Origin of the sequence: Ralstonia sp. 25C (assembly GCF_051904805.1) — a bacterium.
Taxonomy (GTDB): Bacteria; Pseudomonadota; Gammaproteobacteria; order Burkholderiales; family Burkholderiaceae; genus Ralstonia.
Genome location: NZ_CP196737.1, coordinates 1,356,201 through 1,412,913, shown reverse-complemented (window position 1 = coordinate 1,412,913; position 56,713 = coordinate 1,356,201). Strand labels below are relative to the sequence as shown.

Sequence of the window (56,713 nt, the reverse complement as noted above, 5' to 3'; positions counted from 1 at the left end):
GCCATCGCTGAGCGTCTGGCGCAGCACGTGGTGCTGACCTCCGACAACCCGCGCAGCGAAGACCCGCAACACATCCTCGACGAGATTTCTGACGGCATGGACAACCCGCGCGCCGCGGCGCAGATCGAAGACCGCGCTGCGGCCATCCTGCACGCGGTGCGGCATGCCGATGCCCATGACGTGATCGTCGTGGCCGGCAAGGGGCATGAGTCGACGCAGGAGATTGCTGGCCGCAAGCGCCCGTTCTCCGACCAGGAACACGTGCGCCTGGCACTCGCTGCCCGCGGGGTGAACGCATGAGCCCCGCGATGATGCGCGCTGCCGATGCCGCCGCCTGGATGTCCGGTGCCTACCTGGCCGGGCCTGATGCGGCCATCTTGCGAGTGACGACCGATAGCCGCGCCGTGCAGCCCGGCGATCTGTTTGTCGCGCTGATCGGCGAGCGCTTTGACGCGCACGATTTCCTGCCCGAGGTGGTGGCGCGTGGCGCGGCGGCCGTGCTGGTCTCGCGTGCGCCGGCTGCCACGCTGGATGTGTCTGGCGTGGCCGTGCTGACGGTGGCCGACACCCGCATCGCACTCGGCGAACTCGCCGCCGGCTGGCGCCGCCAGTTTCCGATTCCGGTGGTGGCGGTGACGGGCAGCAACGGCAAGACCACGGTCAAGGAGATGATCTCCGCGATCTTCGCGCAGGCCGAGGGCGAAGACGCCCGCCTGGCGACCGCCGGCAACTTCAACAACGACATCGGCCTGCCGCTCACGCTGTTCCGACTGAACGCGCAGCACAAGCTGGCCGTGCTCGAGCTCGGCATGAACCATCCGGGCGAGACGGCCGTGCTGGCCGCCATCGCCCAGCCGACCGTGGCGATGATCAACAACGCCCAGCGCGAGCATCAGGAATTTATGGTCAGCGTGGAAGCGGTGGCCGAAGAACACGCGGCTGTGCTGGCCGCGCTGCCGGCCGATGGCGTAGCGGTGTTTCCGCGCGATGTGGCCAACGGTGGCGAATATGCAGCGGTATGGCAAGCGGCGGCGGGGTCGCGTCGTGTGCTCGATTTCGGTATCGAGGCCGGCGCTGTCACGGGCAAGGTGGCGGATACCGCCGAGGGCCAACGTATCGATGTGCACGCGCCCGGTCAGCAGTTCGTCATCACGTTGCCGCTGCTGGGTTTGCACAACGCCCGCAATGCCTTGGCAGCAACGGCCTGCGCACTGGCTGCGGGCGTCGCCCCCGAGGTGATTGCGCAGGCGCTGGGCAGCTTCGCGCCGGTCAAGGGCCGGCTGCAGCGCAAGGCTGGCGTACATGGTGGCCTCGTCATCGACGATACGTACAACGCGAATCCCGACTCCGTGCGCGCGGCCATTGATGCGCTGATGACGCTGCCGGCACCGCGCTGGCTGGTGCTGGGCGACATGGGTGAAGTCGGCTCGCAAGGCCCCGCATTCCACGAAGAGATCGGCGCGTACGCCCGCGAGCGCGGCATCGATGCCGTGCTGGCAACCGGCGAACTGGCGCGTCACACGGTGGATGCGTTTGGCGCCGGCGCACAGCATTTCGCATCGGCTGAAGCATTGATTGAACACGGCGTGCCGGGCATTGCGCAGGCCGCGACAGTATTGGTGAAGGGCTCGCGCTTCATGCGGATGGAACGCATTGTGGAAGCGCTGGTCTTGAAAGACCCGGCTACATCATCGTCGGCCGGCTCTTCCATGCAACAGAAGCATTAAAGGGATGTAAGAACCCATGTTATTGGCATTGGCGCAATGGCTGCAGAACGACTACGGCTTCCTGCGCGTCTTCAACTATCTGACGTTCCGGGCCGTGATGGCGTCCCTCACGGCGCTGGTGATCGGCCTCGGGTTCGGGCCGGCTGTGATCCGTCGCTTGACGGCAATGAAGGTGGGCCAGGCCGTGCGCACCGACGGCCCGCAGACGCATCTGGTGAAAGCCGGTACACCGACCATGGGCGGCGTGCTGGTGCTCATCGGCATTGCCGTGTCCACGCTGCTGTGGGCCGACTGGGGCAACCGCTTCATCTGGATCGTGCTGCTGGTCACGCTCGGCTACGGCGCCGTCGGCTGGGTGGACGACTACCGCAAGGTGGTCCATCGCGACCCCAAGGGCATGTCCTCGCGCGAGAAGTTCTTCTGGCAGACCTTGATCGGTCTGTTCGCGGCGGCGTACCTGGCGTTCTCGGTGTCCGAGACCAGCAACATGCGCGTGCTCGAGCTGTTCATGGACTGGGTGCGCAGCGGCCTGTCCCTGAACCTGCCGGCCAAGTCGCACCTGATCGTGCCGTTCTTCAAGGAAGTCAGCTACCCGCTGGGCGTGTTCGGTTTCATCATCCTCACGTACCTCGTGATCGTTGGTTCGAGCAACGCGGTGAACCTGACGGACGGCCTGGACGGCCTCGTCATCATGCCGGTGGTGCTGGTGGGCAGCGCGCTCGGCATCTTCGCGTACGTGATGGGCAGTGCGGTCTACAGCAAGTACCTGCTGTTCCCGCACATTCCGGGCGCGGGTGAGCTGCTGATCTTCTGCTCGGCGATGGCCGGGGCGGGGCTCGCTTTCCTGTGGTTCAACGCGCATCCGGCGCAGGTGTTCATGGGTGACGTCGGCGCGCTGGCACTGGGCGGGGCGCTCGGCACCATCGCCGTGATCGTGCGTCAGGAAATCGTGCTCTTCATCATGGGCGGCATCTTCGTCGCCGAAACCGTCTCGGTGATGCTGCAGGTGACCTGGTTCAAGTTCACCAAGAAACGCTATGGCGAAGGCCGGCGGTTGTTCCGCATGGCGCCGCTGCACCACCATTTCGAGCTGTCCGGCTGGAAGGAGACGCAGGTGGTCGTGCGCTTCTGGGTCATCACCATGATGCTGGTGCTGATCGGCCTGTCGACCTTGAAGCTGCGGTGACGACCATGACAGACATGATCGAGCCCATCGAGCCGCAGGACGACGACATGGCCGCGCCGCAGCCGGAAACGGCGGTGGAGGCGGTCATCGCCACGCTCGACTCCGCCGAGCCGATGCCTGCCGTCGAAGCCGTGCAGGAGCCGCGCATGTTCGGCGAGTTCGATGCGCCGTTCGTGCTGGTGCTTGGCCTGGGCGAATCCGGCTTGGCGATGGCGCGCTGGTGCGCCCGTCATGGCGCACGTGTGCGCGTGGCAGACACGCGCGAAGCGCCGGCCAATCTGCCGACGCTGCGCGCGCACGTGCCGGATGCGGAATTCGTGAGCGGCCCGTTCGCCGTGTCGCTGCTGGAAGGTGTGACGCTGGCGGCGATCAGCCCCGGCCTGTCGCCACTGGATGCCAACGTCGCTGCGCTGCTGGCAGCCGCCAACGAACGCGCCATCCCCGTGTGGGGCGAAATCGAATTGTTTGCCCGTGCGCTGGCCGGCATGAAGGCCGCGCAAGGCTACGCGCCGCGCGTGCTGGCCATCACCGGCACCAACGGCAAGACGACCACCACCGCGCTCACCGGTGCGTTGGCCGAGCGCGCCGGCAAGACCGTCGGCGTGGCGGGCAACATCAGCCCGTCGGCGCTGGACAAGCTCACGGAATGCGTGGATGCCGGCACGTTGCCGGACGTGTGGGTGCTGGAGCTCTCCAGCTTCCAACTGGAAACCACGCACACGCTCGATGCCGATGCGGCGACCATCCTGAACATCACCCAGGATCACCTGGATTGGCATGGCTCGATGGAGGCTTACGCCGCTGCCAAGGGCCGCATCTTCGGTGCCAACACCACACGTGTACTGAATCGCCAGGATGCGGCTGTGATGGCATTCGCCAGCAAATCGGGTGGCGACATCACGTTTGGCATTGACGAGCCGGCCACGCCTGATGCACTCGGCCTGCTGCGCGATGGCGGCATGCCGTGGATCGTGCTGGCCGAAGCCGACGAAGACGATCTGCCGAAACCGACGCGCCGCAAGAAGGGCGACACGGCGCCCGCCGCGCCCGTACCGGTGCGCCTCAAGCGCCTGATGCCGGCCGACGCACTGCGCATCCGTGGCCTGCACAACGCCACCAACGCGATGGCCGCGCTGGCGCTGTGCCGCGCGATCGGCCTGCCGGTCAGCGCGCTGTTGCACGGCCTGCGCGACTACGCCGGCGAGCCGCATCGCGTTGAGCTGATCGCCGCGTTTGATGACATCGAATTCTTTGACGACAGCAAGGGCACCAACGTCGGCGCGACGGTGGCGGCGCTGTCGGGCCTTTCCAAGCACGTGGTATTGATTGCGGGCGGCGATGGCAAGGGGCAGGACTTTTCGCCGCTGGCCGCGCCGGTCGCGCAGTACGCGCGCGCGGTCGTGCTGATCGGGCGCGACGCACCGCTGATCCGCGAAGCGCTGGCCAATACCGGTGTCACGCTGGTCGACGCCCCGACGCTGGAAGTCGCCGTACAGGACGCTGCCGCACGCGCGCAGCCGGGTGATGCTGTATTGCTGTCGCCGGCGTGTGCGAGCTTCGACATGTTCCGTAACTACGAGCACCGCGCGCAGGTGTTCCACGAAGCCGTGGTGGCGCTCGCCGCCGACCGAGGAGTCCTCCTATGAGCGACACCCAGATCAAGCGCAGCGGCTTCATCGGCGCGACCATCGGCAACGCGTGGGGCGGCCTGCGCGACGCCGTCTCGGGCGTCAAGCCGACGCGCTCCAAGATGATGGAGTACGACCAGCCGCTGATGTGGGTGGCGATCGTGCTGCTGGGGCTCGGCTTGGTGATGGTGTACTCGGCGTCGATCGCGCTGCCGGATTCGCCCAAGTACGCGAACTACAGCAACGGCCACTTTCTGACGCGTCACATGTTCTCGCTCCTGATCGGGGTGATCGGCGCGGTCGTGGCGTTTCAGATTCCGATCAAGTTCTGGGACAAGTACGCACCTAAGCTCTTCATCATCGCGCTGGTGATGCTGGTGATCGTGCTGATTCCGCACGTGGGCAAAGGCGTGAACGGCGCGCGTCGCTGGCTGCCGCTGGGCATCATGAATTTCCAGCCATCCGAGTTGATGAAGCTGGCGGTGGTGCTGTACGCCGCCAACTACACCGTGCGCAAGCAAGACTGGATGCAGAGCGTGCGCAAAGGCTTCCTGCCGATGGGCGTGGCAGTGGCCTTCGTGGGTGCGCTGCTGCTGCTGGAACCCGACATGGGCGCGTTCCTGGTGATCGCAGCCGTGGCGATGGGCATCCTGTTCCTGGGCGGCGTCAACGGCAAGCTGTTCGGCGGGCTGGTGCTGACGGCGGTGTCGACGTTCTCATTGCTGGTGCTGCTGTCGCCATGGCGGCGTGAGCGGATTTTCGCGTACCTGAATCCGTGGCAAGAGGAATACGCGCAGGGCAAGGCGTACCAATTGACGCACTCGCTCATCGCCTTCGGCCGCGGCGAGTGGACCGGTGTCGGCCTGGGCGGCAGCATCGAAAAGCTGCACTACCTGCCCGAAGCGCACACCGACTTCATCCTCGCGGTGATCGGCGAGGAGCTTGGCTTCATTGGCGTGCTGATCGTGATCCTGCTGTTCTACTGGATGGTGCGCCGGGCATTCGAGATCGGCCGTACCGCGCTGCAGCTGGACCGCACGTTCGCCGGCCTGGTCGCCAAGGGGCTGGGGATCTGGATCGGCTGGCAGGCGTTCATCAACATGGGTGTGAACCTGGGCTTGCTGCCGACCAAGGGCCTCACGCTGCCGTTGGTGAGCTACGGTGGCTCGGGCATTTTGCTGAACTGCGTAGCGGTCGCACTGTTGCTGCGTATTGACTACGAGAACCGCGTGCTGATGCGTGGGGGCAAGGTATGACGACCCGTATGTCGCCAGATCGGTCACCGCGCACCCTTCTCGTCATGGCCGGCGGTACGGGCGGCCACATCTTCCCCGCATTGTCGGTGGCCAAGCTGCTGGCCGCGCGCGGTTGGAAGGTCGTGTGGCTTGGTAACGCGAACGGCATGGAAGGCCAGCTCGTGCCCAAGCACGGTTTCCCGCTGGAGTCGGTGCAGTTTGGCGGTGTGCGCGGCAAGGGCCTCGTCACCAAGTTCCTGCTGCCGTTGAACCTGCTGCGTGCCTTCTGGCAAAGCCTGGGCGTAGTGCGTCGCGTGCGTCCGAACGTGGTGCTGGGCATGGGCGGCTATATCACTTTCCCGGGCGGCATGATGAGCGTGCTGCTGGGCCGCCCGCTGGTGCTGCACGAACAGAACTCGATTGCTGGCCTCGCCAACCGCGTGCTCGCGCGCGTGGCCGATCGCGTGTTGTGCGCGTTTCCGAACGCGCTGTCCGGCGCCGAGTGGGTCGGCAATCCGATCCGCGCCGATTTGGCAACGCTGCCATCATCACAGGCGCGCTATGCGGAGCGCACCGGCCCGCTGCGTGTGCTGGTCGTCGGCGGTAGCCTGGGCGCTGCAGCGCTCAACGACGTCGTGCCCAAGGCGCTGGCGTTGCTGCCGGCCGATACACGCCCGATCGTGATTCACCAGGCCGGCACCAAACAGATCGACACACTGCGCGCCAACTACGCTGCCGCAGGCATTGACGACACGCACGCGCAAGCTGTGCCCTTCATCGACGACATGGCCGCTGCGTATGCGCAGGCCGATCTCGTGATCTGCCGCGCGGGCGCCATGACCGTTTCAGAAGTGGCCGCGGCGGGTGTCGCGGCGCTGTTCGTGCCGTTCCCGCATGCGGTGGACGATCACCAGACCACCAACGCGCGCTTCCTGTCGGAGCGCGGTGCAGCCCTGTTGGTGCCCCAGCCAGAACTGTCGCCGGCATCGCTGGCGGATACACTCGCGTCCCTAACGCGTGCGCAATTGGCCGATATGGCGGCTAAAGCACGCGAACAGGCACGGCCTGAAGCGGCCGAGCGTGTTGCCGACGTGTGTGTTTCGGTGGCACGGGCATAGGGAATCGAATCGATATGAAGCACATCGTCAAAAACATCCATTTCGTGGGCATCGGTGGCGCCGGCATGAGCGGCATCGCCGAGGTGCTGCTGAATCTGGGCTACCGCGTGACGGGCTCAGACCTGGGGCAAAGCGCGACCACGCAGCGCCTGGCATCGCTGGGCGCCACCATCATGCAGGGCCATGCGCCAGAACACGTGATCGGCGCGAACGCCGTGGTGGTGTCCACCGCCGTGCGTGGTGACAACCCCGAAGTGCTGGCCGCGCGTGCCAAGCGCATCCCCATCGTGCCGCGCGCGGTGATGCTGGCCGAGCTGATGCGCCTCAAGCAGGGCATCGCGATTGCCGGCACGCACGGCAAGACGACGACCACCAGCCTGGTCGCCTCCGTGCTGGCTGAGGGCGGCTTGGACCCGACCTTCGTGATCGGCGGTCGCCTCAACTCCGCTGGTGCCAACGCGCGGCTGGGCACGGGCGACTTCATCGTCGCCGAGGCGGACGAATCCGACGCGTCGTTCCTCAACCTGTTCCCCGTGATCGAAGTCATCACCAACATCGATGCCGATCATATGGAGACTTACGGGCACGATTTCTCGCGCCTGAAGCAGGCCTTCATCGAGTTCACGCAGCGCCTGCCGTTCTACGGCATCGCCGTGCTGTGCGTGGATGATCCGAACGTGCGGGAGATCCTGCCGTTCGTCTCGAAGCCCGTCGTGCGCTACGGCTTTGCCGAAGATGCGCAGGTGCGCGCCGTCAACCCGCGCGCTGTCGATGGCCGCATGGAATTCACCGTGATCCGTCAGATCAACGGACACGCCGAGCCGCCGCTGTCGATCACGCTGAACCTGCCGGGCCTGCACAACGTACAGAACGCGCTGGCCGCCATCGCCATCGCCACCGAACTCGAAGTGCCGGACGAGGCCATCGTCAAGGCGCTGGCCGAGTTCAACGGTGTGGGCCGCCGCTTCCAGCGCTACGGCGAAGTGCCGACGGCCGACGGCAAGGGCACCTTCACGCTCATCGACGACTACGGCCACCACCCGGTCGAGATGGCGGCCACGTTGGCTGCCGCACGCGGCGCGTTCCCGGATCGTCGTCTCGTGTTGTCGTTCCAGCCGCACCGCTACACCCGCACGCGCGATTGCTTTGAAGACTTCGTAAAGGTGCTCGGCACGGTCGACGCGCTGTTACTGGCCGAGGTGTATTCCGCCGGTGAGCCGCCTATCGTGGCTGCCGATGGCCGAGCGCTCACGCGCGCGCTGCGCGTGGCCAACAAGATCGAGCCGGTATTCGTGGAACAGATTGAAGACATGCCGCAAGCGATCCTGGATGCGGCGCAGGACGGCGATGTGGTCATCACCATGGGTGCCGGGTCGATCGGCCAAGTGCCCGGTCAGGTGGTGGCGCGGCAGGCAGGAGCACAGGCATGACGACAGACATGACCACGATGGCGACTGGCCCGTTCGTTGCGCATCCGACCATCGATCCGAAGTCTCTCGGCAAGGTGGGCGTGCTGCTGGGCGGCCGCTCGGCCGAGCGCGAAATCTCGCTGCTGTCGGGCAATGGCGTGCTGGCGGCGCTGCGCTCGCGCGGCGTCGATGCGCACCCATTTGATCCGGGCCTGCAACCCGTGGCTGATCTTGCCACGCAGGGCTTTGACCGCGTGGTGATCTCGCTGCACGGCCGATTTGGCGAAGACGGCACGATCCAGGGCTTGCTGGAGCAATTCGGCATTCCGTACACCGGCAGCGGCGTACTAGCGTCTGCGCTGGCGATGGACAAGGAAGCCACCAAGCGCCAATGGCAAACGCACGGTCTGCCGACGCCCGACTTCGTCATGCTGCACGCCGGCGCTGACTGGCAAGCCGTGGCCGACCGCCTGGGCCTGCCGCTGATCGTCAAGCCGGCGCGCGAAGGCTCGTCGATTGGCCTGACGAAGGTGACGAACGTGGCCGAGCTGCCCGCCGCCTACGAGAAGGCCGCGCGCCTGGACCGCGATGTGATGGCCGAGCAGTTCATCGACGGCGATGAGCTGACGTGTCCGATCATCGGTGAAGGCGAGAGCGCCACTGCGCTGCCGCTCATCCGCATCGTCGCGCCGCAGGCCAATTACGACTACCAGCACAAGTACTTCACCGACGACACGCGCTACGAGTGCCCGGCACCGATTCCCGCCGACGTGGCCGCGCGCGTGCAGGCGCTGGTGGTGCAAGCCTATCGCGGGCTGGGCTGCCGCGGCTGGGGCCGCGCCGACATCATGCTGCGCAAGTCCGACAACGCACCGTTCCTGCTGGAGATGAACACGTCGCCGGGGATGACCGGCCATTCGCTGGTGCCGATGGGCGCGCGCGCCGCTGGTATCAGTTATGAGGACTTCGTGTTGCAACTGGCGGCGTCCGCGTCGCTGGAGCTGCACGCGAGCGCCGATTGGAAACCCGAATAACCGACGAAACGTCAGCCAAACCGAATCGCACAACGTTATGTGGCACAACACCCGTCTTCTCAACGCCATCGCGAGCGCGCTGTATGCGCTGCTCGCGCTTGGTTGCTTGGGTGTTGGGGCGATGTGGCTGATGCAGCGTCCGCTGTTCCAGCTGCAGCAGGTGCGCGTGATGCCGATGGCCGGTAGCGAGTTGCATCACGTGAGCGGGCCGAGCGTGCGTGCCAACGCGCTGGCCAAGCTGCGCGGCAACTTCTTCACGCTGAACCTGGATGAGGCCCGTGCCGCGTTCGAGTCGGTGCCGTGGGTACGCCGTGCGAGTGTGCGTCGTGTGTGGCCCAACGGTCTGCTGGTCGAAGTGCAGGAGCACGAAGCGCTGGGCACGTGGGGCGGCAACGACTCCGGCAAGCTGGTCAACACGTATGGCGAAGTCTTCGTGGCCAACCTGGCCGAGGCCGAAGACGACGCCGAACTCGTGGCGCTGGCTGGCCCCGAAGGCACCGAGCAAGACGTGGTCGACAAGCTGGAAACCATGACGGAGTGGTTCAAGCCGATGAATGCCGAGCCGCTGAGCGTGACGCTCACCGACCGCTACGCCTGGCGTGCGCGGTTGTCCAACGGCACGGTCATCGAGTTTGGCCGCGAACTGAATGACGATGACCGCACCGCGCTCGCCACGCGTGCCCGCCGCTTTGTGCGTGCGTGGCCCGAGGTGACGAAGCGCTGGGGCGGTCAGATTGAATACGCCGACCTGCGTTACCCGAATGGGTTCGCGGTTCGGGCGGCGGGTGTGCGCTTCCTGACCGATGCGCAGGCTGCGGTGCTGGCCAAGGGGGGCAAGTTGCCCGGCACCACGAATGGCACCAGCAGTGCCGCAAAGCCGAAAGCCACGCTGGGGGGTAAGCCGGTGGCCAACAACAAAGCAACGCGAAGCACAGAGAAAACGCGATGAGCAAGGAATACAAGGATCTTCTGGTCGGGCTGGATATCGGCACCTCCAAGGTAGTGGCGGTGGTGGCCGAGCTGCGCCCCGACGGCGCCTACGAGGTCATCGGCATGGGCCAGACCGAATCGAAGGGGCTCAAGAAGGGCGTGGTCGTCAACATCGAGGCGACCGTCCAGTCGATCCAGAAAGCGCTCGAAGAAGCGGAGCTGATGGCTGACTGCAAGATCGGCGAGGTGTTCACGGGCATCGCCGGCAGCCACATCCGCAGCTTCAATTCGAGCGGCATGGTGGCGATCAAGGACAAGGAAGTTACTTCCACCGATGTGGCGCGCGTGATCGAGACCGCCAAGGCTGTCAACATCCCGACCGATCAGCAGATCCTGCACATCCTCACGCAGGAATTCATCATCGACGGCCAGGAAGACGTGCGCGAGCCAATCGGCATGAGCGGCATCCGTCTGGAAGTGAAGGTGCACATCGTGACCGGCGCAGTGAGCGCGGCGCAGAACATCGTCAAGTGCGTGCGCCGCTGCGGGCTTGAGGTGCATGACCTGATCCTGCAGCCCCTGGCATCGAGCCTCGCGGTGCTGACCGAAGACGAAAAAGAACTTGGCGTGGTGCTGGTCGACATCGGCAGCGGCACGACCGACATCGCCATCTTCAGCGAAGGCGCGATCCGCCATACGGCCGTGATCCCCATCGCCGGTGACCAGATCACCAACGACGTCGCCATGGCCCTGCGCACGCCGACGCCGGACGCCGAGGACATCAAGATCCAGTACGGCATCGCCAAGCAGGTGCTGGCCGATCCGGACGAGATGATCGATGTACCCGGCGTGGGCGATCGCGGCCCGCGCACGCTCTCGCGCCAGGCGCTGGCCGCCGTGATCGAGCCGCGCGTGGAAGAGCTGTTCTCGCTCGTGCATCAGGTGGTGCGCGAATCGGGTTATGAGGAACTGCTCTCCAGCGGCGTGGTCCTCACTGGCGGTACCGCAATGATGCCGGGCATGGTCGAGCTGGGCGAAGACATGTTCCTGAAGCCCGTGCGTGTGGGCGTGCCCGAGTACCGCGGCAACCTGCACGAGGTGGTGAAGAGCCCGCGCTATGCCACGGTGATGGGCCTGCTGCAGGAAGGTCGCGTGCAGCGCATGCGCGGGCGCAAGGTGGTTGTGCAGTCCGGTTCTGCCAAGCAGATGTGGACGCGCATGAAGGAATGGTTCATCGGCAACTTCTAAGCGCGTGCGCGCTGGGTGTTGGCGATGTGCTCCCTGGGGGGAGCAAGTTGAGTTTCTTGTTTTGATGTTTTTTGTTCAGGAACCAGGGGTTGCGGCGGGGAGGCTGCATCGTCTGGGACTGATCACTTCTGGAGGCAACGATGGACTTCGACATGATTGAAACGGAAATGCAGGACGGCACCATCATCAAGGTGGTCGGCGTCGGCGGTGCGGGCGGTAACGCCGTGCAGCACATGATCAGCCGCGGCGTGCAAGGCGTGGAATTCATCTGCATGAACACCGATGCGCAAGCGCTCAAGCGCTCGACCGCATCGCGCGTGCTGCAACTGGGCAGCACGGGCCTGGGCGCCGGCGCCAAGCCGGAAGTCGGCAAGCACTGCGCAGAAGAGGCTCGTGAGCAGATCGCCGACGCACTGCGCGGCGCGCACATGGTCTTCATTACCGCCGGCATGGGCGGTGGAACGGGCACGGGCGCCGCTCCGGTGGTCGCACAGATCGCCAAGGAAATGGGCATCCTGACCGTGGGCGTGGTCTCCAAGCCGTTCGACTTCGAAGGCGCACGCCGCGCCAAGATGGGCGAAGCCGGCGCGAATGACCTGGAAGGCAACGTCGATTCGCTGATCGTCGTGCTCAACGAGAAGCTCTTCGAAGTCATGGGCGACGACGCCGAGATGGACAAGTGCTTCCAGTGCGCCGACGACGTGCTGCACAACGCTGTGGCCGGCATCGCGGAAATCATCAACGTCGACGGTCTCGTGAACGTCGACTTTGAAGACGTGAAGACCGTGATGGGCGAACAAGGCAAGGCGATGATGGGCACGGCCACCGTGTCGGGCGTCGACCGTGCACGTCTGGCTGCCGAGCAAGCCGTCGCCAGCCCGCTGCTGGAAGGCGTGGACCTGTCGGGCGCGCGTGGCGTGCTGGTCAACATCACGGCCAGCCGCTCGCTCAAGCTGTCCGAGACCAAGGAAGTGATGAACACCATCCGCAGCTATGCCGCGGAAGATGCCACCGTCATTTTCGGTACGGTCTACGACGACGCCATGGGCGACGCACTGCGCGTGACCGTGGTTGCCACCGGCCTGGGCCGCGCTGCCCGCAACAAGCAACAACAGCAGCAGACGATGACGTTGCTGAAGACCGGTACCGACAACCAACCCGTGGCCTTTGGCGGTGGCGCCAGCCACTCGATGGCAGCGGCACCGGACTACAGCAACTTCGACACCCCGGCCGTGTGGCGCAGCTCGCGTGAGTCGGCATCGGCTCACGTCGCAGCGCTGCAGGAGAAGGGCGTCGACACGTACGACATTCCGGCATTCCTGCGCAAGCAGGCGGACTGATCGGGCGAGTTGGTTCGATAGGCACCCGTGCACGTCCAGCTGCCTGCGGCACCGCACGCCGCGCGCGGTTCACGGCTCCCCTCCCGTGACCGCCGTTGTGTGATGGCCCGTCGCTAGCAAGCCGACAGCGCGCGATGAACCGGACATAGTCGTTGCCGCCGGGCAGGTCGGCCTCTGGCCGCCTCCCCGGAAGGGTCCAGCCCGCCCGGCGGGTGTGTCCGTTCATCGTGTAGCGCGCGATGCCTGTTCTACCGGCTACGGCCTGATGATGTTGTCTCCCAAGACCGCCCGCGTGATTCCCTCACGCGGGCGGTCTCGTTTTTGTGAACCGGCTGCGCGGTCGCCGCACAGGTTCTATGATCCCGATATTCACACGCACTCACTGATGATCATGATCCAGCCTGGTCAACCGCTTCCCGACGCGACGCTTTACGAGTTCTTTGAAGTGGAAAAGGACGGCTGCGCGCTCGGGCCCAATGCTTTTTCCGTTCAGGATCTGGCCGCAGGCAAGACGATCGTCGTCTTCGGATTGCCTGGCGCCTTTACGCCGACCTGCTCCGCGCGCCACGTGCCCGGCTATGTCGAGCACTACGATGCGCTGCGCGCCAAGGGTGTCGACGAAATCTGGTGTGTATCCGTCAACGATGCTTTCGTGATGGGCGCATGGGCCCGTGCGCAAGGCACCGAAGACAAGGTCCGCATGCTGGCGGATGGCAGCGCGGAGTTCACGCGCAAGCTCGGCCTCGATCAAGATCTCTCCAAGCGCGGTATGGGCGTGCGGTCGCAGCGCTACGCGATGGTCGTCAAAGACGGTGTGGTAACAGCGCTACAGGTGGAAGCGCCCGGCCAATTTGCCGTGAGCAATGCGGAATCGATTCTGGCGATCCTCTGACGTCACGCCAGCATGCCCCAAAATGGCGCCAATCCGCCGGCTGCCACGTCCACGCGTGGCCGGCGCGCGCCGGGCGTTGAATATGCTGGCAGCGAGATTGAGCAAAGCGTGTGCACCCCTAACATCCCGATACAAAAGTCGTTTTGAAGGCAGGGGTGTGAAAATGGTATGCTTAGGGTTATCACCTATGCGTGTCGCATAGATAAAAACAATCATAGAAATTTCGTGAGTTGAGGGCGGCCATGTTGAAACAACGCACCATCAAGTCCGTCGTCAAGACCGTCGGCATCGGGTTGCACTCGGGCCGCAAGGTTACGTTGACGCTGCGCCCGGCCGCGCCCGGCACGGGCCTCGTGTTCACGCGCGTGGACTTGGACCCGGCCGTCGAAATTCCCGCCAACGCCAACGCCATCGGCGACACCCGCCTGGCTTCCGTGCTGCAGAAGGATGGTGCGCGCGTCTCGACCGTCGAACACCTGATGTCCGCCTGCGCAGGTCTTGGCATCGACAACCTCTATGTGGATGTCGACGCGGAAGAGATTCCCATCATGGACGGCAGCGCTGCCTCGTTCGTGTTCCTGTTGCAATCGGCGGGCATTGAAGAGCAGGGCGCGGCCAAGCGTTTCATCCGCGTGACCAAGCCGGTGGAAATCCGCGAAGGCGACAAGCTTGCCCGCCTAGACCCGTACTTCGGCTTCAAGCTGGCGTTCACGATTGAGTTCCGTCACCCGGCCGTCGACAAGACCGGCCAGACGTTCGAGATCGATTTCGCCGACACCAGCTACACGCGCGAAATCGCCCGTGCACGCACCTTTGGTTTCGCACACGAAGTCGAGATGCTGCGCGAAGTTGGCTTGGCGCGCGGCGGCAGTCTCGATAACGCTATCGTGCTCGACGAGCACCGCATGCTGAACAACGACGAACTGCGCTACGGCGACGAGTTCGTCCGCCACAAGATTCTCGACGCCATTGGGGACCTGTACGTGGTGGGCTATCCCTTGATTGCCGCATACACGGCGCACAAGTCGGGGCACGGTCTGAACAACGCGCTGCTGCGCGCGCTGCTGGCCGATGAAACGGCTTACGAGATCGTGACGTTCGACAAGGTGGAAGAGGCACCGCGTGCGTTTCTGCCGCAGTTGCAGCCCGCGTTTTCGTGATCGGCTGACACGGTTGCATGCAAAAAAAACGCCCCGCGGGGCGTTTTTCATTTGGGGGCGATATGTCGTCCGACCATTTCGGCCAGGGCCTTGCGCAGTGGCGAATCCGGTAGTTCTGACGCGAGCGCAGCAAGGCTGTTGACTCCAACTGCTGTCATCTTGGCGCGTTTAGGCGGCTTTTGGGTCTCTTGTGGCCACAAGCTGTCATTGCCGCCCTGCGGTTGTACCCGTACACGAATTGCGGTAATCTGCGATCCCCGGCGCTGCAGACGCTCTAGCAAGGTGGGTACCACCTGCCGTAGGCGCGCCGCAGCCGCACTATGTGCGGCGAGCAGCACCAGAGTCGCTTCCCGGCTATCGCGCGCATCGTTCTTGATGCCACCGATGGCTACGCCGCCGCCCAAGCCGGGCGGCAATAGCGACAACACCTCCGCTTCCAACGACGCCAATTGCCTGGCGGTCCGCATCAGCGAGCCGACCGAACCGGCACCCGACAGCCAGTCCTGAACGGGTTTTGCCACCGGCGTTTTGAGAGCGGGATGAACAAAGATTCGCATGCCGGCATTGTAGGGCGCTTGACCGCGCTTTCGTGCCGTCGGGCGGCTTTTTTGTCCGGAAAAGAGCGATGCAGATCATCCTGATTCATCCGCGCAAGGCCGGCGCGGTCCACCTGTCGCGACGCGGCGTGTTCGTCAGCCTTGGCGTGGCGTTGCTCGCCGTGGCGGGCTTGTCTGTCGGCGGGACGTGGCTGGCCGCCAAGCAAGGCTTGCTGCCCGTCGCCGGTGCGCCGGCAGTGGCCGGCGCCGACCCGCGCGTGACCCGCGAAAACCTCAACCTGATGGCCGCCCGCATCGGCGAAATGCAGGCGCAGATCGCGCGCCTGGATGCGTTGGGCGCCCGCGTGTCGGGTTTGGCAGGCGTGCCACCGCGCGAGTTCGACTTCAAGTCCCAGCCGGGGCGGGGTGGTCCGGAGGGCACGTTCTCGCGGCCGATGTCGATGCCGGAGATCCAGTCCGAGCTGAACCGTCTGACGCGCTCGGCCGACCAGCGCAACGACTACCTCAGCGTGCTCGAGAGCACCCTGATGGATCGCCAGATCCACGCCAAGATGATGCCGACGGTGCGTCCAGTGGCCGTCGGCTACGACTCGTCGGGCTTTGGCACGCGCATTGATCCGTTCACCGGCCGGCGTACGCAGCATGAGGGCGTGGACTTCGTGGCGCCCGTCGGTACCCCAATCGTGGCGGCGGCCGGCGGCGTGGTGGTCGCCAGTGAATTCCGCAGCGACTACGGCAACATGGTCGACATCGATCACGGCAACGGCCTGAAGACGCGGTATGCCCACGCGTCCAAAGTGTTCGTGAAGATCGGTGACATCGTGAAGGCGGGCGAGCGCATCGCGCTGATCGGCCGCACGGGCCGCGCTACCGGCGCGCATCTGCACTTCGAGGTGCATGTGAACGACGTGCCGCAGAACCCGGTGGCATTCCTCGAGAATGCCGGCCAGCCCAAGATGGCGGCCAACAAGGCGACTGCCCCGAAGGTGGCAGCGGCGGACATCGGCAAGAGCATGGCGGCTGCCGGCCACTGATCCGGCCCGGGTTGCAATCGGGGGCGCCGTCCCCAATTCAGCGTGATTGCGTGGCTGCCCGGACGGCGTTCGGGTGCGGCCCCAGAGTGCGGCGTTCCTGCCACATCCGGCGAGTTTGCTGCCATCAAGCGGGTGTTGTGCACATGCTAAACTCCCGCCTTTGCGCCAACCCTTGCGCCAACCCATTTCTGGGCCATTGCGCCGCCTGTGTTTCGCCGCTTTTCGCGAAGCGTTTTCCGGGTGGCTCGCCGGCCCTAGCCATCGATGATCACGGGCCTTCTCAAGAAGATTTTCGGCAGCCGCAATGAACGGCTGATCAAACAGTACCGCCGCAAGGTGGCGCAGATCAACGCGCTCGAGCCCAAGTTCGAAGCGCTGTCCGATGCCGAGCTGCAGGCCAAGACCGAAGAATTCCGCCAACGCTTTGCCAAGGGCGAGACGCTCGACGTGCTGCTGCCCGAAGCGTTTGCCGTGTGCCGCGAGGCCAGCAAGCGCGTGATGAAGATGCGGCACTTCGACGTGCAGCTCATTGGCGGCATGGTGCTGCACGACGGCAAGATCGCCGAAATGCGCACCGGTGAAGGCAAGACGCTGACCGCTACGCTGGCGGTGTACCTGAACGCCATCTCCGGCCAGGGCGTGCACGTGGTGACGGTCAACGACTACCTCGCCCAGCGCGATGCCGAGTGGATGGGCAAGCTCTACAACTGGCTGGGCCTGTCGGTGGGGGTCAACCTGACCACCATGGACCACGACCAGAAGCAGGCCGCCTACGCGTCGGACATCACCTACGGTACCAACAACGAGTTCGGCTTCGACTACCTGCGCGACAACATGGTGTACGACGCTGGCCAGCGCGTGCAGCGTCCGCTGAACTACGCCATCGTCGACGAAGTGGATTCGATCCTGATCGACGAAGCGCGGACCCCGCTGATCATCTCCGGCCAGGCCGAAGACCACACTGATCTGTATCGCCGCATGAACGGCATCCCGGCGCAGCTCACACGCCAGATCGGCGAAGAAAAGTCTGACGGCACGGGCGTCGAGAAGCCGGGCGACTACTACGTCAACGAGAAATCGCACCAGGTCTACCTGACCGAATCGGGCCACGAGAAGGCCGAGCAAATCCTGCTGCAAGCCGGCCTGATCGGCGAGGGCGAGTCGCTCTACGCGCCGCAGAACATCACGCTGATGCACCACCTGTACGCCGCCCTGCGCGCGCACAGCCTGTTCTTCCGCGACCAGCACTACGTGGTGCAGAACGGTGAAGTGGTGATCGTCGATGAATTCACCGGCCGTCTGATGTCGGGCCGTCGCTGGTCCGACGGCCTGCACCAGGCGGTGGAAGCCAAGGAAGGCGTGCAGATCCAGCAGGAAAACCAGACGCTGGCGACGATCACGTTCCAGAACTACTTCCGTATGTACAACAAGCTGTCGGGCATGACCGGCACGGCGGATACGGAAGCGTACGAATTCCAGGAGATCTACGGCCTGGAGACCGTGGTGATCCCGACCAACCGCACGCCGCAGCGCAAGGACTTGCAGGATCAGATCTACAAGACCGGCAAGGAGCGCTACGACGCTGTCATCCGCGACATTCGCGATTGCTACGAGCGTGGCCAGCCGGTGCTGGTGGGCACGACGTCCATCGAAAACTCCGAGCTGCTGTCGAATCTGCTGAACCAGGCGAAGCTGCCGCACCAGGTGCTCAACGCCAAGCAGCACGAGCGCGAAGCCGCGATCATCGCGGAAGCGGGCCGCCCCAAGGCGATCACCATCGCCACGAACATGGCCGGTCGCGGTACCGACATCGTGCTGGGCGGCAACGTGGAGAAGCAAGCCGGCTTTGTGATGGCCGACGAATCGCTCTCCGAAGAAGAAAAAGCCGCGCGCGTGAAGCAGTTGCAGGACGAATGGCAATCGCTGCACGAGCAGGTGAAGGCTGCGGGTGGCTTGCACATCGTCGGCACCGAGCGCCACGAGTCGCGCCGGATCGACAACCAACTGCGTGGCCGTGCCGGCCGTCAGGGTGACCCGGGTTCGTCGCGCTTCTACCTGTCGCTGGACGACCAGCTGCTGCGCATCTTCGCGGGTGACCGCGTGCGCGCGATCATGGACCGCCTGAAGATGCCAGAAGGCGAGCCGATCGAAGCCGGCATCGTCACGCGCTCGATCGAATCCGCCCAGCGCAAGGTGGAAGGCCGCAACTTCGACATCCGCAAGCAACTGCTGCAGTACGACGACGTTGCCAACGATCAGCGCAAGGAAATCTACAAGCTGCGTAACGAGATTCTCGAAGCGCAGGACGTGGGCGATCTGGTCAAGAACCTGCGCGAATCCGTGTTCACCGAGCTGTTCCGCACCTACGTGCCGGCCGAGACCATGGAAGAGCAGTGGGATGTCGCCGGTCTGGAGAAGACCCTGCGTGAAGACTGGGGTGTTGATCAGCCGCTGGTGAAGACGCTGGAGTCCGCCGAGTCCATCGAGGACGAAGAGCTGCTGAAGATGGTGCTGGACGCCGCTGAAGCTGTGTACGAAGGCAAGGTTGCACAGGTCGGCCGCGAGTCCTTCGCCGGCTTCGAGCGTTCGGTCATGCTGCAGAGCCTCGATACGCACTGGCGCGAACACTTGGCCGCGCTCGACATGCTGCGCCAGGGCATTCACCTGCGTGGCTATGCGCAGAAGGATCCGAAGCAGGAATACAAGCGCGAGTCGTTCGAACTGTTCGGCCGCCTGCTCGATACCATCCGCAACGAAGTCACGCGCATCGTCTTCACCGTGCGCATCCAGTCGCAGGAAGAGCTGGAGCAGGCTTCCGAGCAGATCGAAGAGGATCTGTCTGCGCTCTCCAACGTGCAGTACAAGCACGACGAGTTCAGCGAACTGGTCGAAGTGGCTGCGGGCGATGCCGAGATTCACGGTGCAGAGCCGGGCATGCCGGCCCACCGTTCGGCGGCATCGGCTGCTGTGGCGGCGCTGGCGGGCGAAGTGCCCAAGGTCGGTCGCAATGACCCGTGCCCGTGCGGCTCGGGCAAGAAGTACAAGCAGTGCCACGGCAAGCTGGCCTGACGCTGCTTCGCCTCGTTTTCTGTTGATTCACGATGCCCGCACTGCGGGCATCCTCATTTGAAAGGTGTGCTCCATGGCTGTGAATCTCGTCGCGCCCGCCGCTGACTCCCTGTTGCCGATCGACGGCGTGGACCTTGGCTGGGCCGAGGCCGGTGTGCGCAAGGCCAATCGCAAGGACGTGCTGCTGGTGCGTATTGCCGAGGGCTCGAGCGTGGCCGGCGTGTTCACGCAGAACCGTTTCTGCGCCGCACCCGTGCAGGTGTGCCGCGAGCATCTGGCCAGCGGCAAGGGCGCACGCGCCATCGTCGTGAATACGGGCAACGCGAATGCGGGCACCGGCGCGCCGGGTCTCGCGCTTGCACGTCAGACGTGCGATGCCGTCGCCAAGCTGCTGGGCCTGTCGCCGGAGCAGGTGCTGCCGTTCTCGACGGGCGTGATTCTGGAGCCGCTGCCGGTCGATCGCATCATCGCAGGGCTGCCCGCTGCGCAGGCCAATGCCAAGCCGGACAACTGGCTGGCCGCCGCTGAAGCCATCATGACTACCGACACCGTACCCAAAGCAGCGTCTGCCACGTGCACGCTGTCGGGCAAGACTGTGCGCATGTCGGGCATTAGCAAGGGCGCGGGCATGATCCGCCCGAACATGGCGACGATGCTTGGCTTCATCGCCACCGATGCCAATGTGGACGAAGCCGTGCTGCAAGGCCTCGTGCGCTACGCCGCCGACCGCTCGTTCAACAGCGTGACGGTGGATGGCGATACCTCGACCAACGATTCGTTTGTCATCATCGCCACGGGCCGCGCCGGCACGCCGCGCATTGATTCCGAATCGCATCCCGACTACGCCGCACTGCGCGATGCACTGACGGGCCTCGCCCAAGACCTCGCGCAGAAGATCGTGCGCGACGGCGAGGGTGCAACCAAGTTCATGGCCATCCAGGTGGAAGGCGGCCGCAATGTTGAAGAGTGCCGCCAGATCGCCTATGCGGTGGCGCACTCGCCGCTGGTCAAGACCGCGTTCTACGCATCGGACCCCAACCTGGGCCGTATCCTGGCCGCCGTCGGCTATGCCGGTGTGACGGACCTCGACGTGAACGGCGTCAACCTGTGGCTCGACGACGTGTGGGTCGCCCGTGACGGCGGTCGCAACCCCGACTACCGCGAGGAAGACGGCCAGCGCGTAATGAAGCAAGCCGAGATCACCGTGCGCATCGCGCTCGGCCGCGGCGACGCCAACGCCACGGTGTGGACGTGTGATTTCTCGCACGACTACGTGTCGATCAACGCGGACTACCGCTCGTAATCCGGGGCACGCCGCGATGTCGTCCGATCTTTCTGCACGGCTTGACCGCTTCCTGGGGCGGCTCGAGCAATGGCTGCCGCCCGAGCTGACCGAAGCCGACTGGAACGAGGCCGTTGCCTTCCGCTGGCGCAAGCGCCAGAGCCTGTTCGGCAACATCGGCTATCTCGCGCCGATCCGCCAGCTGCCGCCGATCCACCTGAGCGACCTGCACAACATCGAGCGCCAGAAAGACGCCATCGTCGCCAATACGCGCCAGTTCGTGAACAAGCTGCCCGCCAACAATGTGCTGCTCACGGGCGCGCGCGGGACCGGCAAGTCGTCGCTCATCAAGGCGTGTTTGAACGAGTTTGTGGGTGAAGGCCTGCGCCTGGTCGAAGTCGACAAGGATGATCTGGCCGACCTGGGCGACATCGTCGAGCAACTCGCGCAGCGCCCCGAGCGCTTCGCGATCTTCTGCGATGACCTTTCGTTCGAGGAAGGTGAATCGGGTTACAAGGCGCTGAAGTCTGCACTCGATGGCTCGGTGGCGACACAGTCGGACAACGTGCTGATCTATGCCACGTCCAACCGGCGCCACCTGCTGCCCGAGTACATGAAGGACAACGAGACCTATCAGCACACCTCGGACGGCGAAATCCATCCGGGCGAGGTGGTGGAAGAGAAGATCTCGCTGTCGGAGCGCTTCGGGTTGTGGCTGTCGTTCTATCCGCCCAAGCAGGAGGAATATCTGACCATCGTCGGCCACTGGCTCAAGCACTTCGGCTGCAGCGACGAGGACATCGCCGCTGCACGTGGCGATGCGCTGGTGTGGGCGCTGGAGCGCGGTTCGCGTTCGGGCCGCGTGGCATGGCAGTTCGCCCGCGACTGGGGTGGCAAGCATGGGCGGCAGCATGTCGACTGACAACCTGACGCAAGTGCCGCCGAAGGATGTGTCAACCCACACCCCTGACGGCCGCAAGATCACCGAAGTGGCTGTTGGCGTGCTGGTGCAGCCGGATGGCCAGTTCCTGCTGGCGCAGCGCCCCGAGGGCAAGCCGTATGCGGGTTACTGGGAATTCCCGGGTGGCAAGCTGGAAGCGGGCGAATCGGTGGAAGCGGCGCTCACGCGTGAGCTGAAGGAAGAGCTGGATGTCACGCTACGCACCTGCGTGCCGTGGCACACCATCGAGCACGACTACCCGCACGCGTACGTGCGACTGCACTTCTGCAAGGTGACGGCGTGGGATGGGACGTTGCGTGCGCTGGAGGGCCAGGACTTCGCCTGGCAGACGCTGCCGATCAGCGTCGATCCGGTGCTGCCGGCGACGTTGCCTGTCTTCGAGTGGATGCGCGAGGAAGCGGCGGCTAGTTGAGCTTGCCTGTCGTGTCGCTGCCCGGAGCTTCGGGCGGCAGATCATCCTCTTCCACCACAGGGATCGTGTATTGCTCGGCGGCCCAGGCGCCAAGGTCGATCTGCTTGCAACGCTCGGAGCAGAACGGGCGGTAGCGGCTTTCCGGGACCCAAGGCACCGGCTTGCCGCACGTGGGGCATTTGACGGTCTTCACGTTCATCGCAAAGGCTAGAAATTACAGAGCTTGAGCTGGAACGGGATATCCGCGTCGACCGGCTTCGGGCGCACCTCGCCATCCTGTTGGGTAAAGCGCACCCAGAGCATGTACTTGTTGGCGCTGATCTCGGGAATGAACCCCAGCGCCGCATCGTCCAGGCGCACCTGCATGAGCTGGTACACGCGGCCCGACAGCATCTGTTGATAACTCCCCGCCGTAGCAATCACCTTGCCGCTCTGGCCAGACTCGCGCAGCAAGCGCAGCACGATCATCGTCGCATCGCGCAGCGGTACCAGCGGTTGAGCCCATTTGATGATATCGGCGCGACGGCGCTCGGCGGCGTGATGCTGCCATGCAAAATACGCCGGCAGATCGAATTCACACGTGCCACCGGGGATGATGGCGCGACTGCGGATGCTCGTCAGCCACTCGTTGTCGGCGATGAGTTGTCCGGCTTTGCCGTGGGTGGCGGTGAGGTTGCCCGAGGCGGTTTCCAGCTCGCTGATGACGGCGTCGAGCGCGTCCTGGTCGATCTGCGGATTGGCGCGCAGCGCGGTGAGCGTCTGGCGCTGGCGATCGAGCTCCTTGAGCAGGTCGGCCTTGAGGTCGGCGCGACCGGCCACGTCAACGACTTCGAACAGCGTGGTCAGCGCCACATGGTGCTGCAGCGGATGTTCCTGCGCGAGAAAGAAATCCAGACGCTCGAACAAGTCTTCGAGACGCAGCAACGTCCGAATGCGTTCGTTGAAGGGATATTCGTACAGGATCAAAACGTGGGTGCCCGGTTTGCGGGCCTGCTGGCATAGGCCCCGAAGCCCGTTTGGCTTCGATCTGCCCGCATTCTATGCGAGACCCTCGCGCATCACAATGCAAAGGGCTGTGGCGATCGCTTTCAGGCTATTTCAGTTCGACCGATAGGCTTGGTCCAGACGGTCGATCTGGGCGCCGAGTTCGACGAGCGTGCCGCTGTTGTCGATCACGTCGTCAGCGGCGGCCAAGCGGGCTTCGCGGCTGGCCTGGCGAGCGATGATGGCTTCCACCTGCGCGCGCGGCAGGCCGTTGCGAGTCATCACGCGGGCAATCTGCGTCTCGACGGGGCAGTCGACCACCAAAATGCGATCGACCAGCGTGCGCCAGCTTTGATGCCCCGCCAACGATTCCACGAGCAGCGGGACCACATAGACGAGGTACGGATGGGCGCCCGATGCCTGCGCCGCAGCCCCGCGTGCGAGGCCGATTTCGCGGATCAGCGGATGCGTGATCTGCTCCAGCCGTGCCTTGGCCGTGGCGTCGGAGAAGGCGAGGGCGCGCATGGCGTCGCGGTCCATGGCCCCATCGGGGCGCAGGATACCGGTGCCAAACGTGTCGACCAGCTTGGGGATGGCGGCGCCACCGGGCGCGGTGATTTCGTGCGCGATGGCATCGGTGTCGACGATGGCGGCGCCGCGTTCGGCGAGGCGATCCGCGACGTAGCTCTTGCCGCTGCCGATGCCGCCCGTCAACCCGATCACGCGCATGCCGGCATCCTTAGGGCGCCAGCACGGGGCCCAACCCCGTCAGCACGACGAGTTGCGGGCCGGCCAGCAGCGCGATGACGCCCGCGCCGGCAATGAAGGGCCCGAACGAGAACGGCGATTCGCTTTTCGCGCCGCGCGCGATGCGCACGAGGCCAAACACCAACCCCACCACCGATGACAGCAGCACGAGCAGCGGCAGCGCTTGCCAGCCAAACCACGCACCGAGCGCGGCCATCAGTTTGAAGTCGCCATAGCCCATGCCTTCGCGGCCGCGCAGCAGCTTGTAGGCCCAATAGATGGACCAGAGGAAGAGGTAACCCGCCATCGCGCCGATCACCGCGTCCTGCAGATGCGCGAACATGCCAAACAGGTTCACGCCCAGGCCGAGCCAGAGCAGGGGCTGGGTGATGGCGTCGGGCAGCAATTGGGTGTCGGCGTCGATCATCGTGCCGGCGACCAGGAACCACAGCAGCACCGCCGAGGCGACGGCCACCCACGTCGGGCCGAAGTGCCACAGGCAAGCGGCGGTCAGCACGCCCGTCACCAGTTCCACGGCGGGGTAACGCCAAGAAATCGGCGTCTTGCACGCACTGCAGCGACCGCGCAGCACAAGCCAGCTCAAGACGGGGATGTTCTCTACCGCCTTGATCCGATGGCCGCACGACGGACATGCCGAGCGGGGTACGACCAGGTTGTAGGTGTCGGGGTGGGGTAGCGGCTCTTCGCGCAGCTCGGCAATGTAGTTCGCTTCGTCGCGCTCGATCATCCGGGGCAGCCGGTGGATCACCACGTTGAGGAAGCTGCCGACGAGCAGGCCAACCAGCCCGCCGGCTCCGATCACAAACCACGCTGGCAAGAATGCCAGCGTGGGAATGACGAACATCTCTGGCATTAAACCACCTGGCCCAGCTTGAAGATCGGCAGATACATTGCCACCACCATGCCGCCGATCAACACGCCCAGAATCACGATGATGAGCGGCTCGATCAAGGTGGAGATGTTCGCCACGGCATCGTCCACTTCGCGCTCGTAGAACTCGGCCACCTTGAGTAGCATGTTGTCCAACGCGCCGGATTCCTCGCCGATCTGCGCCATCTGCAGCACCATGTTGTCGAACACGTGTGTGGCTTGCATCGCGTTAGTCAGGCTGGTACCGATGCGCACGGCCTGCTGAATTTCCAGGGTGGCGTCGTGGTAGACCCAATTGCCTGCCGCACCTGCGACGGATTCCATCGATTCCACCAACGGCGTGCCGGCCGCGAACATCGTCGCCAGCGTACGCGTCCAGCGGGCGATGGTTGCCTTGCGGATGATGTCGCCGAAGATGGGGATCCGAAGAATCCAGCGATGTGTGGAGCGCTGCACGTTCTCGGAGCGCTTAAACGCCCGGGCGAACAGCGTAATGCCAATGATGGGCGCAAAGACGATGATGTACCACCACTGCACAAAGAAATCCGAGATGCCCATCACGAACAATGTCGGAGCGGGAAGTGTGGCGCCAAAGCTGGAGAACACGCTTTTGAACGAGGGCACCACAAAGACCATCAGCACCACCGTCACGATGAAAGCCACCGACAGCACCGAGATCGGGTAGATCATGGCTGACTTGATCTGCGCCTTCAGCGCGATCGACTTTTCCATGTACAGCGACAGGCGCTCGAGCAGCGCGTCAAGAATACCGCCCTGTTCGCCAGCGTCGATCAGGTTGCAATACAGCGTGTCGAAGTATTGCGGGTGACGACGGAACGCCTGCGCCATGCTGCTGCCCGACTCGATGTCGACGCGGATTTCCGTCAGCAACTGCGTGAAGTTAGGGTTGGCGTGACCTTTCGCGATGATGTCGATCGACTGCAGCAGCGGCACGCCGGCCTTGAGCATGGTCAACAGTTGGCGCGTGAAGTAGGCGACGTCCTTCGGCACGATCTTCTTGCCGCGGGCCGCGCGCCGGCGCTTGGACTTGGTGATCGACAGACCTTGCTTACGCAGGACAGCATTCACCTCGGTGATGCTCTCCGCGCGCATCTCGCCCTTGAAGATCTTGCCTTTGCGGTCCTTGCCTTCCCACTCGAAGATGTACTGCGTGGGTGCCTTTGTCTTGGCAGTCTTACGTGTCGGCGCGGCGGCCGCGCGGTTTGCGGCGGGTGCTCGTGTGGCCATGGTTGGTTCCTACCCCCCGGTATGGGAACGATTGATCGAGAAGGTTATTGGTCGCTTATTGGTTTGTGGTGGCCAGCACTTCCTCAAGGGAAGTCAGCCCCAGCTTGACTTTCTTCAGGCCCGCTTCACGCAGCGACAGCACGCCCTCTTTGCGTGCCTGCTCAGCGATCTGCAGCGCAGTGCCGTGCGTCAGAATGATCTCCTGGATCGCCTCGGTGATCGGCATGACCTGGTAGATACCGACCCGGCCCTTGTAGCCGCTGCCGTTGCAGGTTTCGCAGCCGACCGGATGGTACGGCTGCCAGGAACCGTCGAGGTCGGCTTCCGTAAAGCCTGCGTCGACCAGCGTTTCCTTGGGCAGCGGCCCCGGTTTCTTGCAGTCCTTGCACAGCCGGCGCGCCAGACGCTGCGCCGTGATCATCAGCACCGACGACGCAATGTTGAACGGTGCCACGCCCATGTTCATGAGGCGGGTCAACGTGGTTGGTGCATCGTTGGTGTGCAGCGTGGAGAACACCAAGTGACCCGTCTGCGCGGCCTTGATCGAAATATCCGCTGTTTCCAGATCCCGGATTTCGCCGACCATGATGATGTCCGGATCCTGCCGCAGGAACGATTTGAGTGCCGCCGCAAAGGTCAGCCCCGCCTTGTCGTTCACGTTGACCTGGTTGATACCGGGCAACTGGATTTCTGCCGGGTCTTCGGCCGTGGAAATGTTGATGTCGCCCGTATTGAGCTTGTTCAGGAAGGTGTACAGCGACACCGTCTTGCCCGAGCCGGTCGGGCCCGTCACCAGCACCATGCCGTACGGGCGCTTGATCACGTCCTCAAGCAACTGCTTCTGCTCCGGCTCATAGCCGAGCTGGTCGATGTCGAGCCGTTCGGTGGACGACTCCAGAATCCGGATCACGATCTTCTCGCCGAACAGCGTCGGCAGCGTCGACACCCGGAAGTCGATGGCGCGCTCGATCGTCTCCTTGTTGTCCTTGTCCTTCTTGTCTTTCGGAACGGTGATCAACAGCTTCATGCGGCCGTCTTGCGGTACGCGCTTTTCCGAGATGTCCAGGCGCGAGAGCACCTTGATACGGGTGGCGATCTTGTCGCGGATATCCAGCGGCGGCTGCGCAACCTGGGCCAGGATGCCGTCGATGCGGAAGCGCACGCGGTAAAACGTTTCAAACGGCTCGAAGTGCAAGTCGGAGGCGCCGCGCAGCAAGGCTTCGGTAAAGAGCTTCTGCAGGAAGCGCACCACCGGGGCATCGTCGATGCCGTCGGTGGTGGTGCGGCGCGTGGCGGCAGCGGCGCCCGCGTCATACTCGATCTGCTTGGCTTCCTGTACAGGGAAGAGCGACTTGATCTCGGCCGGTGCCTCGTTGGCGAGGCTCAACTGGCGCACCAGTTTGTCGTGTTCGACGATGACCGTTTCGATCGCCACGTTCATCTTCTGGCGCAACTCTTCGATCGGCTTCGGATCGCTCGGGTCGGACGTGGCCAGAATGAGGCGGTTATCGCGCCGGCCCAGCGGCAGCAGGCGCAGCTGGGCGAAATGCTTGTTGGCGGCCAGGACCGCCGGCACGGTGTCGAGCTTGTATTGGGCCAGGTCCAGCAGCGGCATCTGGTACTTGCCAGCCACGAAGACCGCCAGATCGTGCGCGCTCATGATGCCGCTGCCCACCAATTCGTCGATCAATTGCGTGCGCTTTTCGCGCGCGCTCTGTTCGAGCTGGGTGAGCAACGTCGGCGCGATCCGCCGGCTCTGTGCTAGAGCGAGTCCAAGTGTCATGAGCCTATCTGACTGACCATTTCAGCGCGCACCCGGCCCCACTGGCTCCAATGCGCGCCCGCCCCCCAAGGCGAGTTGTTTTATGTGTTGTTGCTGGCCCCACCCATTCGTGGGGGGTGGCGGCCGGAATCGGGGCAGTTTGCCGACCGCCCCTGCATTTGTAAAGCGCACATCAAAGCGCAGCTTGCATTTGTGCCACATCGGCAGAAAACCGCCTGAGCTGAAGCTTTTCGCCGCCAGTGTGGCCTTAACTACGCTTTCCCGCCGCTGGCCGGTGCAGCCGCACGGTACGGATGGATTGGTTGTCCATCTGCACGATGTCCATCACGCACCCGGCCACCCGTACGCTGACGGTCGCTTCCGGAATTTCTTCCAGCACTTCCAGTACCAGCCCGTTGAGCGTCTTGGGACCGTCAGTCGGCAAATGCAGGCCCAGGCGCCGGTTCAAGTCGCGCAGGGACATGCCAGCGTCCGCCAGATAGGTGCCCTCGGCATCCCACGCCAGCTTGCCGGCATTGGGCAGCGTGGTGGTGAACTCGCCGATCATCTCTTCGATGATGTCTTCCAGCGTTACCAGCCCCAGCATGTCGCCGTATTCGTTGACGATCAGGCCCAGGCGTCGGCGGTTCTCCTGAAAGTACTGTAGTTGGCGGAAGACCGGCGTGCCGCTTGGCACGAAGTACGGTTCGGCCAGCAGATTGCGGAAATCGTCATGCGTGAGCTCGGTATGCCCCAGCAGCGACAGTGCTTTGCGCACATGCAGGATGCCGATCACCTGATCGCTGTCCTGCTCGAACACCGGCAGCTTGTTGTGATAACAGGTCTCGAGCTGCTGGATCACCTCTTCAATCGGACGCGATAGATCGAGCGATTCCACCCGGGCGCGCGGCGTCATCACATCGTCCACGGTGATGGCATCCAGGTCGAACAGGTTGAGCAGGATGCTGCGGTGCTTGTGCGGGATGAAATTGCCTGACTCCAGTACCAGCGTGCGCAGTTCCTCGGTCGACATCCGTTGCTCCGGCGCCGCCTTCGTATTGATGCGCACCAGCCGCAGCACGCCCATGGCGAACGCATTGACCACGGTTACCAGCGGCGTCGAGATGGTCAGCAACGGCTTGATGATGAAGCTGGCCGGAAAGGCGACGCGCTCGGGATAGGTCGCGCCCACAATCTTCGGGGCGATCTCGGCGAACACGATGATGAGAAACGCAACGAAGGCCGTGGCAATGGACAGCGTGGTCCCGTTGTTGCCGAAATAGTGGATCGCCAGGGTCGTGGTCAGCACCGGCACGGCGGTGTTGATGAGGTTGTTACCGATCAGGATGAGCGACAGCAGCTTGTCGGTCTGGCCGAGCAGTTGCTGCGTATTGCGCGCGCCCGAGACGTTGGACTTGGCGAGATGGCGCAGGCGATGGCGGTTGAGCGCCATCATCGCGGTTTCGGAAATCGAGAAGAAGGCGGAGCAGCACAACAGCAGCGCGACGGCGCCGATTTGTGCCCAGAGCGGCCAAGAGTCCAAGGCGGGAGAACAGGGGAGGCGAAGCGCCCACTATAACAGAGGGGTTTGTCGCGCCGATGCGGCTGGCCGTGGCGTAAGCCTGGGCTGCAAATCCACCTCAGATAGGCGTCCGGAAACAAAAAAGCCCAGCAATTGCTGGGCTTGATGTCCTTGATCGACAAGGGAATTTCTGGTCGGGGTGAGAGGATTCGAACCTCCGGCCTCTACGTCCCGAACGTAGCGCTCTACCAGGCTAAGCTACACCCCGATGCTTCTTTGCAGATCTCGCGCTGGTCAGGACTGACGTTGCAGCGAGAAAGCACACAAGTCTATCAGCGTCTGACGGAAAAGGGAAGGGGGTAATGCATTTGCTGCGGTTTCGGCAGCGGCGGCTTCGCGCTCTGCGGCTTGGCGCGTGTACTCGAGCGCGCCCGAAGCCTGGATGGCCGCGAAGATCGCGTCGAAATGTTCGGTGCCGCCTTGTTCAATGGCCTCGCGCACCAGCGTGCGCTGTTCTTCCGTGCCGTTGCGCAGCAAGTAGATGAGTGGCAGCGTCGGCTTGCCTTCGCGCAGATCGTCGCCGGCGTTCTTGCCCATCTGGTCGGCGGTGGCGGTGTAGTCGAGCAGGTCGTCGACGATCTGGAAGGCAGTGCCGATGCGGCGGCCGTATTCAGCAGCGGCTTCTTCGGTGGCGGCATCCGCGCCCGAGAGCACCGCGCCGATTTGCGCGGCAGCCTCGAACAGCTTGGCGGTCTTGTAGCGGATCACCTGCAGGTAGCGCTCTTCCGTCACGTCCGGGTCGTGCATGTTCAGCAGTTGCAGAACCTCGCCCTCGGAAATGATGTTGGTCGCGTCTGCCAGGATCTGCATGATGCGCATGCTGTTGGCCTGCACCATCATCTGGAAGGCACGCGAATACAGGAAGTCGCCCACCAGCACGCTCGCGGCATTACCGAACACCGCATTGGCGGTCTTGCGGCCACGGCGTAGGTCGGATTCGTCGACCACGTCGTCGTGCAGCAGGGTGGCGGTGTGGATGAACTCGACCACGGCAGCGAGTTCGTGGTGATGCTCGCCTTTGTAGCCGAGCGCGTTCGCGACCAGCAGCAGGATCACCGGACGCAGGCGCTTACCGCCGGCGCTGATGATGTATTCGCCGATCTGGTTGATCAGCACCACCTCCGAGCCGAGGCGGCGGCGGATCACAGCATCGACGGCGCGCATGTCTTCAGCGACGGGGGCGAGCAGGACGGAGGCGGAGGTCTGGGTCAAGGCGGGTTCCGGCGAAAGGCGGTGTGACGGATGGTTGGCTTGCGCGCGCTCGATGCGGCGCAAAAACCGCGAGATTATAGAGCAAGCAGGTGGTTTGCCCGGTGTGTCGGCGGGGCGGGAGCGGCGCCGCAGGCCGTTGCGCGGCGTTGACGTGGATGTTGGGCTTTAGCCTTTGATTTGCTTGGGTTTTTCTTGTATAGTTGCGAGTTCTCTGTGCCCGTTGTTCGCGTAAGCGGGTGGCAAGCGGCGCAAGAGTCACGTTTTAGTTCTTTTATCGAGGTCCGACAATGTACGCGGTCGTAAAAACCGGCGGTAAGCAATACAAGGTTGCTGCTGGCGAAAAACTGAAAGTAGAACAGATACCGGCGGACGTTGGCGCAGAAATCACGCTTGACCAGGTGCTCGCAGTGGGCGCTGGCGACCAACTCAAGGTTGGTGCGCCTCTGGTGAGCGGTGCTGCCGTCAAAGCCACCGTCATCTCCCACGGTCGTCACGACAAAGTGCACATCTTCAAGATGCGCCGTCGTAAGCACTATCAAAAGCGCCAAGGGCATCGTCAAAATTACACCGAGTTGCGTATCGACTCGATCGTGGCCTAAGGCTGCGTCGTCAATTACGTAACCGGATAGGAGTTCAGTCATGGCACAGAAAAAAGGCGGCGGTTCCACACGGAACGGCCGCGATTCCGAGTCGAAGCGCCTGGGCGTTAAGGTGTACGGTGGCCAAGCCATCAACGCTGGCGGCATCATCGTTCGCCAACGCGGTACCCGCACGCACGCTGGCGTGAACGTGGGTATGGGCAAGGACCACACCCTCTTCGCGCTGGTCGATGGCCACGTGAAGTTCGCCAACCGCGGCGAAGGCAAGAAGCAGTTCGTCGACGTTGTTCCGGCGGCCTAATTCAGCCTTGTAGTGCTAAGGCCCCGCACCCGTGCGGGGCTTTTTCGTTTCTGGCCGCTAACAAAACGCGATGCCTGATATTGGACGGTGCGCTGGTTTTTCGCGCATGCTTCCAGCGCAATCTTCAGGCGCGTTCTGTTAGCGATGGCGCAGCAGCGCCGATTCTTTTTTTACCTGCCGTGCGCACGCCGCACGGGCGGAGACCTCCATGAAGTTCATCGACGAAGCCCGGATTGAAGTGATCGCTGGTGACGGCGGCAACGGCAGCGCCTCGATGCGCCGCGAGAAATTCGTCCCGTTCGGCGGCCCGGACGGCGGCGACGGCGGGCGCGGCGGCAGCGTATGGGCTGTGGCCGACCGCAACATCAACACGCTGATCGACTACCGCTTCGCCAAGAAGCACCTCGCCCGCAACGGCGAAAACGGCCGCGGCGCGGATTGCTACGGCGCTGCCGGTGAAGACATCACCCTGCGCATGCCGGTGGGGACCGCCATCTACGACGCCGACACGGAAGAGCTGATCGCTGACCTGACGCTCGACGGCCAGCGCCTGTGCCTGGCGCAGGGCGGCGAAGGCGGCTGGGGCAACATCCACTTCAAGTCGAGTACCAACCGCGCGCCGCGTCAGAAGACCGACGGCAAGCCCGGCGAGCGCCGCAACCTCCGTCTGGAGTTGAAGGTGCTGGCGGATGTGGGCCTGTTGGGCATGCCGAACGCCGGCAAGTCGACGCTGATTACCGCCATCTCGAACGCGCGCCCGAAGATCGCCGACTATCCGTTCACGACGCTGCATCCGAACCTGGGTGTGGTGCGCACGGGTCCGTCGAAGTCGTTCGTCGTGGCCGACATTCCCGGCCTGATTGAAGGTGCTGCCGAAGGCGCTGGCCTAGGCCATCAGTTCCTGCGCCACCTGCAACGCACGCGCGTGCTGCTGCACGTGGTGGATCTCGCCCCGTTCGATGAGAGCGTCGACCCGGTGGCCGAGGCCAAGGCCATCGTCGGCGAGCTGAAGAAGTACGATGCCGAGCTGTTCGACAAGCCGCGCTGGCTGGTGCTCAACAAGCTCGACATGGTGCCCGAGGACGAACGCGAAGCGCGCGTGAAGGACTTCGTGAAGCGCTTCAAGTGGAAGGGCCCAGTGCACCGTATTTCGGCGCTCACGCACGACGGTACGCAGGCGCTGGTCCACGCGATTCAGGAATACCTCGACGAACTGCGTGCCGAAGAAGACGCCGCGGCGGCTGCGCCCGACCAGCGTCTGGACCCGACCCTGCACAACGTCGATCACGACAATCAAGCCTAACGACAACAACATCCTTTGGAGACATGCCCACCATGGCCCTGCATTCGCTGATTGCCGATGCGCGCCGCCTTGTCGTCAAGGTCGGTTCCAGTCTGGTTACCAATGACGGGCGCGGTCTCGACCAAGCCGCGATCGCGCGCTGGGCTGCGCAGATTGCGGCGTTGCGCGCGGCCGGCAAGGAAGTCGTGCTGGTCAGTTCCGGCGCGATTGCTGAGGGCATGCAGCGCCTCGGCTGGGCCAAGCGTCCGAAGGAAATCCACGAACTGCAGGCTGCCGCCGCCGTCGGGCAGATGGGGCTGGCGCAGGTGTACGAATCCGAGTTCGCGCGACACAGCATCCGCACGGCGCAGGTGCTGCTCACGCACGGCGATTTGGCGGATCGCGAGCGCTACCTCAATGCGCGGTCCACGCTGCTCACGCTGCTGAGCCTCGGTGTGGTGCCGATCATCAACGAGAACGACACCGTCGTCACCGACGAAATCAAGTTCGGTGATAACGACACGCTCGGCGCGCTCGTCACCAACCTGATCGAAGGCGATGCGCTGATCATCCTGACGGACCAGCGCGGCTTGTACACCGCCGACCCGCGCAAGGACCCGAACGCGCGTTTCGTCGACGAAGCGCAGGCTGGCACGCCTGACTTGGAGCAGATGGCCGGAGGCGCCGGTTCGAGCATCGGCAAGGGTGGCATGCTGACGAAGATTCTGGCCGCCAAGCGCGCGGCCAAGTCCGGCGCGCACACCATCATTGCTTCCGGCCGGGAAGACAACGTGCTGGCGCGGCTAGCTGGTGGCGAGGCCATCGGCACGCAGTTGCGCGCGCAAACCGGCCGCATGGCGGCGCGCAAGCAATGGATGATCGACCACCTGCAACTGCGCGGGCGCGTTGTACTCGATGCCGGGGCAGTGGAGAAGCTCACCGCTGGCGGCAAATCCTTGCTGCCGATCGGCGTGACGGAAGTGCAGGGCGAGTTTGCGCGCGGCGAGGTGATTTCCTGCGTGGACGCTGCAGGGCGCGAAGTGGCGCGCGGGCTGACGAACTATTCGTCGGCCGAGGCTCGACTGATTGCGCGCAAAGCATCGTCTGAGATCGAGACTGTGCTTGGCTACGTCAGTGCTGCGGAGTTGGTGCACCGGGATAACCTTGTGCTGCTCTGATTCAGCCCCTCAATTGAGCGTCAAAAACAAAAGGCCAACCCCGCGAGGTTGGCCTTTGTGTTTGCAGCGCGTATGGAGCGCCGTATTTCTGACCCTCAGGGCCCGTAATACCGTCCGCCCTGGCCGCCCAGTCGCCGTACGAGCGTAGACGCCTTGCCGTCCCCCGCCACCGACCGCACGTCACAGAAATACGACCGCATCAGCGCCGAGGCGTAGTCGGTCGGACCACCATTGCCGACACGCTGCCAATCGGTGGCGGCCTTGTAGGCGTTCATACTGGCGGATTCGGTATTCGCGGTTTCGTTCATGTCCACCGCGCGGTTGCCGATCCATTGGTTGGTGTCGTTGCGCAGTGTGGCGTAGATGCGGCGCTCGGCGGTGTCGCAACGCAGACCTTCGTAATTGACGTTGCGCGCGCCGGTCTTGCTGGTGATCAGCACGGTGTAGCGCACCACATTGTCCGTGCCGATCGACACCGATTTCGGATCGATGGCGAAGCGCAGCGGCGAATCATTGCGGCCGCCTACGTCGAACGGCACGGCATCACGATCGACTGGCGGGGCGGGGAAGGTGACAGCGTCTTCCTTGAAGGGCTTGTCGTTGAACGGGTCCATCAACAGCTTGTCTTCGAGGTCGCCGGTGCGGTTGTGGCCACATGCCGTCAACGCCAGCGCAGCCGCCAGCGCGAGCGGCACGAGAGCGCGGCGCGCTCCACGTGTCGTCGTCATCAGAGTCACGAATTGTCCTTGGGACTTGTGTCGTCAGGGTTGGAAGAGGAGGCCGGCGCGGACACGCTCACCGTTTCGACGATGACCGTCGTAGTGGTGACGGTCAGGGTCGGCTGGGCGTGCGGTTCGCGCGCATGCTGCTCGCTCCGACCGCCTTGGCCGCCGGAACGTTCACGGCCGTCGCGATTGTCGCGCCCATCGCGTTCGCGGTGTTGCCCGACCCGTCCATACGGCGAGAGCGGCGCACGACTCTGCCGCTGCACGAAGCGCGAGAGTTCCGACAGCGCCAGTTGGTACACCTCGCGCTTGAACTCAATCACGGCCTCGAGCGGCACCCAGTACTGGCTCCACCGCCAGGCATCGAACTCCGGATGCTCGGTGGCGCGCAACTGAATGTCGCAATCGCGACCGACCATGCGCAGCAGGAACCAGATCTGTTTCTGGCCCCGATAGTGGCCGCGTATCTCGCGGCGGATGAACTTGTCCGGCACCTCATACCGCAGCCAGTCGCGTGTGCGACCGACGATCCGGACGTGTTCTGGCAACAGGCCGACTTCTTCGTGCAGTTCGCGGAACATCGCTTGTTCGGGTGTCTCACCGTACTTGATGCCGCCTTGTGGAAACTGCCAGGAGTGCTCGCCAATGCGCTTGCCCCAGAACACCTCGTTTCTTGCGTTGATGAGGATGATGCCGACGTTCGGGCGGAAGCCTTCACGATCGAGCATGACTGCACCTCGAATACTTTAGAATTACGCCGATTATAGAGCGGCCTGTCGCTCGGCTGTCACAGAAGCCGAAATGTTGCCGCTCACTCGCGCCTCCTGGGGGAAGGGTGCCGACGGCGTGAATGTGCGTCTGGCGCCTCGTCTCATCTCCTGATTCCGGTGGCTTTTGCCCTTGTTTTCGCGGCTTTGGTTGGCCGCGCCATCTCTTATTGTCAGTCGCATGAAAGCGTCCCAGTTCTTCATTTCCACGCTCAAGGAAGCGCCCGCCGACGCGGAAATCGTGTCGCACAAGTTGATGATGCGTGCCGGCATGATCAAGAAGCTCGGCGCGGGCCTCTATACGTACATGCCCGTGGGTCTGCGCGTGATCCGCAAGGTCGAGCAGATCGTGCGTGAGGAAATGAACGCCAGCGGCGCGGTGGAAGTGCTGATGCCGGTGGTGCAGCCGGCCGAGCTGTGGCAAGAGACTGGTCGCTGGGACAAGATGGGCGACGAGATGATGCGCGTGAAAGATCGCCATGACCGCGACCTCGTCATCCAGCCGACTTCCGAAGAGGTGGTGACCGACATCGCGCGTACCGAGATCCGCTCGTACAAGCAGATGCCGGTGAATTTCTACCAGATCCAGACCAAGTTCCGTGACGAGCGCCGTCCGCGCTTCGGCATCATGCGCGGCCGCGAATTCACCATGAAGGACGCGTACTCCTTCGACCGCGACGCCGAAGGCCTGAAAGCCTCGTACCAGAAGATGTACGACGCCTACACGCGCATCTTCCAGCGCTTTGGTCTGCAGTTCCGCGCCGTGGCGGCTGATAACGGCGCCATCGGCGGGTCGGGCTCGCACGAGTTCCACGTGATTGCCGAGACGGGCGAAGACGCCATCGTGTACTGCCCGGATTCGGACTACGCCGCCAATATCGAGGCCGCCGAGGCGCTGGCTCCGGCCACGCTGCGCGCCGCGCCGACGCAGGCATTCACCAAGACGCACACGCCGGGCCGCACCAAATGCGAGGCGGTGGCCGAGCAACTGGGCATTCCGCTCGAACGCAACGTCAAGTCGATCGTGCTGGCAACGGACGTCGATGGTGGTGAGCCGCAAATCTGGATGCTGCTGATCCGTGCTGATCACGAGCTCAACGAGGTCAAGGCATCGAAGGTGCCGGGGCTGGCCGAATTCCGCTTCGCGACCGAAGGCGAAATCCTCCGCGCATTCGGCACGCCGCCGGGCTATCTCGGCCCGATCGGTACGAAGCAGCCGATCAAGGTGGTGGCCGATCGCACTGTGGCGGCCATGAGCGATTTCGTCGTCGGCGCCAATGAAGAGGACTACCACTTCACCGGCGTGAACTGGGGCCGCGACCTGCCCGAGCCGGAGGTCTATGACCTGCGCAACGTGGTGGAGGGCGACCCGTCGCCGGACGGCAAGGGCACGCTGGCGATCTGCCGCGGCATCGAAGTCGGCCACGTCTTCATGCTCGGCACGCGCTATTCCGATGCGATGAACGCCACGTTCCTCGATGAAAACGGCAAGACCCAGCCGATGGTGATGGGCTGCTACGGCATCGGCATTACGCGGATTCTGGGCGCGGCCATCGAGCAGAACTACGATGCGCGCGGGATCATCTGGCCCGCGTCGATCGCACCGTTCCAGGTGGTGATCTGCCCGGTGGGCTACGACCGCTCCGACGCCGTGCGCGCGGAAGCCGATCGCCTGCACGCAGAGCTGGTGGCTGCCGGCATCGACGTCATTCTGGACGACCGCGGCGAACGCCCGGGCGCGATGTTCGCTGATTGGGAGCTGATCGGCGTGCCATTCCGTGTGGTGGTGGGCGACCGTGGCCTGAAGGAAGGCAAGCTGGAATTCCAGGGCCGCCGCGACGAGGCTGCCACCGCCGTGGCGCCGGCCGATGTGCTGGCGACCCTGAAGGCGCGCCTCGCGCAGTAATGGAGCCGAACTGCATGCACCGCTTGCGCTTGCCCCGCCCGATCGCCACTGCGCTATGCGCGGGGGCCTTGCTTGCGGGCATCGCGGGCACACGGCCGGCGTGGGCGGGCGCGCAGAAAGAGGAGTACCTGGCGGACTCCGTGCGCAGTGCGTTGTCCGCCGCCGTGGCCGACAGCCGCCCGCTGCGCCCGGTGTTCGCCAGCAACGATGAGCAACTCGGCTATCTGCGCTGGTTGGCCGAGATGTCGGTGCGCATGTCGAGCAAGATCCCAGTGGCATCGGTGCGCGTGGAACTGATCGAAACCGCGTACTACGAAGCCAAGCGTGCGGGCCTCGATCCGGCCCTGGTGCTGGGTCTCATCCAGGTGGAAAGCGGCTTCCGCAAGTACGCCATGAGCAGCGCGGGCGCCATGGGCCTGATGCAGGTGATGCCGTTCTGGACGCGCAGCATCGGCGATAAGGACCCCCGCAAGCTGTTCCACCTGCAGAGCAACCTGCGCTATGGCTGCACGATCCTGCGTCACTACCTCGACATGGAAGGCGGCAATTTGTACCTGGCGCTCGGCCGCTACAACGGCAGCCGAGGCCAGCCGCAATATCCGAACGCGGTGCTGGCGGCGTGGAAGCGCTGGCAGTACCAGGAGTCGAGCACGATGACGGTGTCCGCCCCGGTGCCGACAGAAAACGCGCCGCGCGCCAAGGCGCTACCCGAGGTGCCGGCACGCAATCCGTTCTCGCCGCTGCGTATTGCCGGCGGCCCGGCTGGCGGTTCCTGATCGTCGGCCGCGGAGCGCTCGGCCTACAATAGGGCCATCCCTTTCGCTCGCCTGCATCTCCTCATTGCGCATGTCCACGACCCAACCGTACGCGACCATGTCCGAAGCGCTGCGCGACTGGCTGCAGCGTCACGTGACCGAAGGCTTCGAGGCTGACCCGCTGGTGGCCTCGATGGTGCAGTCCGGCTATGACCGCGCCTTCGCGCGCCGCGTTGTCGATGAGGCGCTCGCTGCCCGCGCGCCGGCGCCCGTTCCAGTTGCAGTGCAGGTTCCCGTGCCGGCCGCTCAGGAAGCCGTGGAGAACAGCAACGCCGTCCATACCGCCGATGGCGACATCCCCATTCTGTTTGCACTGGAAACGCCGCGCATCGTGCTGTTCCAGCATTTCCTCTCCGACGAGGAGTGTGATCAGTTGATCGCGCTCGGGCGCAATCGCCTCAAGCGTTCGCCGGTCGTGAACCCGGATACCGGTGAAGAGAACCTGATCTCGGCGCGCACGAGCCAGGGTGGGATGTTCCAGGTAGGCGAGCATCCGCTCATCGCCAAGATCGAGGCACGTATCGCGCAGGCGGTGGGCGTGCCGGTCGAGCATGGCGAGGGCTTCCAGGTGCTGCACTATCAGCCCGGTGGCGAGTACCAGCCGCACTTCGATTTTTTCAACCCGGGCCGTACCGGCGAGGCGCGTCAGTTGGAAGTCGGAGGCCAGCGCGTGGCCACCATGGTCATCTACCTGAACAGCGTGCAGGCCGGCGGCGCGACCGGCTTTCCCAAGCTCGGGCTGGAGGTGGCGCCGGTCAAGGGCAACGCCGTCTTCTTCGTCTACAAGCGGCCGGATGGCTCGCTCGATGAAGACACGCTGCACGCCGGCCTGCCGGTGGAGCGCGGCGAGAAGTGGATTGCCACCAAGTGGCTGCGTGAGCGGCCGTATCGGCGTCAATAAGGGCGCGGCGCCTGAGCGACGGTCACGCGCATGGAATACACGTTCCTCTCGGCGACGATCCTGCTGGTGCTGATCACCGATCCGCTCGGCAACATTCCCATCTTCATTTCCGCGTTGAGGCCGGTGGCGCCTGAGCGACGCAGCCGCGTCGTGCTGCGAGAAGTCGGCATCGCGTTCGTGCTCTTGCTGGTCTTCATGCTTTTCGGCGATGCGTTTCTGCGCATGATGAGCCTGACCGACTTGTCCTTGCAGATGGCGGGCGGCATCGTGCTGTTCCTGATAGCGCTGCGCATGATCTTTCCGCGCGAGGGCGCTGCCGATGCGCAACCCACGGGCGAGCCCTTTATCGTGCCGCTGGCAATTCCGGCCATCGCCGGGCCATCTGCCATGGCGACGGTGATGCTGCTGGTTTCGCAGGCGCCGGGCCGCATGTGGACGTGGATCGGCTCGCTGTGCGCGACGATGGCGGTGTCGGCGGTGGTGCTGCTGAGCGCCACGCAAATCCAGCGCCTGGTGGGCGAACGCACGGTGATGGCATTCGAGCGGCTGATGGGGCTGATCTTGGTGGCGATCTCGGTGGAGATGTTGCTGAAGGGCATCCGCACCTTCGCGCATCAGCTCTGAGCGGGCCGCGCAGGCACAAACAAAAAGGGCGACTCGATGGTCGCCCTTTTTGTTTGTGCCTGCGCCGCGTCAGGTGTTCTTGAGCGCGCGGATGGTCGGCAGGTTGCGCCAGTAGCCCTTGGCATCCATGCCGCAGCCGAACACGTAGCGGTCGGGCACGTTGAAGCCGCAGAAATCCGGGTACAGCGGCTTGTCCTTGGCGAGCGTCTTCTCGCACAGCACGGCGGAGTAGAACTCAGCGGCGCCCATGTCGATGATGCGCGAGCGGATGGCGGCCATCGTTTCGCCTTCGTCGAGGATGTCGTCGAGCACCAGCACCGTGCGGCCCTTGACCGACTCGCGCGGCGCCACGCGCCACTGCATCTCTTTGCTACCCACGGTTTGATTGTTGTAGCGCGAGAGGTGGATGTAATCGAACTCGAGCGGGAAGGCCAGCTTGGGCAGCAGCATGCCGGTGAACACGCAGGCGCCGCCCATCACGGACAGCACCATCGGGAAGGTGTCGCCGATCTTCTCGGTGATCTCAGCGGCCATGCGATCCAGCGAGCCGCGCACGGCGTCTTCGCTGACGATTTCTTCGGAGTTGGCCCAGAGTTCGCGGGCCTGTTCTGCATTCAGCATCGTGTTGGTCTGGTGAAAACGGTTTGAGGGAAGGGCGTGGGTTGGTTATCCACCAAACAAACCTTTCATGCCACCTTTCATCCCGCCCATGGCGCGCATCATCTTCATCATGCCGCCGCCCTTGAGCTTCTTCATCATGGTCTGCATTTGCTCGAACTGATTGAGCAGGCGGTTGACCTCCTGCACTTGCACACCCGCACCCGCGGCAATGCGACGCTTGCGGCTGGCCTTGATCAGTTCGGGCTTGGCGCGCTCGGCGGCGGTCATGCTGTTGATGATGCCTTCCATGCGGCGGACCTGCTTCTCGGCCTGGTCCATGTTGGCACCTTGCGCCTGCTGGGCCATCTGCGCGGGGAGCTTGTCGATCAGGCTGCCCAGACCGCCCATCTTCTTCATCTGGCCGATCTGGGCCTTGAAGTCTTCCAGGTCAAAGCCGCCGGTCTTCTTGATCTTGGCGGCAAGCTTCTGCGCCTCTTCCATGTCGACACCGCGCTGGGCTTCTTCCACCAGCGCGAGGATGTCGCCCATGCCCAGAATGCGCTGGGCCATGCGGTCGGGGTAGAACGGCTCCAGCCCGTCGAGCTTTTCGGCCACACCGACAAACTTGATCGGCTTGCCCGTGATGTGACGCACTGACAGCGCCGCGCCACCGCGCGCATCGCCGTCGAGCTTGGTCAGCACCACGCCGGTCAGCGGCAGGGTGTCGTTGAACGCCTTGGCGGTGTTGACGGCATCCTGGCCGAGCATCGCGTCGACCACGAATAGCGTTTCGGCCGGCTTGAGCGCGCCGTGCAGCGCGGCGATCTCCTGCATCATCGCCTCGTCGATACCGAGGCGGCCGGCCGTGTCGACGATCAGCACGTCGTGATAGTGCTTCTTGGCCCAGTTGACCGCCGCGACGGCGATGTCCACTGGTTTCTGGTCCGGCTGCGAAGGGAAGAAGTCAGCGCCGACCTGTTCGGAAACGGTCTTCAGCTGCGCGATAGCGGCGGGGCGATACACGTCGCACGACACCGTCAGCACTTTCTTCTTCTTGTTCTCTTTGAGCCACTTGGCCAACTTGCCGACCGTGGTGGTCTTACCCGCGCCTTGCAGACCCGCCATCAGGATGATCGCGGGCGGCGTGACGTTCAGGTTCAGCTCCGCCGCGCGGCCGCCGAGGATGTTGTTGCCGACGCCTTCCAGCGCTTCCTGGCCGCCGATGATGGCGGTCAGCTCGCGCTGCACGATGCCGACCAGCGCTTGTCCCGGCGAGAGGCTCGTAATGACTTCCTCGCCGAGCGCCTTTTCCTTGACGCGGGCAATGAACTCGCGCACGACCGGCAGCGCCACGTCGGCTTCGAGCAGTGCCAGGCGGACTTCGCGCAGCATCTCGGCGGTATTGGCTTCGGTCAGGCGCGCTTCGCCGCGCATGGTCTTGACCACGCGCGCGAGCCGTTGGGTCAGATTATCCAGCATGACAGTGACAGGGATCCGGAATTGGGGACGGGATGAAGATGAGGCCGGTGCTCGCTTGGCGTGCGCCGGCTAGGAATGTGCGTTCCGCTTGGCCGCCCGCTGAGGCTTTCGGCGGGGACGGGCCCCAGCCAAAACCGGGGTGCGCTGCGGTAAACTGTGCAAATGGTCATTGTACTGTATGCGCTGACGGCGCTTCTCTATGGCACCCTCGCCTGGACGGCGTGGGTACGACGCGGTGGGCTCGAGGCCTCGGCCGCGGCGGGTGCCATGCTGGGCGGCCAGCCTTCCGGCGCAGCGGTGCTGGTGCCGCCGCCCCCGGCTTCTGCGGATTCCGCCCCTGGCTGGTGGCGATGGGGCCTGCTGGCGGCCCTGGCCGCCCACGGCTTTCTGCTGCACGAGACCATCTTTCCAGCCAGTTCCATGGTGTTTGGCTTTGCCTATGCGCTATCGGCCATGCTGTGGCTGGGTGTGGGCATCTTCTGGATCGAGAGCCTGTTCTTCTCGCTGGCAGGCCTGGGCCTGCTGGTGATGCCGGTGGCGCTGCTCGGCAGTCTGCTGCCGCTGGTGTTTCCGGGCGCGCAGATCCTCGGCTATGCGGCCAGCCCGCTGTTCAAGCTCCACTTCGCCATCGCTAACGTCGCGTATGGGCTGTTCACGCTGGCGGCTTTCCACGCCATCCTGATGCTCGCCGCCGAGCGCCGACTACATACCATCAATCGCCCGAATGAGTCCGGCTGGCTTGGCCGCTGGCTCGACTTGCTGCCGCCGTTGCTGACGCTGGAAAAACTGCTGTTCCGCCTGATCGGCGCGGGCTTCGTGCTGCTCACGCTGACCATCGCTTCGGGCGTGCTGTTCTCCGAGCACCTGTTCCACCGTGCCTTCCACTTTGATCACAAGAATGTGTTTGCGGTGCTGTCGTGGGCGATGTTCGGCGGCATCCTGCTGGGGCGCCGTTTCCGTGGCTGGCGTGGGCGCGTGGCGCTGCGCTGGGTGATGGCGGCGTTTGCGATTCTGCTGCTGGCCTACGTGGGCAGCCGCTTCGTGCTGGAAGTCATCCTTCACCGCGTGTAACGCGTTCTTGGTGTTTCTTTTGGCGATCTCGCCACCTCTGTTGGTTTTTCCATGGCCCGTCCTGTTTTGCTGATCCTGATGCTGCTCGCCGGCTGGTGGTGGCTGAGCCGCCTGGGGTCGCGTTCGTCCCGCACCTCAGGACAGTCCGCATCGCAGGGGGCGGCGCGGCGCGCGCCTGAGCCCGAGGCATCCCAACCCATCGAGCAATGCGCCGTGTGCGGGGTGCACGCGCCACGCTCCGGCATGGTGGCACTGTCTGGCGGGCGCTATCGCTGCCCCGAACACGCCGACCGGGGCGGCGCGTGATGCCGGATGCGTCCGGCACGTCGCCGGCTGGGGCACCCAAGAGGGCTGACGCCGGACCGCGCCGACTGCTCTCCCGCTTGAACGCGTGGCGCGCGCTGCGCTCGGTGTGGCGGGAGCCCGATCCTCCCGAATTTCAATGGCGCCTGCTGCGCTATTTCGCCTTCAGCCGTGCGGCTGTGGCGCTGGTGCTGCTGCTGTTCGTGATGGTGCCGCGTGGCCACGATGAAGCAGCCGGCCTGCCCAATAGCGAGACGCTGCTCAGTCTGACGCTGCCCTACCTAGCGGTGGCACTGCTGATCCTGGCGGCGGCCGGCTGGTGGCGCACGCGGTTCCAGTTCCGGGTGCGGCTGGATGTTGCGCTCGATCTGCTGTTCCTTGGGATGGCGTATGCCGCCCTGTCGCGCCTGTCAGCCAGCGTGGCGATGGTGTTGTTGATGCCGGTGCTGGCGGCTGGCGCGCTCACCAGTCTGCTGTTTGCGCTGTTCACGGCGGCGGTGGCGTCGATGGTGGTGCTGGCCGATCCGTTCCTCCAGATGCTTGGCGACGGCGTGATTGCGCCGGGGCTGGCGTCGGCGGGGCTGTATGGGCTCGTCTACATGACGGCCGCGTCGATGATGTACGGCTTGTCGCACCGCCAGATTGCGCAAGAGCGCCTGACGATGGCGCGCGAGCGCGAGTTGCGCCTGCAGCAGCTTGTGAACCGCCTGATGGTCTACGACATGCAGGACGGCGTGATGCTGGTGCGCGCTGACGGCCGCGTCGTGGCGGCCAACCCGGCGGCGGCTGTGTTGCTGGGCGTGCCGCAAAACGCCTTCGTGGGCAGCGGCGCGATGCTGTTCGACCTGAAGGACGTGCCGCACCTGCGCCCGCTGCTTGAGACGCTGCGCCAGTGGCTGCGCCGCAAGAGCCGCCCCGCAGACGGCACGGGCGACGACGATGCGCCGCGCATTCTCGACTTGCTGCCGATCGCGCAGGGCGGCAGGCGTGCGCCGCCAGCCCGCTTGCGTCTGCGCTTCATCCTGCCGAGCCTGGCGAATTTGCGCAGCGTCTATCTGGACAGCCTCGTCAGTTCGATCGGCCTGGGGTTGCCGGGAGAGAGCGGCGAAGTGTCACGCCCACGCCAACTTTCGGCCGATACCGCCGCGCAAGGCTGGTCGAGCGATGACGAAGCGTTTCTGCGCCACGAGTTGCACGACACGGTGCTGATCCACGTGGAGAGCTGGGAGCGTGTGGCGGAGCAGGCGCAGCAGGAAAAACTCGCGTCCATGGGCCGGCTGGTGGCCAGCATTGCGCACCAGATCCGCAACCCACTGGCCGCGATCAGCCAGGCCGCCGAACTGCTGGATGATCCGGGCGACGGCACTGAGGGCAACGGGCCCACGCGCCCGGAAGGCGCCGGCGTGGAGACGCGCCTGCTGCGCATCATTCGGGACAACGTGCGCCGGCTGGACCAGGTGGTCGCCGATGTGCTGATGCTTTCGCGCCGCCCGCGTGGCGAGCGTGTGCGTGTGGAGCTCGCCCACGTGCTGCCCGAGGTGATCGACCGCTGGCGCGCCGAGGCCCTCCGCCGTGCCGGCACCGAGATCAACGCTAATCTCGTCCGCGTGGCGGTGGACCTCGACAAGCCGGTGCTGTTCGACCCGGCGCAGTTGCAGCAGGTGGTGGGCAACATGCTCGACAACGCGCTGCGCTATTGCCGCCGCGTGCCGGGTTCGATCCTGTTGGCTGCCTATGCATTGGATGAGACCCACGCCGAACTCGTCATCTGGAACGACGGCCCCGAGGTCAGCGCCGAACAACAGCGCAGCCTGTTCGAGCCGTTCTTCACGAATGACGCCCAAGGCACTGGCCTGGGCCTCTACATGGCGCGCGAGTTGTGCGGCGCCAACGATGCGCAGATCCGCTACGGCGCCATCGCGCTGGAATCCTTGCTCGATCGCACCGGAGCGTTGACCATGGAGGCACATGACACCCTGCCGCGCCGCGCCTTCGTCATCACCCTGATGTTTGATCAACACGCCGTGCCGATTGCGGACTGACCCGCCGGCTGTGCATTTCCGCTGATCTTCTGCTGACCCGCTGATCCATGTCCAAAGCCGCCATCGTTCGCGAACCCATTCTCGTTGTCGATGACGAAGCCGACCTGCGCGAGCTGCTGGAGATTTCTCTGCGCCGCATGGGCCACGACGTAGTGCTCGCCAGTGGGCTGGCCGAGGCGCGCGAGGCATTGTCCCGCCAGCGCTTTGCGCTCGTGCTGACCGATATGCGCCTGGGGGATGGCCTGGGCATTGAACTCGTGCGCCAACTCTCGGCCACGGCCGACCGTACGCCGGTGGCCGTTATCACCGCCTACGGCAGCGCCGAGAACGCCGTGGAAGCGCTCAAGGCTGGCGCGTTCGACTACATCGCCAAGCCGCTCTCGCTCGACCAGTTGCGCAGCCTCGTGCTCAATGCGCTGGGCCGCCAGCAGCGTGGTCTCGACGCTGGGGACCCCGGTAACTCGGACCTGGCCGAGCGCACCAATGAACTGCTGCCCGGCCACTCCGCCGCCATGCAGGAAGTGCGCCGCTCGCTGATGCGACTGGCGCGCAGCATGGCGCCGGTGGTCATCAGTGGCGAATCCGGTAGCGGCAAGGAGCGTGCGGCGCGGGCGATTCACGCGTTGTCGGCGCGTGCATCGCGGCCGTTCGTGGCCGTGAACTGTGGCGCGATCCCCGAGAACCTGATGGAAGCCGAGTTCTTCGGCTACGTGAAGGGCTCCTTTACCGGCGCGGACAGCGATCGCCAGGGCTTCTTCCAGGCGGCCAACGGCGGCACGCTCATGCTCGACGAGGTGGCCGACCTGCCGCTGACGATGCAGGTGAAGCTGCTGCGCGCACTGCAGGAGCGCCGCGTACGCAAGATCGGCGAAAGCCGTGAAGAGCCGGTCGATGTGCGCGTGGTGTGCGCGAGCCACCAGAACCTCGCGCGTCTGGTCGCTGCCGGCCGCTTCCGCGAGGACTTGTTCTACCGCCTGAACGTGCTGGAGCTGCGCATGCCCACGCTGCGCGAACGCGCTGAAGACGTGCCCGTGCTGGCCGGCGTGCTGCTGGAGCAACTCGCCAGCCGCTATGGCGATCCACGGCCCAAGCGCCTGACGCGCCCGGCGTTGCAGCAACTGTGCGCATACCCGTTCCCTGGCAACGTGCGCGAGCTGGAGAACTTGCTCGAGCGCGCCTATGCGTTTGCCGAGGGCGAATCGATCGACGTGGATGACCTGGGCGCACTCGGCGCCGAGATCGAGCGTTCTCCGCTGTTCCACCGCACGCGCGAGGCGCAGGCCGCGGCCGCCCATCACCCGGCGGCGCCATCGCCGATGGCTGGCTGGGCCGACGCGGCTTACATGCCGGCCTCCGTGCCCAGCCCGATGGGCGCGTTGCAGCCGCTGCAGCCAATGCAGCCAATGCAGCCAATGCAGCCAATGCAGCCGCCGGTGGCACTGTCGGCGGAGCCAGCTCCGCCGGCGCAGCCCTTGGAGCCGCCACTGCCAAGCGTTGCATTGCCGATCGATCTGCCCGCCTATTTGGAGTCCGTGGAGCGCAGCGTGATCCTTGTGGCGCTGGATCAGACCGGCTTCAACCGTACGGCGGCGGCCAAGCTGCTCGGCTTGTCGTTCCGGCAATTGCGCTATCGCATGCAGCAGCTCGGCATCCGTGATCCGCGTGACATTGAGCCCGCCAACAACGGTCTGGAGGGCCTGAATGGCGATGCCTAAGCCGGGCCCCTTGCACATCGGTGCCGACGGCTGGGTGGATGGCATGCGGCGCCATCCGTCACCCAATATCGACGCGCGACCCGACGGCATGCCGATCGACCTGATCGTGCTGCACAACATCAGCTTGCCGCCTGCGCAGTCCGCAGCCGATTTCGGCTCGGACAACGTGCTCGACTTCTTCACCAACACGCTCGACTGCGACGCGCATCCGTACTTCGATCAGTTGCGCGGTGTGCGCGTGTCGGCGCATTTCTTCGTTCGCCGCACCGGAGAGTGCGTGCAGTTCGCGCCCTGCGACGCGCGCGCTTGGCATGCCGGCGTATCGGATTTCTTCGGCCGACCGCGCTGCAACGATTTTTCCGTCGGCATCGAGATCGAGGGCACGGACGACCTGTCCTTCACCCCCGAGCAATACGCCGCCACGGCATCCCTCGTGCGGGCCATCTGCGCGGCGTATCCGATTGCCGCGATTGCCGGGCACTCGGACATCGCTCCCGGCCGCAAGACCGATCCGGGCCCATGCTTCGACTGGGCGCATCTGCGTAAGCTCGGTGGCTTCGGCGCGGCACTGTTCCCCTATCAGCGCGCCCTGAAATAGCGGCAATTGCACCAGTGCAGTGCGGGCCACGGGGCCCTCTACTGCAGATGAGGTGACGTCTATCGATCTTGCGCGGTCGATTGAAAGAATTATTCTGAAAGGCACAGCATTGCGGCGCCGCAAGCCGGCCCCGCCGACCCGTTGTGCTGCTTGGGATGGCGGGCTTGCGGCGCTGCATTCCGATTGCAAAAGGACCAGTCGCCCGCATCTGTCAAGACTAGGCAAATGCGATCCATCCCCTATACTTAGCGCCAATCCCGGGGTGAGACACTAGATGTAGTGGTCGCTTTCCGGGATTCTTATTTCGGCGCCACGCGGGGGCGAGCGGTCGGCGGGTCAAGCCGGCGCTTGGGGGCTGAGAAAAGGCAAGGGTCTTTTCCGTCTCATTTCTCCGCGTAGCGCGCGGGTTCGCCAAGGGTATCCACCCGTCGGCGCGCCGATAAACGAACGGTTCAACAGGAGTCCACATGCAGACGGCCCAACCAGAAATTCACTCCGGCACCGCCAACCCCACTCAATTTGCGCAAGGCGCTGGCGGTACGGCCGTGGCCCCCAGCACCGCGTTCGGCGTCAACCTGGCGGACTACAAGATCATCCGTCGCAATGGCGCCGTGGTCGGTTTCGAACCCTCCAAGATCGCCGTGGCCGTGACCAAGGCCTTCCTCGCCGTGAATGGCGGGCAGGGTGCCGCTTCTGCGCGTGTGCGCGAGCTGGTCGAGGGCTTGACCCAGAACGTGGTGCGCGCACTGACGCGCAGCCGCCCCAACGGCGGCACGTTCCATATCGAAGACATTCAAGACCAGGTGGAACTGGCCCTAATGCGCTCGGGCGAGCACGATGTGGCCCGCGCCTACGTGCTGTACCGCGAGCGCCGCGCGCAAGAGCGCGCCCAGGCTGGTGAAACCGTGCAGCAACCGGCCGCCGGTGGCCTGAACGTGACCGACGGCGGCATCACCCGCCCGCTGGACATGGCCGCGCTGCGCAACGTCATCGTCACGGCCTGCACGGGCCTGGGCGAAGCGGTGGACCCGGAGCCGATCCTCAAGGAAACGGTCAAGAACCTGTATGACGGCGTGCCGATGACGCAGGTGTATGACTCCGCCATCCTGGCCGCCCGTACCCTGATCGAAAAGGACCCGGCCTACAGCCAAGCCACCGCACGCATTCTGCTGCACACGATCCGCCGCGAAATCCTCGGCCAAGAAGTCACGCAGGCCGAAATGAGCACGCGCTATGCGGAGTACTTCCCGAAGTTCATCCAGCGCGGTATCGAAGCCGAACTGCTGGACGAAAAGCTGGCCCAGTTCGACCTGGCCCGCCTGGGTGCCGCGCTGAATGCCGCGAACGACTTCCAGTTCAACTACCTCGGCCTGCAAACGCTGTACGACCGCTACTTCCTGCACGTGGACGAAGTGCGCATCGAGATGCCGCAGGCGTTCTTCATGCGCGTGGCCATGGGCCTGGCGCTGAACGAAGCTGACCGCGAAGCCCGCGCCATCGAGTTCTACAACCTGCTGTCGTCGTTCGACTTCATGTCGTCCACGCCGACGCTGTTCAACTCGGGCACGCGCCGCTCGCAGCTGTCGTCGTGCTACCTGACCACCGTGTCGGATGATCTGGACGGCATTTACGAAGCGCTGAAGGAAAACGCGCTGCTCTCCAAGTTTGCCGGCGGTCTGGGCAACGACTGGACCAACGTGCGCGCACTCGGCTCGCACATCAAGGGCACGAACGGCAAGTCGCAAGGCGTGGTGCCGTTCCTGAAGGTCGTCAACGACACGGCCGTGGCCGTGAACCAGGGCGGCAAGCGCAAGGGCGCAGTGTGCGCGTACCTGGAAACGTGGCACCTGGACATCGAAGAATTCCTGGAGCTGCGCAAGAACACCGGCGACGACCGCCGCCGCACGCACGACATGAACACGGCCAACTGGATTCCGGACCTGTTCATGAAGCGTGTGATGGAAGGCGGCGAGTGGACGCTGTTCTCGCCGTCCACCTGCCCGGACCTGCACGACAAGGTCGGCAAGGCATTCGAGCAGGCTTACCTGGCCTACGAAGACAAGGTCGCGCGCGGCGAGATCAAGCTCTTCAAGAAGATGCCGGCGCTGCAACTGTGGCGCAAGATGCTGGGCATGCTGTTCGAAACCGGTCACCCGTGGATCACGTTCAAGGATCCGTGCAACATCCGCAGCCCGCAGCAGCACGTGGGCGTGGTGCACAGCTCCAACCTGTGCACGGAAATCACGCTGAACACCAACGACAGCGAAATCGCCGTCTGCAACCTGGGTTCGGTCAACCTGGTCGCTCACCTGGTCAAGCAGGCGGACGGCAGCGTGGTGCTCGATCACGAGAAGCTGAAGAAGACCGTGCGCACCGCGATGCGCATGCTCGATAACGTGATCGACATCAACTACTACGCCGTCCAGAAGGCGCGTGAATCGAACCTGCGCCATCGTCCGGTTGGCATGGGCATCATGGGCTTCCAGGACGCGCTGCATGTGCTGCGGATTCCGTACGCCAGCGAAGGCGCGGTGCAGTTTGCTGATACCTCGATGGAAGCCGTGTGCTACTACGCCTACTGGGCGTCGACCGAGCTGGCCGAAGAGCGTGGTCGCTACAGCACCTACGAGGGCTCGCTGTGGGATCGCGGCATCCTGCCGCAAGACTCGCTCAAGCTGCTGGCCGAAGAGCGCGGCGGCTATCTGGAAACGGATATGTCGTCGACGATGGACTGGGACAGCCTGCGCGGCCGCATCAAGCAACACGGCATGCGCAACTCGAACTGCGTGGCGATCGCCCCGACGGCAACGATCTCCAACATCATCGGCGTGTCGGCCTGTATCGAGCCGACGTACCAGAACCTGTACGTCAAGTCGAACCTGTCGGGCGAGTTCACGGTGGTCAACGACTACCTGGTGCGCGACCTGAAGGCACGCGGCCTGTGGGACGAAGTGATGGTCGCCGACCTGAAGTACTTCGACGGCTCGCTGGCCCGCATCGACCGCATTCCGCAAGATCTGCGCGACCTGTACGCAACGGCCTTCGAAGTCGAGCCGACGTGGCTGGTGGAAGCGGCATCGCGTCGTCAGAAGTGGATCGACCAGGCGCAGTCGCTGAACATCTACATGGCCGGCGCCTCGGGCAAGAAGCTGGACGACACCTACAAGCTGGCGTGGCTGCGTGGCCTGAAGACCACGTACTACCTGCGCACGATCGGCGCCACGCACGTCGAGAAGTCGACCGTGTCGCGCGGCACGCTGAATGCGGTGTCGTCGGGTAGCGATGTGGGTGGTGTGTCGGCTGCGGGTGCGCCGCAAGCTGCACCGACCAGCGCGCTGGATGCCGCTGCTGCCACCGCCCAGGCCATGCCGGAAGCCGAAGGTGCCGTGTGCACGATGCGCCCCGGCGACCCCGGCTTCGAGGAATGCGAAGCCTGCCAGTAAAGAAAAAGCCCGCAGTGCGCTAACACTGCGGGCTTTTATGACCGGTTGAAGGGTGAGGCATTAGCACCTTCGACCCTCCGACAAGTCAGTTGTCGTGCGAGCGAATGATAGCCGGAGAAAGCCAAGCTAGTGCGGATTTTTTTATGGAGGTCCCCATGTCTAACAAGACATCGACTCATAAAATCGGCCGCGATGCACGTACCGGACAGTTCATTCCGGTTCGTGAGGCGCAGAGGCGTCCCGCTACTACGGTGGTAGAGACGATTAAGCACCAACCGGCTAAACCCTCTAAGCGTTAAGAGAGGGGGAGGGGCAATACCAAGAAGCCCCTTCTTTCTTTTGGGTTTTTCCGAGAACTCAAAAGAAAGTATGTGTGACCGAGCCGTGGCTCCACGGCTGGTAGACGTGAATTGCATGGAGAACATCACTATGTTGAGCTGGGACGACGACGTCAAACCTGCCGCACAACCGCAAGCTGCACCGCAGCCCGTGTATCAACCGCAGCCGCAATTGCAACCGGCCACCGCTGACCAAGGTGGCGTGCTGCCCCCATCGGCCACCGCCGCTGCTGCCACCGATTCGGGCACGGGCATCCTCGGCAACAACCCGAACGCTGCCGCTGCCCAAAGCAACCGCCGCGTGAACGCCGCTGACAAGCGCGTCATCAATGGCGCGACCGACGTCAACCAGCTGGTGCCGTTCAAGTACAAGTGGGCCTGGGAAAAGTACCTGGCCGGCTGCGCGAACCACTGGATGCCGCAAGAAATCAACATGTCGCGCGACATCGCCACGTGGAAGGACCCGAACGGTCTGACCGAAGACGAGCGCCGCATCATCAAGCGCAACCTCGGCTTCTTCGTGACGGCTGACTCGCTGGCTGCCAACAACATCGTGCTGGGCACGTACCGCCAGATCACCGCGCCGGAATGCCGCCAGTACCTGCTGCGCCAGGCGTTTGAAGAGGCGATCCACACGCACGCGTACCAGTACATCGTTGAATCGCTGGGCCTGAACGAGGCCGAGATCTTCAACGCGTACCACGAGGTGCAGTCGATCCGCGACAAGGACGAGTTCCTGATTCCGTTCATCGACACGCTGACGGACCCGTCCTTCAAGACCGGCACGCCCGAGAATGACCAGAAGCTGCTGAAGAGCCTGATCGTCTTCGCCTGCATCATGGAAGGCCTGTTCTTCTATGTCGGCTTCACGCAAATTCTTGCGATGGGCCGTCAAAACAAGATGACCGGTGCCGCCGAGCAGTACCAGTACATCCTGCGCGACGAGTCGCTGCACTGCAATTTCGGTATCGACCTGATCAACCAGATCAAGCTGGAGAACCCGCACCTGTGGACGGCCGAGTTCAAGGCCGAGATCACGGAGCTGTTCAAGAAGGCCGTCGACCTGGAATACCGCTACGCAGAAGACACCATGCCGCGCGGCGTGCTGGGCCTGAACGCCCCGATGTTCAAGGGCTACCTGCGCTTCATCTGCAACCGTCGCTGCCAGCAGATCGGCCTCGACGCGCTGTTCCCGAACGAGGAAAACCCGTTCCCGTGGATGAGCGAGATGATCGACCTGAAGAAGGAACGCAACTTCTTCGAGACGCGCGTGATCGAGTACCAGACCGGTGGTGCGCTGTCTTGGGAGTGATCTGAGCGATCAGTCCGACCCGGCATCAACGTAGACAGGCGACGCATCATGCGTCGCCTGTTTGCATTTGCGGCAGCCAATTCATGCCGACGTGGCACGCGCTTCAGAGCCGCGCCACATCCAGCATCGCCTGCACAAACGCCTGCGGCGCTTCTTGCGGCAGGTTGTGCCCGATGCCGCCGCCGATGTTCCGGTGCTGGTACTTGCCCGTGAACTTCTTCGCATACGCAGACGGCTCCGGGTGCGGTGCACCGTTGGCATCGCCTTCCATGGCGATGGTGGGCACGGTGATCGCGGGGCCGGACGCCAAGCGCTGCTCCAGTGCGTCGTACTTCGATTCGCCCTGGGCCAGCCCCAGGCGCCAGCGGTAGTTGTGGATGACGATGGCCACGTGGTCCGGGTTGTCGAACGCGGTGGCGCTGCGGTCGTAGGTGGCGTCGTCAAACTTCCATGTCGGCGAGGCGAGCTTCCAGATCAAGCGGTTGAAGTCCTTGCAGTTGACGGCATAGCCCTGTGCGCCGCGCTCGGTGGTGAAGTAGAACTGGTACCACCACGCAAACTCCGCAGCCGGCGGCAGCGGCTTGCGGTTGGCCTCCTGGCTGCCGATCAGGTAGCCGCTGACCGACACCAGCGCCTTGCAGCGCTCCGGCCACAGCGCCGCGATGATGTCTGCCGTGCGCGCTCCCCAGTCGTAGCCACCGAAGATGGCCTGCTTGATCTTGAGCGCGTCCATGAACGCGATGATGTCGGCGGCTAGCGCTGCTTGCTGCCCGTTGCGCGGCGTATCGGCTGAGCGGATGCGCGTCGTGCCATAGCCGCGCAGGTAAGGGACGAGTACGCGATAGCCCGCCGCCGCCAGCATCGGTGCCACCTCCGCATAGCTGTAGATGTCATACGGCCAGCCATGCAGCAGGATCATCACGGGGCCGTCTCTCGGGCCCAGGTCGGCATAGCCGATGTTGAGCACGCCGGCATCGATCTGCTGCAGCGTGCCGAACGGCTTGGCCTGGCCGGCCGGTGACGCGCTCGCACTCGACGGCGCCGGCTGCGCATGCACGAGTTCGGCCAGCCCGAGATCGAGCACGCCAATGCTGGCGATGGTGGTTCCAAGCAGACGGCGACGACGGAGGTTGATGGGGTTCGACATGAGCTTCTCCGGACGGATGAGTTGGCGGGTGGGAAACGAGGAATCGATCGCCTCGTTTCCAGCATTGAGCGCCCGCGATGTATCCCCACGGTTTCACGATGCGGCCGATTTGTATTGCTCTGTAGCAATGGGCCTCCGTGGACGGGGTTTTGTATGCACGTGTATCCGGCCGCCGCCCCGGTACATGCCCAGACAAAACGGCCCGATCAGCGCTACGTGCGCGATACGTCAGACGTCTTCAATGCATCCCGTGGCAGCGACGCCGAGTCAACACCCAACACCGGCCTGCCGCGCAATCCCAACCCTCTGTTCATTGTTCAAAGGAAGACGATCATGACCCGCAATCTCGCCAAGACCCTTGCTGTTGTTGCGCTTGCTGTAGCCGCTGCTGGCGCCCAGGCCGGCGCGTCCGTCGGCGCACGTGACCCGTACACCGAAGGCGCTCGCGCCGTGCAAAGCGCTGTCGATGCCTATACGGAAGGTGCACGCTCGGCTGACCTCTACACGGACGGCGCTCGCGCCACCGACATCTACACCGATGGCGCCCGCAGTGCTGATCCGTACTACGACGGTGCTCACGCCTGAACCCACTCCGCACGACCCCAACCCGCCTGATCAGAAGGAGCCGACATGTTCCCCCGCAAATCCGTTTCCACCGCAGTGCTCGCACTTGGCATGGCTGCCAGTGCGCCGCTCTTTGCCGCCACCACGGCCGACGCCGAGCCGCCTTCCGTGGTGATCGTGCACGGCGCGTTTGCCGATGGGTCCGACTGGGCCAAGGTCATTCCGCTGCTGCAGGCCAAGGGCGTGAAGGTGCAGGCCGTGCAGAACGGTCTGAACTCGCTGGCCGACGATGTCGCTGCAACGCGCCGCGCCATCGGCAATCAGGCCGGCAAGGTGGTGCTGGTCGGGCACTCCTGGGGCGGCACCGTCATCACCGAGGCGGGCGCGGACAGCAAGGTCGCAGGGTTGGTCTACGTGGCCGCGTTTGCCCCGGATGCCGGCCAGTTGACGGAAGAAGTCGGCAAGGGCTATGCGCCAGCACCCGGTATCGGCAAGCTGGTGGCCGATGCCAACGGTTATCTCTCGCTACCCGCTGCCGCGCTGGCAAGCGATTTTGCGCAGGATGTGCCGGCCGCCCAGGCCCGCGTGATGGCCGCTACGCAAGGGCCCATCAAGGCAACGGCGTTTGGCGAGCGGACCACGGTGGCGGCTTGGCAAAGCAAGCCTTCGTGGTTCATCGTCAGCGAGCACGACCGGATGATCCAGCCGGACCTGGAGCGTGCCATGGCGAAAAAGATCGGTGCCACGGTGACGAGCCTGCCGACCAGCCATGTCCCGCAGCAGTCGCGCCCGCAGGATGTGGCAAAGGTGATCCTCGATGCGGTGCATGCGGTCGAGGCGCGCCACTAAGGTTGTACAGATTGCCTGCGCGCTGGTCTGGGCCTTCGCCCCTGGCGCGCAGACCGCCGATCATCGAACAAAAAAGGCGCTCGCGAGCGCCTACTTCCTGCAAGGCCCCAACCCTCTACTGCCCACCGCCAAGAAGGCGCCATGTCGCCAACGTTGGCGGTCTCGGCCGCCATCCACATGATGGCGTGTAGCGTTTGGCCGCCATAGACTGGTGCTCCCCCGGTAGCTGCTGGACGATACAAGGAGCGCCCATGGAGTCCAACCCCACCCACGTCGACACCGCCATCGAGACCCCCGTGCTGCGCGATGACCGCGACGGTGTCGTCACACTACGGCTGAATCGGCCGCTGCAGTTCAACGCGTTGTCCGAGGCGATGCTGGATGCGCTGCATCGTGCACTGAGCGACATTGCGGGCGATGCCGACGCGCGCTGTGTGGTGCTCGGGGCAGAGGGTAAGGCCTTCTGCGCTGGGCATGACCTGCGCGAGATGCGCGGCACGCCCGAGCTGGCGTATTACGAGGCGTTGTTTGCGCGCTGTAGCACGGTCATGCAGGCGATTCAGGCGCTGCCGGTGCCGGTCATTGCGCGTGTGCACGGCGTAGCCACGGCGGCGGGGTGCCAGCTGGTGGGCAGTTGTGACTTGGCCATCGCGTCAGATGCGGCGCGGTTTGCGGTATCGGGCATCAACGTCGGGTTGTTCTGCTCGACGCCGGCAGTAGCGCTGTCGCGCAACGTTTTACCGAAGCGCGCGTTCGACATGCTGGTGACGGGGCGTTTCATTGATGCAGCCACGGCGGCCGACTGGGGCCTCATCAACGAGGCCGTGCCCGAGGCCGAGCTGGATGATGCCGTGGCCCGTAAGGTGGCGGAGATCGTCTCGAAGAGCCCCGCCGCCATCCGTTATGGCAAGGCGATGTTCTATCGGCAGCGGCAGTTGCCGCTCAGTGAGGCCTATGCCTACGCGGGCGATGTGATGGCCCGCAACATGATGGAAGAAGACGCCGGGGAGGGCATCGACGCCTTCCTGGAAAAGCGGCCCGCCCGCTGGCGGTCGTAAGGGCAGCGGGGGGGCACGTCGATCCCGTGGGTTACTGCGGCTTGCGCGCTGCCAGCAGTTTCTGGATGGCGGCTTCCGTCTCGGCATAGCGGCCCTCGCCAAAGTGCTGGTAGACGATGCGGCCATCCGCGTCGATCAAATACACCGCGGGCCAGAACTGGTTGTGGAAGGCCGACCACGTGGCATAGCTGTTGTCTTGCGCCACGGGGTAGCGCACATCCAGGCGCTTGAGCGCGGCCTGCACGTTGGTGGTCGACTTCTCGAATGCGTATTCCGGCGTGTGCACGCCCACGACGACCAGGCCCTGATCCTTGTATTTGTCGTACCACTGCTTCACGTGGGGCAGCGTGTTGAGGCAGTTGATGCAGGAGTACGTCCAGAAATCCACCAGCACGACCTTGCCGCGCAGGTCTTTCATAGACAGCGGTGGCGAGTTCAACCACTGGTT

Annotated in this window: 51 protein-coding genes and 1 tRNA gene (2 of these 52 only partly in view); 36 read left to right on the top strand and 16 right to left on the bottom strand. The window is 64.4% G+C overall.

The genetic code is table 11. From position 1 onward, the window contains the following. The 13 genes from ACS7SF_RS06570 to lpxC all read left to right on the top strand — a co-directional run. Positions 1 to 300, top strand: partial view of a UDP-N-acetylmuramoyl-L-alanyl-D-glutamate--2,6-diaminopimelate ligase gene (locus ACS7SF_RS06570; RefSeq protein ID WP_439892231.1) — the final stretch only. Its footprint begins 1,245 nt before the window's first position; the window shows 300 of its 1,545 coding nt (coding positions 1,246-1,545); its start codon lies beyond the left edge, outside the window; its stop codon occupies positions 298 to 300. Next, the gene (locus ACS7SF_RS06565) at positions 297 to 1,727 is read left to right on the top strand and encodes a UDP-N-acetylmuramoyl-tripeptide--D-alanyl-D-alanine ligase (RefSeq protein WP_439892230.1); all 1,431 of its coding nucleotides are present in this window, start codon (positions 297 to 299) and stop codon (positions 1,725 to 1,727) included. The genes ACS7SF_RS06570 and ACS7SF_RS06565 overlap by 4 nt, the downstream gene beginning before the upstream one ends. Before the next feature lie 16 nt (positions 1,728 to 1,743). Then, positions 1,744 to 2,913: a phospho-N-acetylmuramoyl-pentapeptide-transferase gene (gene mraY, locus ACS7SF_RS06560; protein WP_439892229.1), complete on the top strand. Its 1,170-nt coding sequence runs from the start codon at positions 1,744 to 1,746 to the stop codon at positions 2,911 to 2,913. Between the two features lie 146 nt (positions 2,914 to 3,059). Then, complete coding sequence (gene murD, locus ACS7SF_RS06555) at positions 3,060 to 4,559, top strand: UDP-N-acetylmuramoyl-L-alanine--D-glutamate ligase (protein WP_439892712.1); 1,500 nt, start codon at positions 3,060 to 3,062, stop codon at positions 4,557 to 4,559. Further along, entirely contained in the window at positions 4,556 to 5,797 is a 1,242-nt protein-coding gene (gene ftsW / locus ACS7SF_RS06550; RefSeq protein WP_439892228.1) for a putative lipid II flippase FtsW, read from the top strand. Before murD ends, ftsW begins: the two co-directional genes overlap by 4 nt. After that, the gene (murG, locus tag ACS7SF_RS06545; protein ID WP_439892227.1) at positions 5,794 to 6,894 is read left to right on the top strand and encodes an undecaprenyldiphospho-muramoylpentapeptide beta-N-acetylglucosaminyltransferase; all 1,101 of its coding nucleotides are present in this window, start codon (positions 5,794 to 5,796) and stop codon (positions 6,892 to 6,894) included. Before ftsW ends, murG begins: the two co-directional genes overlap by 4 nt. Positions 6,895 to 6,908: 14 nt before the next feature. Beyond that, on the top strand, positions 6,909 to 8,324 hold the full coding sequence (gene murC / locus ACS7SF_RS06540; RefSeq protein ID WP_439892226.1) for a UDP-N-acetylmuramate--L-alanine ligase: 1,416 nt from the start codon (positions 6,909 to 6,911) through the stop codon (positions 8,322 to 8,324). A gap of 17 nt (positions 8,325 to 8,341) precedes the next feature. Next, complete coding sequence (locus ACS7SF_RS06535) at positions 8,342 to 9,337, top strand: D-alanine--D-alanine ligase (protein WP_439892711.1); 996 nt, start codon at positions 8,342 to 8,344, stop codon at positions 9,335 to 9,337. 37 nt (positions 9,338 to 9,374) lie between these two features. Further along, positions 9,375 to 10,286, top strand: a complete 912-nt coding sequence (locus tag ACS7SF_RS06530; protein ID WP_439892225.1) for a cell division protein FtsQ/DivIB — start codon at positions 9,375 to 9,377, stop codon at positions 10,284 to 10,286. After that, a complete protein-coding gene (gene ftsA / locus ACS7SF_RS06525; protein WP_426395127.1) occupies positions 10,283 to 11,515 on the top strand; it encodes a cell division protein FtsA in 1,233 nt (410 codons plus the stop codon). The genes ACS7SF_RS06530 and ftsA overlap by 4 nt, the downstream gene beginning before the upstream one ends. 140 nt (positions 11,516 to 11,655) lie before the next feature. Beyond that, complete coding sequence (gene ftsZ, locus ACS7SF_RS06520) at positions 11,656 to 12,855, top strand: cell division protein FtsZ (protein ID WP_439892224.1); 1,200 nt, start codon at positions 11,656 to 11,658, stop codon at positions 12,853 to 12,855. A 391-nt stretch (positions 12,856 to 13,246) separates the two neighbouring features. Then, on the top strand, positions 13,247 to 13,747 hold the full coding sequence (locus tag ACS7SF_RS06515; RefSeq protein WP_439892710.1) for a peroxiredoxin: 501 nt from the start codon (positions 13,247 to 13,249) through the stop codon (positions 13,745 to 13,747). Between the two features lie 242 nt (positions 13,748 to 13,989). Then, positions 13,990 to 14,907: a UDP-3-O-acyl-N-acetylglucosamine deacetylase gene (gene lpxC / locus ACS7SF_RS06510; RefSeq protein ID WP_439892223.1), complete on the top strand. Its 918-nt coding sequence runs from the start codon at positions 13,990 to 13,992 to the stop codon at positions 14,905 to 14,907. 47 nt (positions 14,908 to 14,954) lie between these two features. Here lpxC and ACS7SF_RS06505 read toward each other — a convergent pair whose 3' ends face one another. Continuing rightward, entirely contained in the window at positions 14,955 to 15,464 is a 510-nt protein-coding gene (locus ACS7SF_RS06505; RefSeq protein ID WP_439892222.1) for a DciA family protein, read from the bottom strand. Between the two features lie 68 nt (positions 15,465 to 15,532). Here ACS7SF_RS06505 and ACS7SF_RS06500 point away from each other — a divergent pair, with 68 nt between their 5' ends. From ACS7SF_RS06500 to ACS7SF_RS06480, 5 genes are all read left to right on the top strand, one after another. Beyond that, entirely contained in the window at positions 15,533 to 16,498 is a 966-nt protein-coding gene (locus tag ACS7SF_RS06500) for a M23 family metallopeptidase (protein ID WP_439892221.1), read from the top strand. A gap of 264 nt (positions 16,499 to 16,762) precedes the next feature. Then, a complete protein-coding gene (secA, locus tag ACS7SF_RS06495; protein WP_439892220.1) occupies positions 16,763 to 19,567 on the top strand; it encodes a preprotein translocase subunit SecA in 2,805 nt (934 codons plus the stop codon). A 73-nt stretch (positions 19,568 to 19,640) separates the two neighbouring features. Continuing rightward, positions 19,641 to 20,870 (top strand): bifunctional glutamate N-acetyltransferase/amino-acid acetyltransferase ArgJ, encoded by a 1,230-nt coding sequence (argJ, locus tag ACS7SF_RS06490; protein ID WP_439892219.1) that lies wholly within the window; start codon positions 19,641 to 19,643, stop codon positions 20,868 to 20,870. Between the two features lie 16 nt (positions 20,871 to 20,886). Next, a complete protein-coding gene (locus ACS7SF_RS06485; protein ID WP_439892218.1) occupies positions 20,887 to 21,771 on the top strand; it encodes an ATP-binding protein in 885 nt (294 codons plus the stop codon). After that, entirely contained in the window at positions 21,761 to 22,222 is a 462-nt protein-coding gene (locus ACS7SF_RS06480) for an NUDIX domain-containing protein (RefSeq protein ID WP_439892217.1), read from the top strand. Before ACS7SF_RS06485 ends, ACS7SF_RS06480 begins: the two co-directional genes overlap by 11 nt. Here ACS7SF_RS06480 and ACS7SF_RS06475 read toward each other — a convergent pair. From ACS7SF_RS06475 to ispB, 9 genes are all read right to left on the bottom strand, one after another. Then, the gene (locus tag ACS7SF_RS06475; protein ID WP_439892216.1) at positions 22,215 to 22,421 is read right to left on the bottom strand and encodes a DNA gyrase inhibitor YacG; all 207 of its coding nucleotides are present in this window, start codon (positions 22,419 to 22,421) and stop codon (positions 22,215 to 22,217) included. The genes ACS7SF_RS06480 and ACS7SF_RS06475 overlap by 8 nt on opposite strands. 8 nt (positions 22,422 to 22,429) lie before the next feature. Continuing rightward, positions 22,430 to 23,188, bottom strand: coding sequence for a cell division protein ZapD (zapD, locus tag ACS7SF_RS06470; RefSeq protein ID WP_439892215.1), 759 nt, complete (start codon positions 23,186 to 23,188; stop codon positions 22,430 to 22,432). Positions 23,189 to 23,320: 132 nt separating this feature from the next. Continuing rightward, complete coding sequence (gene coaE, locus ACS7SF_RS06465) at positions 23,321 to 23,935, bottom strand: dephospho-CoA kinase (protein ID WP_439892214.1); 615 nt, start codon at positions 23,933 to 23,935, stop codon at positions 23,321 to 23,323. Between the two features lie 10 nt (positions 23,936 to 23,945). Then, positions 23,946 to 24,827, bottom strand: a complete 882-nt coding sequence (locus tag ACS7SF_RS06460; protein WP_439892213.1) for a prepilin peptidase — start codon at positions 24,825 to 24,827, stop codon at positions 23,946 to 23,948. Continuing rightward, on the bottom strand, positions 24,827 to 26,092 hold the full coding sequence (locus ACS7SF_RS06455) for a type II secretion system F family protein (protein ID WP_439892212.1): 1,266 nt from the start codon (positions 26,090 to 26,092) through the stop codon (positions 24,827 to 24,829). The genes ACS7SF_RS06460 and ACS7SF_RS06455 overlap by 1 nt, the downstream gene beginning before the upstream one ends. Before the next feature lie 55 nt (positions 26,093 to 26,147). Beyond that, the gene (gene pilB, locus ACS7SF_RS06450; RefSeq protein WP_439892211.1) at positions 26,148 to 27,875 is read right to left on the bottom strand and encodes a type IV-A pilus assembly ATPase PilB; all 1,728 of its coding nucleotides are present in this window, start codon (positions 27,873 to 27,875) and stop codon (positions 26,148 to 26,150) included. 247 nt (positions 27,876 to 28,122) lie between these two features. Beyond that, positions 28,123 to 29,397 (bottom strand): HlyC/CorC family transporter, encoded by a 1,275-nt coding sequence (locus ACS7SF_RS06445; protein ID WP_439892210.1) that lies wholly within the window; start codon positions 29,395 to 29,397, stop codon positions 28,123 to 28,125. Between the two features lie 170 nt (positions 29,398 to 29,567). Then, positions 29,568 to 29,644 (bottom strand) — tRNA-Pro (locus ACS7SF_RS06440). A gap of 26 nt (positions 29,645 to 29,670) precedes the next feature. Next, on the bottom strand, positions 29,671 to 30,600 hold the full coding sequence (gene ispB / locus ACS7SF_RS06435; RefSeq protein WP_439892709.1) for an octaprenyl diphosphate synthase: 930 nt from the start codon (positions 30,598 to 30,600) through the stop codon (positions 29,671 to 29,673). A gap of 335 nt (positions 30,601 to 30,935) precedes the next feature. Between ispB and rplU the strand changes: the two genes are divergently transcribed. The 4 genes from rplU (at position 30,936) to proB (ending at position 34,008) form a co-directional block, all read left to right on the top strand. Further along, positions 30,936 to 31,247, top strand: coding sequence for a 50S ribosomal protein L21 (rplU, locus tag ACS7SF_RS06430; protein WP_004633023.1), 312 nt, complete (start codon positions 30,936 to 30,938; stop codon positions 31,245 to 31,247). A 40-nt stretch (positions 31,248 to 31,287) separates the two neighbouring features. Continuing rightward, complete coding sequence (gene rpmA / locus ACS7SF_RS06425) at positions 31,288 to 31,548, top strand: 50S ribosomal protein L27 (protein ID WP_004633021.1); 261 nt, start codon at positions 31,288 to 31,290, stop codon at positions 31,546 to 31,548. A 208-nt stretch (positions 31,549 to 31,756) separates the two neighbouring features. Next, complete coding sequence (gene obgE, locus ACS7SF_RS06420; protein WP_439892209.1) at positions 31,757 to 32,851, top strand: GTPase ObgE; 1,095 nt, start codon at positions 31,757 to 31,759, stop codon at positions 32,849 to 32,851. Between the two features lie 32 nt (positions 32,852 to 32,883). Then, a complete protein-coding gene (gene proB / locus ACS7SF_RS06415) occupies positions 32,884 to 34,008 on the top strand; it encodes a glutamate 5-kinase (RefSeq protein WP_439892708.1) in 1,125 nt (374 codons plus the stop codon). Positions 34,009 to 34,103: 95 nt separating this feature from the next. Here proB and ACS7SF_RS06410 read toward each other — a convergent pair whose 3' ends face one another. After that, on the bottom strand, positions 34,104 to 34,736 hold the full coding sequence (locus ACS7SF_RS06410) for a CNP1-like family protein (protein ID WP_439892208.1): 633 nt from the start codon (positions 34,734 to 34,736) through the stop codon (positions 34,104 to 34,106). 5 nt (positions 34,737 to 34,741) lie between these two features. Next, positions 34,742 to 35,461: an RNA pyrophosphohydrolase gene (locus tag ACS7SF_RS06405; protein ID WP_439892207.1), complete on the bottom strand. Its 720-nt coding sequence runs from the start codon at positions 35,459 to 35,461 to the stop codon at positions 34,742 to 34,744. A 220-nt stretch (positions 35,462 to 35,681) separates the two neighbouring features. On the opposite strand from ACS7SF_RS06405, the gene ACS7SF_RS06400 reads away from it, so the two are divergent. The 4 genes from ACS7SF_RS06400 to ACS7SF_RS06385 all read left to right on the top strand — a co-directional run bounded on the left by ACS7SF_RS06400 (position 35,682) and on the right by ACS7SF_RS06385 (position 39,746). Then, on the top strand, positions 35,682 to 37,406 hold the full coding sequence (locus tag ACS7SF_RS06400) for a proline--tRNA ligase (protein ID WP_439892206.1): 1,725 nt from the start codon (positions 35,682 to 35,684) through the stop codon (positions 37,404 to 37,406). 14 nt (positions 37,407 to 37,420) lie between these two features. Next, positions 37,421 to 38,182 (top strand): lytic transglycosylase domain-containing protein, encoded by a 762-nt coding sequence (locus tag ACS7SF_RS06395; protein WP_439892205.1) that lies wholly within the window; start codon positions 37,421 to 37,423, stop codon positions 38,180 to 38,182. Between the two features lie 70 nt (positions 38,183 to 38,252). Continuing rightward, positions 38,253 to 39,122 carry a 2OG-Fe(II) oxygenase gene (locus ACS7SF_RS06390; protein WP_439892204.1) on the top strand — a complete coding sequence of 290 codons (870 nt, stop codon included), beginning with the start codon at positions 38,253 to 38,255 and terminating at the stop codon, positions 39,120 to 39,122. A gap of 30 nt (positions 39,123 to 39,152) precedes the next feature. Beyond that, the gene (locus ACS7SF_RS06385) at positions 39,153 to 39,746 is read left to right on the top strand and encodes a MarC family protein (protein ID WP_439892203.1); all 594 of its coding nucleotides are present in this window, start codon (positions 39,153 to 39,155) and stop codon (positions 39,744 to 39,746) included. A gap of 69 nt (positions 39,747 to 39,815) precedes the next feature. Here the strand turns inward: ACS7SF_RS06385 and ACS7SF_RS06380 are convergent, their stop codons facing one another. Together ACS7SF_RS06380 and ffh are read right to left on the bottom strand one after the other, a co-directional pair. Next, entirely contained in the window at positions 39,816 to 40,367 is a 552-nt protein-coding gene (locus ACS7SF_RS06380) for a hypoxanthine-guanine phosphoribosyltransferase (protein WP_426395081.1), read from the bottom strand. A gap of 45 nt (positions 40,368 to 40,412) precedes the next feature. Continuing rightward, positions 40,413 to 41,825: a signal recognition particle protein gene (gene ffh / locus ACS7SF_RS06375; protein WP_439892202.1), complete on the bottom strand. Its 1,413-nt coding sequence runs from the start codon at positions 41,823 to 41,825 to the stop codon at positions 40,413 to 40,415. A gap of 162 nt (positions 41,826 to 41,987) precedes the next feature. Between ffh and ACS7SF_RS06370 the strand changes: the two genes are divergently transcribed. The 7 genes from ACS7SF_RS06370 (at position 41,988) to ACS7SF_RS06340 (ending at position 52,647) form a co-directional block, all read left to right on the top strand. Beyond that, positions 41,988 to 42,896 (top strand): cytochrome C assembly family protein, encoded by a 909-nt coding sequence (locus ACS7SF_RS06370; RefSeq protein WP_426395078.1) that lies wholly within the window; start codon positions 41,988 to 41,990, stop codon positions 42,894 to 42,896. Between the two features lie 51 nt (positions 42,897 to 42,947). After that, complete coding sequence (locus ACS7SF_RS06365; RefSeq protein WP_439892201.1) at positions 42,948 to 43,202, top strand: PP0621 family protein; 255 nt, start codon at positions 42,948 to 42,950, stop codon at positions 43,200 to 43,202. Continuing rightward, on the top strand, positions 43,199 to 45,241 hold the full coding sequence (locus ACS7SF_RS06360; RefSeq protein WP_439892200.1) for a sensor histidine kinase: 2,043 nt from the start codon (positions 43,199 to 43,201) through the stop codon (positions 45,239 to 45,241). The genes ACS7SF_RS06365 and ACS7SF_RS06360 overlap by 4 nt, the downstream gene beginning before the upstream one ends. A 47-nt stretch (positions 45,242 to 45,288) precedes the next feature. Next, the gene (locus ACS7SF_RS06355; RefSeq protein ID WP_439892199.1) at positions 45,289 to 46,956 is read left to right on the top strand and encodes a sigma-54-dependent transcriptional regulator; all 1,668 of its coding nucleotides are present in this window, start codon (positions 45,289 to 45,291) and stop codon (positions 46,954 to 46,956) included. Then, the gene (ampD, locus tag ACS7SF_RS06350) at positions 46,949 to 47,554 is read left to right on the top strand and encodes a 1,6-anhydro-N-acetylmuramyl-L-alanine amidase AmpD (protein ID WP_439892707.1); all 606 of its coding nucleotides are present in this window, start codon (positions 46,949 to 46,951) and stop codon (positions 47,552 to 47,554) included. Before ACS7SF_RS06355 ends, ampD begins: the two co-directional genes overlap by 8 nt. 467 nt (positions 47,555 to 48,021) lie before the next feature. Continuing rightward, the gene (locus ACS7SF_RS06345; RefSeq protein WP_439892198.1) at positions 48,022 to 50,997 is read left to right on the top strand and encodes a ribonucleoside-diphosphate reductase subunit alpha; all 2,976 of its coding nucleotides are present in this window, start codon (positions 48,022 to 48,024) and stop codon (positions 50,995 to 50,997) included. Positions 50,998 to 51,426: 429 nt separating this feature from the next. Beyond that, positions 51,427 to 52,647, top strand: coding sequence for a ribonucleotide-diphosphate reductase subunit beta (locus ACS7SF_RS06340; protein WP_439892706.1), 1,221 nt, complete (start codon positions 51,427 to 51,429; stop codon positions 52,645 to 52,647). Positions 52,648 to 52,750: 103 nt separating this feature from the next. Here the strand turns inward: ACS7SF_RS06340 and ACS7SF_RS06335 are convergent, their stop codons facing one another. Next, positions 52,751 to 53,794, bottom strand: coding sequence for an alpha/beta fold hydrolase (locus ACS7SF_RS06335; protein ID WP_439892197.1), 1,044 nt, complete (start codon positions 53,792 to 53,794; stop codon positions 52,751 to 52,753). A gap of 333 nt (positions 53,795 to 54,127) precedes the next feature. On the opposite strand from ACS7SF_RS06335, the gene ACS7SF_RS06330 reads away from it, so the two are divergent. The 3 genes from ACS7SF_RS06330 to ACS7SF_RS06320 all read left to right on the top strand — a co-directional run bounded on the left by ACS7SF_RS06330 (position 54,128) and on the right by ACS7SF_RS06320 (position 56,265). Further along, positions 54,128 to 54,379: a hydroxyquinol 1,2-dioxygenase gene (locus ACS7SF_RS06330; RefSeq protein WP_439892196.1), complete on the top strand. Its 252-nt coding sequence runs from the start codon at positions 54,128 to 54,130 to the stop codon at positions 54,377 to 54,379. A 45-nt stretch (positions 54,380 to 54,424) separates the two neighbouring features. After that, on the top strand, positions 54,425 to 55,207 hold the full coding sequence (locus tag ACS7SF_RS06325; RefSeq protein WP_439892195.1) for an alpha/beta fold hydrolase: 783 nt from the start codon (positions 54,425 to 54,427) through the stop codon (positions 55,205 to 55,207). A gap of 251 nt (positions 55,208 to 55,458) precedes the next feature. Next, positions 55,459 to 56,265, top strand: a complete 807-nt coding sequence (locus tag ACS7SF_RS06320; protein WP_439892194.1) for an enoyl-CoA hydratase — start codon at positions 55,459 to 55,461, stop codon at positions 56,263 to 56,265. 31 nt (positions 56,266 to 56,296) lie between these two features. Here ACS7SF_RS06320 and ACS7SF_RS06315 read toward each other — a convergent pair whose 3' ends face one another. Then, a protein-coding gene (locus ACS7SF_RS06315) for a thioredoxin family protein (RefSeq protein WP_439892193.1) crosses the window boundary here: on the bottom strand, positions 56,297 to 56,713 show its 3' portion. 129 nt of this gene lie beyond the right edge of the window; the window shows 417 of its 546 coding nt (coding positions 130-546); its start codon lies off the right edge, out of view — the gene reads right to left on this strand; its stop codon occupies positions 56,297 to 56,299.

Bases quoted from the DNA above. Each gene is read 5' to 3' on its own strand.
- ACS7SF_RS06565 (WP_439892230.1), top strand. From the start codon at position 297: ATGAGCCCCGCGATGATGCGCGCTGCCGATGCCGCCGCCTGGATGTCC.
- mraY (WP_439892229.1), top strand. From the start codon at position 1,744: ATGTTATTGGCATTGGCGCAATGGCTGCAGAACGACTACGGCTTCCTG.
- murD (WP_439892712.1), top strand. From the start codon at position 3,060: ATGTTCGGCGAGTTCGATGCGCCGTTCGTGCTGGTGCTTGGCCTGGGC.
- ftsW (WP_439892228.1), top strand. From the start codon at position 4,556: ATGAGCGACACCCAGATCAAGCGCAGCGGCTTCATCGGCGCGACCATC.
- murG (WP_439892227.1), top strand. From the start codon at position 5,794: ATGACGACCCGTATGTCGCCAGATCGGTCACCGCGCACCCTTCTCGTC.
- murC (WP_439892226.1), top strand. From the start codon at position 6,909: ATGAAGCACATCGTCAAAAACATCCATTTCGTGGGCATCGGTGGCGCC.
- ACS7SF_RS06535 (WP_439892711.1), top strand. From the start codon at position 8,342: ATGGCGACTGGCCCGTTCGTTGCGCATCCGACCATCGATCCGAAGTCT.
- ACS7SF_RS06530 (WP_439892225.1), top strand. From the start codon at position 9,375: ATGTGGCACAACACCCGTCTTCTCAACGCCATCGCGAGCGCGCTGTAT.
- ftsA (WP_426395127.1), top strand. From the start codon at position 10,283: ATGAGCAAGGAATACAAGGATCTTCTGGTCGGGCTGGATATCGGCACC.
- ftsZ (WP_439892224.1), top strand. From the start codon at position 11,656: ATGGACTTCGACATGATTGAAACGGAAATGCAGGACGGCACCATCATC.
- ACS7SF_RS06515 (WP_439892710.1), top strand. From the start codon at position 13,247: ATGATCCAGCCTGGTCAACCGCTTCCCGACGCGACGCTTTACGAGTTC.
- lpxC (WP_439892223.1), top strand. From the start codon at position 13,990: ATGTTGAAACAACGCACCATCAAGTCCGTCGTCAAGACCGTCGGCATC.
- ACS7SF_RS06505 (WP_439892222.1), bottom strand. From the start codon at position 15,464: ATGCGAATCTTTGTTCATCCCGCTCTCAAAACGCCGGTGGCAAAACCC.
- ACS7SF_RS06500 (WP_439892221.1), top strand. From the start codon at position 15,533: ATGCAGATCATCCTGATTCATCCGCGCAAGGCCGGCGCGGTCCACCTG.
- secA (WP_439892220.1), top strand. From the start codon at position 16,763: ATGATCACGGGCCTTCTCAAGAAGATTTTCGGCAGCCGCAATGAACGG.
- argJ (WP_439892219.1), top strand. From the start codon at position 19,641: ATGGCTGTGAATCTCGTCGCGCCCGCCGCTGACTCCCTGTTGCCGATC.
- ACS7SF_RS06485 (WP_439892218.1), top strand. From the start codon at position 20,887: ATGTCGTCCGATCTTTCTGCACGGCTTGACCGCTTCCTGGGGCGGCTC.
- ACS7SF_RS06480 (WP_439892217.1), top strand. From the start codon at position 21,761: ATGTCGACTGACAACCTGACGCAAGTGCCGCCGAAGGATGTGTCAACC.
- ACS7SF_RS06475 (WP_439892216.1), bottom strand. From the start codon at position 22,421: ATGAACGTGAAGACCGTCAAATGCCCCACGTGCGGCAAGCCGGTGCCT.
- coaE (WP_439892214.1), bottom strand. From the start codon at position 23,935: ATGCGCGTGATCGGGTTGACGGGCGGCATCGGCAGCGGCAAGAGCTAC.
- ACS7SF_RS06460 (WP_439892213.1), bottom strand. From the start codon at position 24,827: ATGCCAGAGATGTTCGTCATTCCCACGCTGGCATTCTTGCCAGCGTGG.
- ACS7SF_RS06455 (WP_439892212.1), bottom strand. From the start codon at position 26,092: ATGGCCACACGAGCACCCGCCGCAAACCGCGCGGCCGCCGCGCCGACA.
- pilB (WP_439892211.1), bottom strand. From the start codon at position 27,875: ATGACACTTGGACTCGCTCTAGCACAGAGCCGGCGGATCGCGCCGACG.
- ispB (WP_439892709.1), bottom strand. From the start codon at position 30,600: ATGCGCGCCGTCGATGCTGTGATCCGCCGCCGCCTCGGCTCGGAGGTG.
- rplU (WP_004633023.1), top strand. From the start codon at position 30,936: ATGTACGCGGTCGTAAAAACCGGCGGTAAGCAATACAAGGTTGCTGCT.
- rpmA (WP_004633021.1), top strand. From the start codon at position 31,288: ATGGCACAGAAAAAAGGCGGCGGTTCCACACGGAACGGCCGCGATTCC.
- obgE (WP_439892209.1), top strand. From the start codon at position 31,757: ATGAAGTTCATCGACGAAGCCCGGATTGAAGTGATCGCTGGTGACGGC.
- proB (WP_439892708.1), top strand. From the start codon at position 32,884: ATGGCCCTGCATTCGCTGATTGCCGATGCGCGCCGCCTTGTCGTCAAG.
- ACS7SF_RS06410 (WP_439892208.1), bottom strand. From the start codon at position 34,736: ATGACGACGACACGTGGAGCGCGCCGCGCTCTCGTGCCGCTCGCGCTG.
- ACS7SF_RS06405 (WP_439892207.1), bottom strand. From the start codon at position 35,461: ATGCTCGATCGTGAAGGCTTCCGCCCGAACGTCGGCATCATCCTCATC.
- ACS7SF_RS06400 (WP_439892206.1), top strand. From the start codon at position 35,682: ATGAAAGCGTCCCAGTTCTTCATTTCCACGCTCAAGGAAGCGCCCGCC.
- ACS7SF_RS06395 (WP_439892205.1), top strand. From the start codon at position 37,421: ATGCACCGCTTGCGCTTGCCCCGCCCGATCGCCACTGCGCTATGCGCG.
- ACS7SF_RS06390 (WP_439892204.1), top strand. From the start codon at position 38,253: ATGTCCACGACCCAACCGTACGCGACCATGTCCGAAGCGCTGCGCGAC.
- ACS7SF_RS06385 (WP_439892203.1), top strand. From the start codon at position 39,153: ATGGAATACACGTTCCTCTCGGCGACGATCCTGCTGGTGCTGATCACC.
- ACS7SF_RS06380 (WP_426395081.1), bottom strand. From the start codon at position 40,367: ATGCTGAATGCAGAACAGGCCCGCGAACTCTGGGCCAACTCCGAAGAA.
- ffh (WP_439892202.1), bottom strand. From the start codon at position 41,825: ATGCTGGATAATCTGACCCAACGGCTCGCGCGCGTGGTCAAGACCATG.
- ACS7SF_RS06370 (WP_426395078.1), top strand. From the start codon at position 41,988: ATGGTCATTGTACTGTATGCGCTGACGGCGCTTCTCTATGGCACCCTC.
- ACS7SF_RS06365 (WP_439892201.1), top strand. From the start codon at position 42,948: ATGGCCCGTCCTGTTTTGCTGATCCTGATGCTGCTCGCCGGCTGGTGG.
- ACS7SF_RS06355 (WP_439892199.1), top strand. From the start codon at position 45,289: ATGTCCAAAGCCGCCATCGTTCGCGAACCCATTCTCGTTGTCGATGAC.
- ampD (WP_439892707.1), top strand. From the start codon at position 46,949: ATGCCTAAGCCGGGCCCCTTGCACATCGGTGCCGACGGCTGGGTGGAT.
- ACS7SF_RS06345 (WP_439892198.1), top strand. From the start codon at position 48,022: ATGCAGACGGCCCAACCAGAAATTCACTCCGGCACCGCCAACCCCACT.
- ACS7SF_RS06340 (WP_439892706.1), top strand. From the start codon at position 51,427: ATGTTGAGCTGGGACGACGACGTCAAACCTGCCGCACAACCGCAAGCT.
- ACS7SF_RS06335 (WP_439892197.1), bottom strand. From the start codon at position 53,794: ATGTCGAACCCCATCAACCTCCGTCGTCGCCGTCTGCTTGGAACCACC.
- ACS7SF_RS06330 (WP_439892196.1), top strand. From the start codon at position 54,128: ATGACCCGCAATCTCGCCAAGACCCTTGCTGTTGTTGCGCTTGCTGTA.
- ACS7SF_RS06325 (WP_439892195.1), top strand. From the start codon at position 54,425: ATGTTCCCCCGCAAATCCGTTTCCACCGCAGTGCTCGCACTTGGCATG.
- ACS7SF_RS06320 (WP_439892194.1), top strand. From the start codon at position 55,459: ATGGAGTCCAACCCCACCCACGTCGACACCGCCATCGAGACCCCCGTG.